The sequence below is a fragment of the Ruegeria sp. AK4 genome (genome assembly GCF_056541025.1).
Map to the genome: position 1 here is coordinate 1 of NZ_JBQFXS010000016.1, position 56,085 is coordinate 56,085.

At 58.2% G+C, this 56,085-nt stretch carries 58 protein-coding genes (1 of these 58 only partly in view); 28 read left to right on the forward strand and 30 right to left on the reverse strand.

All coding sequences use genetic code 11. The features are described from left to right. The coding region (locus ACR0EZ_RS20070) for an SOS response-associated peptidase family protein (RefSeq protein ID WP_480616458.1) at positions 1 to 280 on the reverse strand (280 nt) is incomplete at its 3' end. Positions 281 to 343: 63 nt separating this feature from the next. Here ACR0EZ_RS20070 and ACR0EZ_RS20075 point away from each other — a divergent pair. From ACR0EZ_RS20075 to ACR0EZ_RS20085, 3 genes are all read left to right on the forward strand, one after another. Continuing rightward, positions 344 to 622: a hypothetical protein gene (locus tag ACR0EZ_RS20075; protein ID WP_480616459.1), complete on the forward strand. Its 279-nt coding sequence runs from the start codon at positions 344 to 346 to the stop codon at positions 620 to 622. A 381-nt stretch (positions 623 to 1,003) separates the two neighbouring features. After that, the gene (locus ACR0EZ_RS20080; RefSeq protein ID WP_480616460.1) at positions 1,004 to 2,701 is read left to right on the forward strand and encodes a caspase family protein; all 1,698 of its coding nucleotides are present in this window, start codon (positions 1,004 to 1,006) and stop codon (positions 2,699 to 2,701) included. 250 nt (positions 2,702 to 2,951) lie between these two features. Then, complete coding sequence (locus ACR0EZ_RS20085) at positions 2,952 to 4,049, forward strand: Hint domain-containing protein (RefSeq protein ID WP_480616461.1); 1,098 nt, start codon at positions 2,952 to 2,954, stop codon at positions 4,047 to 4,049. Positions 4,050 to 4,644: 595 nt separating this feature from the next. Here ACR0EZ_RS20085 and ACR0EZ_RS20090 read toward each other — a convergent pair. From ACR0EZ_RS20090 to ACR0EZ_RS20160, 15 genes are all read right to left on the reverse strand, one after another. After that, on the reverse strand, positions 4,645 to 5,259 hold the full coding sequence (locus ACR0EZ_RS20090; RefSeq protein WP_480616462.1) for a hypothetical protein: 615 nt from the start codon (positions 5,257 to 5,259) through the stop codon (positions 4,645 to 4,647). Next, the gene (locus ACR0EZ_RS20095; protein ID WP_480616463.1) at positions 5,256 to 5,522 is read right to left on the reverse strand and encodes a hypothetical protein; all 267 of its coding nucleotides are present in this window, start codon (positions 5,520 to 5,522) and stop codon (positions 5,256 to 5,258) included. Before ACR0EZ_RS20095 ends, ACR0EZ_RS20090 begins: the two co-directional genes overlap by 4 nt. A gap of 14 nt (positions 5,523 to 5,536) precedes the next feature. Continuing rightward, complete coding sequence (locus ACR0EZ_RS20100) at positions 5,537 to 5,773, reverse strand: hypothetical protein (RefSeq protein ID WP_480616464.1); 237 nt, start codon at positions 5,771 to 5,773, stop codon at positions 5,537 to 5,539. Beyond that, positions 5,760 to 6,074, reverse strand: coding sequence for a hypothetical protein (locus tag ACR0EZ_RS20105; RefSeq protein ID WP_480616465.1), 315 nt, complete (start codon positions 6,072 to 6,074; stop codon positions 5,760 to 5,762). Before ACR0EZ_RS20105 ends, ACR0EZ_RS20100 begins: the two co-directional genes overlap by 14 nt. Before the next feature lie 13 nt (positions 6,075 to 6,087). Next, positions 6,088 to 6,684 carry a DUF5681 domain-containing protein gene (locus tag ACR0EZ_RS20110; protein ID WP_480616466.1) on the reverse strand — a complete coding sequence of 199 codons (597 nt, stop codon included), beginning with the start codon at positions 6,682 to 6,684 and terminating at the stop codon, positions 6,088 to 6,090. Next, positions 6,681 to 7,208 carry a hypothetical protein gene (locus ACR0EZ_RS20115; protein WP_480616467.1) on the reverse strand — a complete coding sequence of 176 codons (528 nt, stop codon included), beginning with the start codon at positions 7,206 to 7,208 and terminating at the stop codon, positions 6,681 to 6,683. The genes ACR0EZ_RS20110 and ACR0EZ_RS20115 overlap by 4 nt, the downstream gene beginning before the upstream one ends. Beyond that, the gene (locus ACR0EZ_RS20120) at positions 7,209 to 7,415 is read right to left on the reverse strand and encodes a transcriptional coactivator p15/PC4 family protein (protein ID WP_480616468.1); all 207 of its coding nucleotides are present in this window, start codon (positions 7,413 to 7,415) and stop codon (positions 7,209 to 7,211) included. Positions 7,416 to 7,515: 100 nt separating this feature from the next. Then, complete coding sequence (locus ACR0EZ_RS20125; protein ID WP_480616469.1) at positions 7,516 to 7,893, reverse strand: hypothetical protein; 378 nt, start codon at positions 7,891 to 7,893, stop codon at positions 7,516 to 7,518. 102 nt (positions 7,894 to 7,995) lie between these two features. After that, complete coding sequence (locus ACR0EZ_RS20130) at positions 7,996 to 8,169, reverse strand: helix-turn-helix transcriptional regulator (protein WP_480616470.1); 174 nt, start codon at positions 8,167 to 8,169, stop codon at positions 7,996 to 7,998. Positions 8,170 to 8,249: 80 nt separating this feature from the next. Continuing rightward, positions 8,250 to 8,912, reverse strand: coding sequence for a hypothetical protein (locus tag ACR0EZ_RS20135; protein ID WP_480616471.1), 663 nt, complete (start codon positions 8,910 to 8,912; stop codon positions 8,250 to 8,252). A 29-nt stretch (positions 8,913 to 8,941) separates the two neighbouring features. Next, positions 8,942 to 10,105 (reverse strand): tyrosine-type recombinase/integrase, encoded by a 1,164-nt coding sequence (locus ACR0EZ_RS20140; protein ID WP_480616472.1) that lies wholly within the window; start codon positions 10,103 to 10,105, stop codon positions 8,942 to 8,944. 968 nt (positions 10,106 to 11,073) lie between these two features. Then, on the reverse strand, positions 11,074 to 11,301 hold the full coding sequence (locus ACR0EZ_RS20145; protein ID WP_480616473.1) for a hypothetical protein: 228 nt from the start codon (positions 11,299 to 11,301) through the stop codon (positions 11,074 to 11,076). Between the two features lie 156 nt (positions 11,302 to 11,457). Beyond that, positions 11,458 to 12,255, reverse strand: coding sequence for a metal ABC transporter permease (locus tag ACR0EZ_RS20150; protein WP_480616474.1), 798 nt, complete (start codon positions 12,253 to 12,255; stop codon positions 11,458 to 11,460). Next, positions 12,255 to 12,995 carry a metal ABC transporter ATP-binding protein gene (locus tag ACR0EZ_RS20155; RefSeq protein WP_480616475.1) on the reverse strand — a complete coding sequence of 247 codons (741 nt, stop codon included), beginning with the start codon at positions 12,993 to 12,995 and terminating at the stop codon, positions 12,255 to 12,257. Before ACR0EZ_RS20155 ends, ACR0EZ_RS20150 begins: the two co-directional genes overlap by 1 nt. Beyond that, on the reverse strand, positions 12,992 to 13,510 hold the full coding sequence (locus ACR0EZ_RS20160; protein WP_480616476.1) for a transcriptional repressor: 519 nt from the start codon (positions 13,508 to 13,510) through the stop codon (positions 12,992 to 12,994). Before ACR0EZ_RS20160 ends, ACR0EZ_RS20155 begins: the two co-directional genes overlap by 4 nt. A 56-nt stretch (positions 13,511 to 13,566) precedes the next feature. Between ACR0EZ_RS20160 and ACR0EZ_RS20165 the strand changes: the two genes are divergently transcribed. The 3 genes from ACR0EZ_RS20165 to acdA all read left to right on the forward strand — a co-directional run bounded on the left by ACR0EZ_RS20165 (position 13,567) and on the right by acdA (position 17,153). Further along, complete coding sequence (locus tag ACR0EZ_RS20165) at positions 13,567 to 14,709, forward strand: zinc ABC transporter substrate-binding protein (protein WP_480616477.1); 1,143 nt, start codon at positions 13,567 to 13,569, stop codon at positions 14,707 to 14,709. A 198-nt stretch (positions 14,710 to 14,907) separates the two neighbouring features. Continuing rightward, on the forward strand, positions 14,908 to 15,768 hold the full coding sequence (locus ACR0EZ_RS20170) for a LysR family transcriptional regulator (protein ID WP_480616478.1): 861 nt from the start codon (positions 14,908 to 14,910) through the stop codon (positions 15,766 to 15,768). An 89-nt stretch (positions 15,769 to 15,857) separates the two neighbouring features. Next, positions 15,858 to 17,153, forward strand: a complete 1,296-nt coding sequence (acdA, locus tag ACR0EZ_RS20175) for a 3-sulfinopropanoyl-CoA desulfinase (protein WP_480616479.1) — start codon at positions 15,858 to 15,860, stop codon at positions 17,151 to 17,153. On the opposite strand, the gene ACR0EZ_RS20180 is transcribed toward acdA, so the two are convergent. Continuing rightward, positions 17,120 to 18,046: a LysR family transcriptional regulator gene (locus tag ACR0EZ_RS20180; protein ID WP_480616480.1), complete on the reverse strand. Its 927-nt coding sequence runs from the start codon at positions 18,044 to 18,046 to the stop codon at positions 17,120 to 17,122. The genes acdA and ACR0EZ_RS20180 overlap by 34 nt on opposite strands. 105 nt (positions 18,047 to 18,151) lie before the next feature. Here ACR0EZ_RS20180 and ACR0EZ_RS20185 point away from each other — a divergent pair, with 105 nt between their 5' ends. From ACR0EZ_RS20185 to ACR0EZ_RS20285, 21 genes are all read left to right on the forward strand, one after another. After that, positions 18,152 to 19,213, forward strand: a complete 1,062-nt coding sequence (locus ACR0EZ_RS20185; protein WP_480616481.1) for a maleylacetate reductase — start codon at positions 18,152 to 18,154, stop codon at positions 19,211 to 19,213. 25 nt (positions 19,214 to 19,238) lie between these two features. Continuing rightward, positions 19,239 to 20,513, forward strand: coding sequence for an ABC transporter substrate-binding protein (locus tag ACR0EZ_RS20190; protein WP_480616482.1), 1,275 nt, complete (start codon positions 19,239 to 19,241; stop codon positions 20,511 to 20,513). Between the two features lie 49 nt (positions 20,514 to 20,562). Continuing rightward, on the forward strand, positions 20,563 to 21,282 hold the full coding sequence (locus ACR0EZ_RS20195) for an ABC transporter ATP-binding protein (protein WP_480616483.1): 720 nt from the start codon (positions 20,563 to 20,565) through the stop codon (positions 21,280 to 21,282). Beyond that, on the forward strand, positions 21,282 to 21,992 hold the full coding sequence (locus tag ACR0EZ_RS20200; protein ID WP_480616484.1) for an ABC transporter ATP-binding protein: 711 nt from the start codon (positions 21,282 to 21,284) through the stop codon (positions 21,990 to 21,992). Before ACR0EZ_RS20195 ends, ACR0EZ_RS20200 begins: the two co-directional genes overlap by 1 nt. Next, entirely contained in the window at positions 21,989 to 22,852 is an 864-nt protein-coding gene (locus ACR0EZ_RS20205; RefSeq protein ID WP_480616485.1) for a branched-chain amino acid ABC transporter permease, read from the forward strand. Before ACR0EZ_RS20200 ends, ACR0EZ_RS20205 begins: the two co-directional genes overlap by 4 nt. Next, positions 22,852 to 23,919, forward strand: a complete 1,068-nt coding sequence (locus tag ACR0EZ_RS20210; RefSeq protein WP_480616486.1) for a branched-chain amino acid ABC transporter permease — start codon at positions 22,852 to 22,854, stop codon at positions 23,917 to 23,919. Before ACR0EZ_RS20205 ends, ACR0EZ_RS20210 begins: the two co-directional genes overlap by 1 nt. 3 nt (positions 23,920 to 23,922) lie before the next feature. Beyond that, the gene (locus ACR0EZ_RS20215) at positions 23,923 to 24,504 is read left to right on the forward strand and encodes a VOC family protein (protein WP_480616487.1); all 582 of its coding nucleotides are present in this window, start codon (positions 23,923 to 23,925) and stop codon (positions 24,502 to 24,504) included. Between the two features lie 29 nt (positions 24,505 to 24,533). Next, the gene (locus ACR0EZ_RS20220) at positions 24,534 to 26,291 is read left to right on the forward strand and encodes an FAD-dependent oxidoreductase (RefSeq protein ID WP_480616488.1); all 1,758 of its coding nucleotides are present in this window, start codon (positions 24,534 to 24,536) and stop codon (positions 26,289 to 26,291) included. A 39-nt stretch (positions 26,292 to 26,330) separates the two neighbouring features. After that, positions 26,331 to 27,215, forward strand: a complete 885-nt coding sequence (locus ACR0EZ_RS20225; protein WP_480616489.1) for an intradiol ring-cleavage dioxygenase — start codon at positions 26,331 to 26,333, stop codon at positions 27,213 to 27,215. Position 27,216: 1 nt separating this feature from the next. Then, positions 27,217 to 28,053 (forward strand): 3-oxoadipate:acetyl-CoA acetyltransferase, encoded by an 837-nt coding sequence (locus ACR0EZ_RS20230; protein ID WP_480616490.1) that lies wholly within the window; start codon positions 27,217 to 27,219, stop codon positions 28,051 to 28,053. 545 nt (positions 28,054 to 28,598) lie between these two features. Next, positions 28,599 to 29,786, forward strand: coding sequence for a hydroxymethylglutaryl-CoA reductase (locus tag ACR0EZ_RS20235; RefSeq protein WP_480616491.1), 1,188 nt, complete (start codon positions 28,599 to 28,601; stop codon positions 29,784 to 29,786). Beyond that, positions 29,783 to 30,694 carry a UbiA family prenyltransferase gene (locus ACR0EZ_RS20240; RefSeq protein ID WP_480616492.1) on the forward strand — a complete coding sequence of 304 codons (912 nt, stop codon included), beginning with the start codon at positions 29,783 to 29,785 and terminating at the stop codon, positions 30,692 to 30,694. The genes ACR0EZ_RS20235 and ACR0EZ_RS20240 overlap by 4 nt, the downstream gene beginning before the upstream one ends. After that, positions 30,691 to 33,147, forward strand: a complete 2,457-nt coding sequence (locus ACR0EZ_RS20245) for a PEP/pyruvate-binding domain-containing protein (protein WP_480616493.1) — start codon at positions 30,691 to 30,693, stop codon at positions 33,145 to 33,147. The genes ACR0EZ_RS20240 and ACR0EZ_RS20245 overlap by 4 nt, the downstream gene beginning before the upstream one ends. After that, positions 33,140 to 34,240 (forward strand): BtaA family protein, encoded by a 1,101-nt coding sequence (locus ACR0EZ_RS20250; RefSeq protein WP_480616494.1) that lies wholly within the window; start codon positions 33,140 to 33,142, stop codon positions 34,238 to 34,240. The genes ACR0EZ_RS20245 and ACR0EZ_RS20250 overlap by 8 nt, the downstream gene beginning before the upstream one ends. After that, entirely contained in the window at positions 34,237 to 35,568 is a 1,332-nt protein-coding gene (locus tag ACR0EZ_RS20255) for a hypothetical protein (protein ID WP_480616495.1), read from the forward strand. The genes ACR0EZ_RS20250 and ACR0EZ_RS20255 overlap by 4 nt, the downstream gene beginning before the upstream one ends. Beyond that, positions 35,565 to 36,410, forward strand: a complete 846-nt coding sequence (locus ACR0EZ_RS20260) for a hypothetical protein (protein ID WP_480616496.1) — start codon at positions 35,565 to 35,567, stop codon at positions 36,408 to 36,410. The genes ACR0EZ_RS20255 and ACR0EZ_RS20260 overlap by 4 nt, the downstream gene beginning before the upstream one ends. Next, positions 36,403 to 37,824 (forward strand): AMP-binding protein, encoded by a 1,422-nt coding sequence (locus ACR0EZ_RS20265; RefSeq protein WP_480616497.1) that lies wholly within the window; start codon positions 36,403 to 36,405, stop codon positions 37,822 to 37,824. The genes ACR0EZ_RS20260 and ACR0EZ_RS20265 overlap by 8 nt, the downstream gene beginning before the upstream one ends. Before the next feature lie 169 nt (positions 37,825 to 37,993). Then, positions 37,994 to 39,448, forward strand: a complete 1,455-nt coding sequence (gene xrtT / locus ACR0EZ_RS20270; RefSeq protein ID WP_480616498.1) for an exosortase T — start codon at positions 37,994 to 37,996, stop codon at positions 39,446 to 39,448. Continuing rightward, positions 39,445 to 41,529: a VIT and vWA domain-containing protein gene (locus tag ACR0EZ_RS20275; RefSeq protein ID WP_480616499.1), complete on the forward strand. Its 2,085-nt coding sequence runs from the start codon at positions 39,445 to 39,447 to the stop codon at positions 41,527 to 41,529. The genes xrtT and ACR0EZ_RS20275 overlap by 4 nt, the downstream gene beginning before the upstream one ends. A gap of 126 nt (positions 41,530 to 41,655) precedes the next feature. After that, positions 41,656 to 42,366: a response regulator transcription factor gene (locus ACR0EZ_RS20280; protein ID WP_480616500.1), complete on the forward strand. Its 711-nt coding sequence runs from the start codon at positions 41,656 to 41,658 to the stop codon at positions 42,364 to 42,366. Further along, a complete protein-coding gene (locus ACR0EZ_RS20285; protein WP_480616501.1) occupies positions 42,360 to 43,916 on the forward strand; it encodes an ATP-binding protein in 1,557 nt (518 codons plus the stop codon). The genes ACR0EZ_RS20280 and ACR0EZ_RS20285 overlap by 7 nt, the downstream gene beginning before the upstream one ends. Before the next feature lie 148 nt (positions 43,917 to 44,064). Here the strand turns inward: ACR0EZ_RS20285 and ACR0EZ_RS20290 are convergent, their stop codons facing one another. From ACR0EZ_RS20290 to ACR0EZ_RS20340, 11 genes are all read right to left on the reverse strand, one after another. Beyond that, positions 44,065 to 45,009 carry a YHYH protein gene (locus ACR0EZ_RS20290; protein ID WP_480616502.1) on the reverse strand — a complete coding sequence of 315 codons (945 nt, stop codon included), beginning with the start codon at positions 45,007 to 45,009 and terminating at the stop codon, positions 44,065 to 44,067. A 76-nt stretch (positions 45,010 to 45,085) separates the two neighbouring features. After that, positions 45,086 to 46,024, reverse strand: a complete 939-nt coding sequence (gene kce / locus ACR0EZ_RS20295; RefSeq protein ID WP_480616503.1) for a 3,5-dioxohexanoate:acetyl-CoA acetone transferase — start codon at positions 46,022 to 46,024, stop codon at positions 45,086 to 45,088. Positions 46,025 to 46,028: 4 nt separating this feature from the next. After that, on the reverse strand, positions 46,029 to 47,057 hold the full coding sequence (locus ACR0EZ_RS20300; RefSeq protein WP_480616504.1) for a branched-chain amino acid ABC transporter permease: 1,029 nt from the start codon (positions 47,055 to 47,057) through the stop codon (positions 46,029 to 46,031). Then, on the reverse strand, positions 47,054 to 47,917 hold the full coding sequence (locus ACR0EZ_RS20305) for a branched-chain amino acid ABC transporter permease (RefSeq protein WP_480616505.1): 864 nt from the start codon (positions 47,915 to 47,917) through the stop codon (positions 47,054 to 47,056). Before ACR0EZ_RS20305 ends, ACR0EZ_RS20300 begins: the two co-directional genes overlap by 4 nt. 1 nt (position 47,918) lies before the next feature. Further along, the gene (locus ACR0EZ_RS20310; RefSeq protein WP_480616506.1) at positions 47,919 to 48,626 is read right to left on the reverse strand and encodes an ABC transporter ATP-binding protein; all 708 of its coding nucleotides are present in this window, start codon (positions 48,624 to 48,626) and stop codon (positions 47,919 to 47,921) included. Beyond that, positions 48,619 to 49,347 (reverse strand): ABC transporter ATP-binding protein, encoded by a 729-nt coding sequence (locus ACR0EZ_RS20315; protein ID WP_480616507.1) that lies wholly within the window; start codon positions 49,345 to 49,347, stop codon positions 48,619 to 48,621. Before ACR0EZ_RS20315 ends, ACR0EZ_RS20310 begins: the two co-directional genes overlap by 8 nt. 50 nt (positions 49,348 to 49,397) lie before the next feature. Further along, positions 49,398 to 50,678 carry an ABC transporter substrate-binding protein gene (locus ACR0EZ_RS20320; RefSeq protein ID WP_480616508.1) on the reverse strand — a complete coding sequence of 427 codons (1,281 nt, stop codon included), beginning with the start codon at positions 50,676 to 50,678 and terminating at the stop codon, positions 49,398 to 49,400. 43 nt (positions 50,679 to 50,721) lie between these two features. Continuing rightward, positions 50,722 to 51,645 (reverse strand): 3-hydroxyacyl-CoA dehydrogenase family protein, encoded by a 924-nt coding sequence (locus ACR0EZ_RS20325; protein WP_480616509.1) that lies wholly within the window; start codon positions 51,643 to 51,645, stop codon positions 50,722 to 50,724. Between the two features lie 3 nt (positions 51,646 to 51,648). Further along, the gene (locus ACR0EZ_RS20330; protein ID WP_480616510.1) at positions 51,649 to 52,434 is read right to left on the reverse strand and encodes an SDR family NAD(P)-dependent oxidoreductase; all 786 of its coding nucleotides are present in this window, start codon (positions 52,432 to 52,434) and stop codon (positions 51,649 to 51,651) included. 11 nt (positions 52,435 to 52,445) lie between these two features. After that, complete coding sequence (locus ACR0EZ_RS20335) at positions 52,446 to 52,790, reverse strand: cupin domain-containing protein (protein WP_480616511.1); 345 nt, start codon at positions 52,788 to 52,790, stop codon at positions 52,446 to 52,448. A 61-nt stretch (positions 52,791 to 52,851) separates the two neighbouring features. Next, on the reverse strand, positions 52,852 to 53,688 hold the full coding sequence (locus tag ACR0EZ_RS20340) for a cyclase family protein (RefSeq protein ID WP_480616512.1): 837 nt from the start codon (positions 53,686 to 53,688) through the stop codon (positions 52,852 to 52,854). A gap of 216 nt (positions 53,689 to 53,904) precedes the next feature. Between ACR0EZ_RS20340 and ACR0EZ_RS20345 the strand changes: the two genes are divergently transcribed. Beyond that, positions 53,905 to 54,651, forward strand: coding sequence for an IclR family transcriptional regulator (locus tag ACR0EZ_RS20345; protein ID WP_480616513.1), 747 nt, complete (start codon positions 53,905 to 53,907; stop codon positions 54,649 to 54,651). Positions 54,652 to 54,688: 37 nt separating this feature from the next. On the opposite strand, the gene ACR0EZ_RS20350 is transcribed toward ACR0EZ_RS20345, so the two are convergent. Beyond that, positions 54,689 to 55,750, reverse strand: a complete 1,062-nt coding sequence (locus ACR0EZ_RS20350; RefSeq protein WP_480616514.1) for a cytochrome-c peroxidase — start codon at positions 55,748 to 55,750, stop codon at positions 54,689 to 54,691. Positions 55,751 to 55,809: 59 nt separating this feature from the next. Beyond that, positions 55,810 to 56,085, reverse strand: the 3' portion of a protein-coding gene (locus ACR0EZ_RS20355) for a hypothetical protein (protein ID WP_480616515.1). It continues 102 nt past the right edge of the window; only the last 276 of its 378 coding nucleotides appear in the window; its start codon lies off the right edge, out of view — the gene reads right to left on this strand; the stop codon is at positions 55,810 to 55,812.

Here is a 56,085-nt window from a genome sequence, read left to right on the forward strand (position 1 = left end):
AAAGCCCGCTCGTACGCACTTTGTCGTCACGCGCATTGTTCCAGGCATTCGGCTGGATAATTGCCCCGGTCTTTTTCGATTTCTTGGTGGTGCGAAAGCCCCAACTGAGCGGCAACAATTCTCGCTTCCCATCGTCGTCATTTCTGACCACTGGAGCCATATGCTTTGGGTAAATCGCCGGTAGGGGCTCTGCGTTTCCAAGCCTGTCGCGTTGAACGGCAACATCAAAAAGTTGACGCATCGCTTCGGCGGGGATCGTGTTGGAGTAAAGGTAACACATGCGACTTACGGTAGGTGCGAATTTTCATTTGGACAAGCGGTCGGTGTTCGCTACCTGTTCCTCATGCAGAACTGGCCCAATCGAATCCCCTTCGACCTTCACAATGAACTTGAATCCCGTCGGGTAGACGATTGGGAAGCCGCGTTGCGCGTGTGGGCTAAAGCGCATGGGCTCAGGCTCAAACTGCAGTGGTGGCGACAGTTGGAAATCACTATCGAGGAGCTGCACACACGCCGGTACATTCCCGGACCTCAGGATCATTGGGCCGCCATAAAGGAATCGCTGGAGCGGCACCATGTACCTGTGCCAGAAAAGCTTCCTGCGTGGCCGGAGCAGAAGTGATTGTGTCTATCCACAAGTTGTACTCCAGAGGCCGTTACAAACCTGCGGAGACCTCAGTAGCCAAATCACGGATTAAGCAGGTCAGACCACTGTAGGTGAGTTGAAGCAACAAAGGGCTCGCTGTGGACCATAGCTGGAAGACGTTTAGATGACGGCTCGGCGGACAAACGAGATATTCAATTCCTACCCTAAACAAGGAACTTCCAACTAAGTCGTATCTGGGGTGTTTCAACGGATGAATTTGGGTGCGGACATTAGTTTGTGATACAGTTGTGTCCGGTTGTTCGATTGGGATTAGTTGTGTTCAGAAACGTCTCATTTTGGCTTGTTGTGGCTGTTTACATGTTCCTTTCTTTCGGTGCGTCCGCGAAGGAGAAACGTGTGGCCCTGGTTATTGGGAACTCGAACTACGAACATGTTGCGAACCTGCCGAACCCGACCAATGACGCACAGGATATTGCAGCGGCATTGAAGAGGCTAGATTTCGAGGTCACGACTGGAAGCAATCTGGATCACCGCGAAATGCGTCTCGCGCTGCGTGACTTTGCCGATGCATCCCTCACCGCTGACATGGTCATGATTTATTATGCCGGGCATGGCATAGAGATTGAAAAAAACAACTATCTCATCCCGATCAATGCCGAACTGCGCAGCGATATAGATGTTGACTTTGAAGCCATTCGCTTGGACACGGTGGTTAATTCGATTGCTCAGTCTCCCGGTTTGAAAATCGTGCTGGTTGACGCCTGTCGGAACAATCCCTTTTTGACGGACATGATCAGAACCAGCGCGACCCGCAGCATTGGACGAGGATTGGGCCGAATTGATCCGGGCGGCGTCTTGGTCGGATATTCCGCGAGAGGTGGCACGCTGGCCCTCGACGGAGAAGGGCGTAACAGCCCTTACGCTTCAGCGTTGCTGACACATCTTGAAGAGCCGGGGCTGGAAGTCGGAAAGATGTTCCGCAAGGTGCGGGATAGTGTTTTCGAAGCAACTGCGGGGTATCAGGAACCGTTCACATATGGATCGCTGCCCGGATCTGACTTGTTCCTGAAGGCTCCGTTGCCGCCAGATCCCACGAGACAGGTATCGGAAGCTGAAATCGCCATGCTAGCTTCGCAGATCAACCGTGAACTTGCCTCGGATTATGCCGAGGCAGAGCAACGCGACAAAATCTATGGTTGGAAAAAATTTCTTAAGAAATACGAAACTCATTCCGATCACTATCTGATCGCTCTGGCAACTCGAAATCTCGATATGCTTCAAGCCGAAGCTGATGCGAAACGCAGGAAGCGAACCCGTGAGCCATGGCTGAAAGCGAGCTTTCCGAACGGTCAGCAAGAAGCCGAGTTGACCCTGAAACAGCGAAAGCTGGTGCAAGAGGCGCTAAATATGATGGGGCAAGATGTCGGTAGTGTAGACGGTGCATTCGGCCCCAGAACCCGCCAGGCAATCTCGACGGTTCGGGTCGCTAATGGCCTGCCGCCAGGTACTCGGATCGACTTAGCGTTCCTGCGCATCCTGCCTGACGTACCCGCTATCAAAGCGCTTCAGAGCGACACGGCACGCGTCTACACCGAAGACGAATTGCCGGAGGCTATGGAAGAAAGGTTGCAGCGTGCCCTCACAGTTCTTGGACCTCGTGAATTCGTCTTTGGGTATTTCGAAGGTCATCTGTACTTGGTAGCGAAGACGAGTATGGGCTTTAACGCAGCAAACCGCTTTGCAGAAAAGATGGGCGGGCATCTGGCAACTATTGGAAGCGTGCAAGAAAACCAATTCATCTATAGCCTTGTCAAAAGTGACAAACGCTATTTCCACAAAGACACCAGTGGAAATATTCACGGCCCAGCATTCGGGTTGTATCAATTGCCCGGCAGCAAAGAACCATCTGGTGGCTGGGTGTGGAGCACAGGCGAGCCGCTGTCGTACACGCATTGGTCGAGAGGCAATCCCGACAATTATGCCGGTCGGCAAGGGTATGCTCATTTTTATGCCAACCCAAAACATACTCGTGAGCCGCATTTTTGGAATGATGGGAGTGACCACAACAGGCCCTTCGTGATCGAGATTGAATAGAGTGGTCACTGGGTCCGCTTTGGGCTCGGAGTGGAAGCTTCGTCCCGAAAAAGCGTCCCGGTTCACGGAGCAACCCAACTTTCAACTCTGTGTCACCACCAACGGCGATTCCTTTGAAAAGACCTGATATCGAACCACTTGACAGCAGGGAAATCAAACCAAAGTGCCACATCCTCGCAGTTGTCCCGAAACAGGGGATTCCTGTGCGTTGTGAGCGATGTTACGGTTCGGGCAGTCAGGTGAGATGCTTATGGCCAACTACTCCGTCTCCGTTCTTCCGGAAAGCCAAGTCGCGATAACTGGTGGCGTTGGTCTGGACGGAATAACCCAAGGAGATGGCTCTCATCTCGTGGGAGAGTTTATTACTCTGGGCTCCGGATCACTTACCGCTCTAAACATCTCTGACGGTGGAAGTGACACTAATTTCGACGACAATGATGGCAATCAAACGCTGAATGGCGCGCAGTCACTGGACGGCGTTTTGTATTCAGACGGGACTCGCATCGAAGCCGAGTATCAATTCGTTCTCCGAGACAATGCCACCGGTCAAACCTATCAGGTTCTGGGGGTCAATGTAGTCAACTCGTCTCCTTCATTTGGAACTGTTGAAGGCCTCGCGTTCGTTGGGAGCTTTCCTCCTCGCGGAGTTGCACTTGAGGTCATTTCTGCAGCAGAAGGCCCCGGATCCTTCGGGCAACCTCCGATTGATGCAAGTAGCTTGGTGCCTTGTTTCACCGCTGGAACAAGAATCGCAATCCGTGGCGGCGAAAGACTAGTTGAGCATCTCAATGTCGCGGATAGTGTTTTGACGTATGAAGGGGGATTCCAGCCAATACGATGGATCGGTCGTCGCAGGCTGAAAATCCGAGACTTGCAAAATAATCAGAAGCTTCTGCCAGTGCGAATTTTGGCAGGCGCACTGGGTAATGGGCTTCCTAGGGTTGATTTGCTGGTCTCACGCCAACACCGAATGCTGGTGCAGTCGAAAATAGTTGAGCGAATGTTCGGAGTTGAGCAAGTATTGCTCCCTGCTATCCACTTAACTGGATTGCCAGGAATTTTCATAGATGAGTCAATTGATAGCGTGGAGTACTTCCATCTGCTCTTCGACCAACACGAGATAATTTACGCAGAGGGCGCTCCGACTGAGAGCTTGTACACTGGGCCAGAAGCACTGAATTCATTAAACCAGTCCGCTAAGGAAGAAATATTTACCATCTTTCCTCAGTTGGCCGACCCGAATTTTGCACCGCAATCTGCACGTTTCACCCCATCCGGGAAGCAGAACAAACAACTAGTGGCGCGGCACGTCAAAAACAACAAACCACTTTCACCAAATCATAGGTAGTGCTTCAACAACTGGCTTCATTTCCGTGCGAAAGACGGACCCCATCAAGGAAAGCAAGTGTCTTTGATGCTGACCGCCGCTTTTTTGCCAGTCAACAAAACTGACGCCACCCATCTGTGAAGTAACTCACTTCTTTTTGTCATGAAATCGCGGACACTTCGGGCACCTGACGGCCGGTTGCGCTACGGGCTTCAGTCTTAACGAGGCCTGCAGCGCGGAATTGGCCCGAAGGTGCATCGCCGGTTCACAAATGTTCGGAAAGTGGATGGTGATGCGAGGGGCTGGATGAGGGGGTCTTGGCCAGCCCCTCATATAGTGGGGGTGCTACGGATTGGGTTTAGTGGTCCGTTGATAAAACCCTACCCTCTGATTCATGTTTCCGAAATTGGGGGATTCCCGTAATAAGTGCAGATTTAATTCTGCATTCAAGCGCTGAATATGTGCTGTTATTCGAATATTACGGCATAAAATCCTTGGTGCAGACACATTCCCAACATGCTGCGCCGATACCAAACCAGTGCGGCGCGTCTCGAGGGGGTTAACGATTTCCAAGAGGGGGTATGAGTTTGGCGCGTCGCACCCCAATTTAGGGACATTAATCGAAGCCCCTCAAATCAAAGATATCGGCCCCGTATTTTCGCTCAACAGTATGCACATATGGCTCAAACCTAGTGTCGTATACGTCTGAGTAATTCAGCTCAATACGAAGGCCATCTGATTTTGTTCTAAGGAGTTGGTTCGATATTTGGTGGTCAGGGTTACCTCTGTCCGCGTCAAATCTTACGAGTTTGATTTTCGCTCCCACGCGAAGGACCGTCGGTGGCTCAAGGTCGTACACAAGGATTTCGCCCGCCGCGTTTTGAAATTCACTTTCAACAATCACTGATTCCTGCTTGGTGTTTTCTTTGTCGTAGAATGAAATACTGTTTACAAAAAGGGGCCCAACTCCCTCATTTCTAAGTTCAATTGAGAATTCATCTTTGGTCTGCGTGGAAGAAATTGCGGGTAATGGTAGAACAGATTTGCGCATATGGGTTCTTTGTGACCACTCGGTCGATACAGCAACAACAACGGCACACACCGATGTTACTAAAGCGCAGATTTCAACCACTCCATTTCTCCGCTCCACAGGCGGCGTATCTGGAGCGGCTTTATCCCTGAGTTCATTTGTTGACCGTGCCAAGTTTCTTAATCTGTACTTCAAGCTCATGAACTAACTCCGATCCGAGTTCCATGGGTCGAAATGTCTTCGAGCAACGTACCCAAATCCCCGAACCAACCAATCACTGGCTCTGTGACATCGTGGTCGTGAATTATCCACTCGTCAAATGGTTCGCTAATGTCGGCTGTCAGGCGGTCAACAGCATCGCGCACCTCGTCTTCATCAGCCATGTCCGTCGGCAACTGGATTATCGCCGTTTTCTTCACGCCCTTTCGGGCTTCCAGTCGGTTTATTCTACTTTTCATGTTCATTTTCTCTGCTCCCCTCAAAGGTTTTCGCCGTCTAACTCAAGGTACGCGTGTCGCCGCCCGCCTGGATTTGCCCGCTTTTTGAAATCCTCTTGGGTCTCCTCGGGCTGGCGCTCTACCACCGTCCCGGCCAAAGCGGCACTTTGGACAATCAGGTCCTCCTCTTCTTCAACGGCTAGCGTTTCAACGAAGTAGAGGATTGAACTCCCATTTGCGGTCTGTTCCAGTTTGCTGATGCGTTTACTTATCGTCATGGTTGTTTCCTTCCATTTCGAGGTCTGCAGCAGCGAATGCAGCCATCCGTTCTTCTTCGGTCATGTCTTCAATGAGCTTGCCGCCAGCCCTGATGGCATACACACGCCGCTCAAACTCGGTTTTACTTTCGCCGTCTTTGGGATGAATACGACCAAGACCAAGGCCACAGATTCTTGCCGGTCCTGGCTTGTACTCGACAATATGGGTGGTTTCCTCGGTGCCCTTTTTGATCCCGTAAATCTGATAGAACACGATGAGATGATCCTGAGTGACCGGTGATTTTGCTTCCAGTTTTCGCAACCGATTTTAATGCTCATTTCTGCGCCTCCAATGCCGTAATGCGTTTTTCCAGTTCTGTTGTTTCCAATACCCGCCTGTACTGCTCCACCACCCCCATGACGGTTGCGCCTTCCAGCGGCGTCACCTCACCCTGAGAAACGGCCTGTAGCACCGCCTGAGCGGCCTCTGACGCGTCCTCGGCGGATTTGATAGGTGGGAGGTCGAAACTGACCGGAGCGTCCTTTCTGGTGGGCGCTATCCGCTCCAGGCAAAGACGCAGTGCCGTGCTGTCGCCCTCAAGCGCCATCTCGACCGCCTTCTGCGTGATTTGCTCGGATTGGCCCTCCAACAGTTCCTCAACCGCCCGTGTGACCCTGTGTCGGGTTCCTCGGGGCTTGCCGGGGTTGCCGGAGGCAAAGGTGCCGTCCGGGTTTCTCTCGTCCGTATTCGTTCCGCTTTTGCGGTCAGTTTCATCCATCATTGCCAATGCCTCGCTTGTTGGATTGTTGGTGCAGAAGGTGTCCGTTTCCCCCAGACCCCCTGGTAGATTAAGGATGTCATCATTATTGGGACGGGAGACCCGCCCAAATGGGGTGTTCTCGGCACAGTTTTTGGGACGGGCCGTCATCATTTTTGTGCCGCCTCGGCTGTTCCCGGCACAAATTTTACGACGGTCCCGTCACGGTTTTGATGACGGGGTTTTTCTTTTCCGTTGGTCCCTTTGGGATTGTGAGTCGGGGCTTTGACGACCGGGAAATCCGCACCGTCGGACCACTGCTTGTACAATCTGCGACCACTGTTCCCACTCGCTGTTGGCAGAGAAATCTCTGTCAGCTCGAACAGCGGTGAAGACGCCACTCCACTATCGCCCAGTTTGGGTGGTTGGGTGACTGCGATAAAGCCCTTGGCCTGTAGCTCGCGGAAGGCGTTCGAAGTTGTGTTGCGGGTCACACCAAGGCACTCTGCGGCCTGCCGGACACTCATGCTGATCCGGCCGTTGTTGTTGCTGTCCGGGCCTTTCCATTCCAGCTTGAGCCACGGATACAGGGCCTGCGCGGTAGATGAGAGGGCCCGCCAAGCGGGCTCCTCCATCATGTTGCGGACAAGCTTTGTGAAGTGTTCGCCGCGTTTCTCGTTTCGCCTGTCGCGCCCCATCTAAGCAGCCTCCGCCTTGCTGAGGGCGTCTATGAACTCAGGCAGCAACTCAGCTTTGAAGGCCACACCTTGCTTGCCAGGCAGCATCTCCCCGTCTTTTGAGACGAAGAACACGCGGATATTGATGAGGTCATGTCCCTGGAAGTCATCCCGGCTGACGCGAAACTCCTCGCGGCTGTTCTTGGGGATCTGGGTGATGAGGGCCATCAGCGGCCCTCCCCATAATACAGCGCTGCGACGATGCGTGCAGCGGCTTCTGAGAGGCCGTGCTTGCGACGAAGGGTAGATACTTGCAGGTCCCGGGTTCTCATGCCGTCACCTCGCCGGTCTCAATCAGCTCAACTTTGCTGACAAGAATGTAGATGCCGAACTTCTGACGTCCGGTGTCAGCATCGCCCCGATACATCTTGCATTCGATGTTCACACCGTCATCTCGGCGCAGGGGCAGCACCTGGTCCGAAAGGCGGCAGTAACTGGCCGCGTAGAGTGGCGACCGCATCAACCCTTCAAGGACTTGGCGCTTGTGCTTGGATGCGTAGATTTCGCGCGGTTCTTGACCCGGATCAGTGACCCGATACAGCGCTGGGGCCGTCAAATTGGGAAGGTCTGCCCAGCGATACACGCGCAGTGCGTTTGACGGGGGGAGTTCAGTTTTGATTGTTTTGTTTTGCTCGAAAGTAACCATTTATTGTCCTTCTTTTGTTGAAAGACATCGGGCTTTCGGCTATTCTCTCAGTACCACCTAAAAGAATTCGCCTCCGCCCGTGCCTCGGGTGGGGGTTTCTTTTTAGGCGGCAACCTGTTTCTCAATTGCGGCGTCGATATCGGCCTCGTTCCAGTAAAGGCGAGAGCCGAACTTGATGGGTTCTGGGAGACGGCCAACTTCTACGTCGCGGTAGACGCTTGAACGACTGCGACCGCCAAGTTTCTTCTGAAGCTCTTGGAAGGAAAGAAGGGTCAATTTACTGCTCCATGCTGAAGGTTGGTGCACCTTGAACATGGAGTTTTGGAGGTGAGTTGTCGTACGGGAGGTTTCTCGATTTACCCCTTACGCCGCAATACACCAATGCGCCTTAGGTATAGGTCCTTGGCGTAATCATTTAACCTGCTGGCCTGATCTCGCATCCTCCGGTAGTCCTTGTGCAAGCACCAGTCACGAACGGTTGTGAATTCTAATTCAAGGCCGTGGCGAGGTGCGACGTCTACGATGGCATCACAAGCGCTATATTCTAGGTTTGATGCGACGTTTCTGGTTAGCGGTAATCCCGTGGCGTCGGCGACAAAATTGGCTGTTGTGAAAATGTACGCTCTTAGGGCAAAACCCTTCGAGGGTGGTGGCCCTCGCCTCTTAGTTCGTTCGAAATCTCCGTTTATTTCTTTTACAATGAATTGCCTAAGCAAAAACGGAAGCGGTGCGTCACACAACAGGTTTCGAGTACAGATTTCTCTCAATACGTCATAGACATCTGGATTACTTTGGGCATTGAAATAGAGAGACCTAGCGGCGCTGTCGCTTACAACATGATAAAACGCGTCTTGTCGCGGAATGATTGTCTCGATTTCTTCGTAGTAGCTGATTATTGCATCCACATAACCGAGGTTCGTTAGTTCATCGACCGTGCAGCCGAACGCATCGGGAACCGTTGCGAACAACATATCAACCAGCTCGAAAGCTCTTTCGTATTGTTCAGTTGATTGAGTCAAATGATCGCTCCTTGAGGCGAAATCTGGCGTTACAAAGCGCCACTATTCCGGCAAATCGTATTTGCCCACTTCTCCATCAATGCCCGTCGTTGTTCCAAGAAGTCAGTCCGTTTGTACGCCCGCTCTACGGAACCTCCGACGACGTGACCCAGACAGGTTTCAGCAACTTCAAATGGAACACTCTGTGTCTCCGCTACCCAATCTCGGAACGACGACCTGAACCCGTGTGGACGCTCAGCCATTCCACGCCGCTCCATGTATCTTCCCATCGTTGCATCAGAAATCACGCCCTTTCGAATGCTGGGAAAGAGAAACCCATCTCTCGCAAAGGGCTTGGCTTGTTCTATCACAGCCAGAGCTTCATTGGATAAGGGCACCCGGAAATCAGCGGTGGCATCCCTTCGACCCTTCATATTCGCCGCTGGGATCGTCCAGACGTCACCCTTGATTTGTTCAATGCGCAGATTTCTCAACGGGAGTGACCGAACAGCCGTAAGAATAAGAAGACGGAGCGCCAACTCAGTGACAGTGCCCTTGTTGAGGCTCTGATAGAATTCTGGCACTTCCTGCCAAGGCACAGCCGGTATGTTCTCTGTCTTGTGTCGTTGCTTACCTAAAAGCGCCCTAGCCTTCTCCGTCGCCTGCAAGTCAACGTCCAGACCGAGTGCAGCCGCATGCCGCATGCAAATACCAAGTCTGCTAATCGCCTTCTTCGCCGTATGCGCTTTGTCATGCCAGATTGGCGCGAGGGTGTCTCGAATATCCCTCTGATCGATTTGAGAAACAGGGACTTTACCCAGTTTTGGTAGCACGTGGTTTTCCAACGGCGAAAACCACCGCCCTGCCTCGCCATCGCCTTTGAGCTCCGCCTTGCGGCTTTCGAATGCGTCCAACGCTATGTCTTTGAGCAAATGCATGTTGAGCGCATCCTCGCGGCGTTGGCGTTCGCGTTCTTTTATAGGGTCGAGCCCTTTCCTAACCGATGCTCTCCATACCTCAGCCTGCTCTCTGGCCTCTTTAAGTGGGACGTCAGGAAATCGACCTAATCCCATTTCGCGCCGTCTGCCGTGGACATGAACGCGAAGAACCCACTGCGCGCCGCCATCCTGGCGTTTGTACAGCCACAGACCGCCACCATCTGAATACTTACCAGGCGGATGCGCCTTTGCAGCAGCAGCGGTCAGCTTGTTCAATGCACGGGCCAACCTGATCCCCTTTCCAATCCCCCTTCAACATATAGTATATGCTGGGGCATGATGGAACACCTTGGGACATGTTTTATAATGGCTTAGCCAAAAATCTGGAAAAACTGGAACGTGCTGAAACACCAAGATATAGTAGTTCAGTTCTCTCCAGCAGCACCATGATTTTCTAAATAAATGCAGATACTTGCCCCTGGGCAGCACATTGCGCCAGCGCGACGGCTTTTGCCGTGCCTGCATGGCGAAAAACTCGACTTAGGGTCTGCGGCACCTCCCCAGAATTAGCGAATGTACGTAAGTCGGCGAACAGGGTGGACTTATGCAATGCGGTTCGGGACAATCTAAAACCGCCTGTCGCAAATGGATGAAAGTGATGGGTGGTGTGAGGGGCTGGACGAGGGGGTTTTGGCCAGCCCCTCATTCGGAGGGGGTGTTACGGATTGGGTCAAGTGGTCCGTTAACTCAAAGTTACCCGCTGCTACATTTTCGCGAAATTGGGGGTTTCCCTTAATTCGCGGCCAAGTTGCGAAACGCAGGGTTTCCGCTGTGGAAACGGTGAGTTTCACAATGAGTTGTGGACACATTTTCGCCACAATGCCACTTTGCGAATGTGGGCGGCGCGTTCTGATTTTAGCACGTACTGGTTTATCAACTGGTTTTTGAGGGGGTTATGAGTGCAGCGTGCCGCCCCACGAATACATCTCCAACCGATCCGCTAAGTTGATTCAGCCTTTTTGGGTGCCGGGTTCTGTGCCTGTTCTTCACCTGTCGGCCGTTTCTGTCGCTCCCGCTGTTCCACCCCTTGGTTGCGGTATGTCCCGAGATTGCTGTCGAATCGTTTGGGGGGAGTTCCCGTCACGCCAAGAACCGCGACAGGCCAGGCGGCGCTGAGCCAACCTTGCAGAAACCTCTCCTTCGGAACTGCCACAGATTCCCAAGCGCTCAACCGTAATTCACGGTCAGCCGCCGACATAAACCCCGCTTTTGGGACGATAGAAAATCTTCTGATCGTGAAGCCGACCCAAAAGGTCGTGCATTCGGCGAACGGTGTCTTCCCGCTCGCGCTGGCTGTCTTCGGTCTCGCCCGCCGTTTCAACCGCATAGACGGTCATGGCCTGACGCAGCGCCTGTTCGATAAGGTCCATATCTTCGACCGACAGCTCAAACATGTCGTTGTACCGGGGCATGTCGGGTCCTCCTGCCTGAATGCACACTACGCAGGGTGCATCGTATTTCGCGGATTTTCCACTGAAACCGTGCTTTGAACGACGCGTGACCGTTCCGGTGCCCCCGACATCTGCGCAGGATAGCCATAAGCAATCGCCTGCGCGCTGATGTGGCGATCACGTCCGGCGCCGACCGCCCCAGCCCAACATGCTGAAACAGGCAAACAGAATGGCCGCCACACAAACGATGGATGGCCCCGCCGGCGTGTCGAACACATAAGCCGCCCGCAACCCGGCCACGGCCGAGACCGCGCCGATGGCCGCCGCAATCAACGCCATCGATTCCGGGGATCGCGCCAGGCTGCGCGCGGCGGCCGCCGGGATAATCAGCATCGCCGCGATCAGAAGCACGCCGACCACTTTGATGGCAACGGCAACCGTCACGGCCAGCGACAGGGTCAGGATCAACTGCTCGCGCCTTGGGTCAAAGCCGCTGGCATAGGCCAGTTCCTCGTTCAGGGTGGCCGTCAGCAGATGCGACCAGCGCCACGCAATCAGGCCGACGACCAGCGCCGCACCGCCCCAGATGATCGCCAGATCGGTGCGGGATACGGCCAGAATGTCACCAAACAGATAGGCCATCAGATCGATGCGCACACCGGACAGGAACGATACCGCGACCAGACCAAAAGCCAGCGCGGAATGGGCCAGAACCCCAAGCAGCGTGTCCATCGCATAGCCACGGCCCGCCAGCAGCGTCACGGTCAGCGCCATGACAAGCGCAACGGCCAGCGCGCCGGGAAAAATCGACATCTGAAAGGTCAGCGACAAAGCCACCCCCAAAATCGCCGCATGCGCCGTTGCATCCCCGAAATAGGCCATCCGCCGCCAGACCACGAAACACCCTAGCGGAGCCGCCGCAAATGCCACGCCAACACCGGCGAGCGTCGCCCGCGTCATAAAATCATCAAGCATTATTCTGCTGCTTCCTGCGCGTTCGACCCGTGGTCGTGATGGTGATCGTGGTCATGGCGATACAGGGCCAGCGCACCGCCCGTCCCGGTCCCGAACAGGGCCCGGTATTCCGGGGCCGAGGCGACCACGGCGGGCGAGCCTTCGCAGCAGACATGGCCATTCAGACAGATGACCCGGTCCGAGGCGCTCATGACCACATGCAATTCGTGGCTGATCATGATGATGGCGCAGCCGGTGTCTTGCCGCACGGTCTCGATCTGTTGGTAGAACGCGGCTGAGCCCGGCTGGTCCAGCCCCTGCGTCGCCTCGTCCAGCAACAGGATGTCGGGCCGGTTGATCAGCGCCCGGGCCAGCAGAACGCGCTGAAACTGCCCGCCGGACAGTTGCGACATCTGGCGTTTCATGAGATCGGATGCGCCTGCGGCCTCAAGCGCATCCGCGCAGGCCTTGCGCGTCACCGGATGGGTCAGCCGCATGAACCTTTCGACGGTCATCGGCAGGGTCGGATCGATATGCAGCTTTTGCGGCACATAGCCGATCTTCAGCCCCGGTTTCAGCACGACGCGCCCGGCAGAGGGCTGCGTCGCGCCGATGATTGCCCGCAGCAGGCTGGTCTTGCCCGAGCCGTTGGGGCCGACAATCGTCACGATCTCACCCGGTTCAACCGCCATGTCCACATGGCGCAACACGGTGTTCTCGCCATAGCGCACCGTCAGGTTCTCGACGTTGATCAGGGTCATTTCGCGGGTTTCCCGGTGCAGGCGGGGCAGATGCCCTCGGCCTCGACCACCGTCCGCTCGATCTCGAAGCCAACGGCGCGGGCTGCGGCCCCCAGCGCGCCTTTGGCCGGGGCCGATTGCGCCTCGGCCACCGCATCGCATTTGCGGCAGATCATGAAGGCCGGCGAATGCGACGCGCCGGGATGCGCACAGGCGACAAAGGCGTTCAGACGTTCGATCTTGTGCACGAATCCGTTCTCGACCAGAAAATCGAGCGCCCGGTAAGCCACCGGCGGCTGCGAGCCGAAGCCTTCGTCCCGCAGGCGATCAAGGATCGCATAGGCGCCCAGCGCGCGGTGTTCCTGCAGCAACAGTTCCAGCACCTTGCGCCGGACCGGGGTCAGGCGCAGCCCTTCCTCGCGGCAGCGGGCCTCGGCTGTGGCAAGGGCGGTGCCGACACATGTGTCATGGTCGTGTTTCTGGAACCCGATCAGGGCCTCATCATCGGCCAGAGCGGGGCGCGTCTCACTTGTCATATTATTACATATCATGTATGTGGCTTGGAATGTTATACAATCACACAGAGGGTCTGATGTCCAGAAAGCTTCTGCCGGTTTCGGTCATGGCGGTTTTGATGGGGGGCACTGCGATGGCGGATGCCCCGAACGTGGCGGTTGATATCGCGCCGGTGCATTCGCTGGTCGCGCGCGTGATGGAGGGTGTCGGCACCCCGAAGCTGATTGTCCAGCCCGGCGCTTCGCCGCATGAATACAACCTGCGCCCGTCCGAGGCTGCGGCGCTGCAGGACGCCGATCTGGTGTTCTGGCTGGGCGAGAATCTGACCCCCTGGATGGAGGGCGCGATTGAAACCCTCGCCGATGGCGCGACTGTCACCACCCTGCTGGATTCCGATGGCACCGTCCTGCTGGAGTTCCGCGAAGGCGCGCTGTTCGAGGCGCATGATCATGGCAATGAGGACGGTCATGAGGACCATGCCGATGAACACGGTCACGATGATCACGATCATGATGAAGATCATGCCAAGCATGACGAGCATGAGCATGAGCATGAGCATGATGACGAGCACGATCACGAAGATCATGCGGAGGAAAAAGGCCACGACGATCACGGGCACGACGACGAACACGCGCATGATGATCATGCCGAAGGCGAAGACCATGATGACCACGCGGACCATGATGACCACGCCGGGCACGATCACGGCGACCATGATCCCCATGCCTGGCTGTCGCCTGCCAATGCCGGCACCTGGCTGAACCTGATCGCGGCACAGCTGTCCTCGGCTGATCCGGACAATGCGGGCGCTTACTTCGCCAATGCCGCAGCAGCGCGCGAGGAAATGGATGCGCTGTCCGCAGAAGTGGCCGAAATGCTCGACCCCGTTCGCGGCGGCAGCTTCATCGTCTTCCACGATGCGTATCAGTATTTCGAGGATGCGTTCGGGTTTCCGGCGTCGGGTGCAATTTCCCTGAGCGACGCCTCTGACCCCAGCCCGGCCCGGATCGCCGAAATTCAGGGGCGCATTCGCGACGAAGGCGTTGATTGCGTTCTGGCGGAACCGCAGTTCAATGCAGGCCTCATCGACACCGTGATGGATGGGACAGATGCCAAGACGGGCGTAATCGATCCCCTGGGCGCCGATCTGGAGCCCGGCGCGGACCTTTATCCGCAGGTCATCCGCAACATGGCCAAAACACTGGCCGAATGCCTTTGATTGCAACCCGGCTGACCCTTGCCCAATCGGCCTTGGGTCAGCCGTCTTATTTGTCCGGATAATACAGGCTTTCCGTCAGCAACGGTGACAGAACTGGAAGCAACGATGCTGTGATGGCAATCCGCGTGCATGCTTGCACCTGTCGGCAGTCACCCAGCCTGCTAGCGTTTCCTGCGCAGCTGTGATCAAATCCTTCCCATGAACATCAATCAGCTCAGGACGCTTCTGGCGGTTATTGATCAGAAATCCTTTGCCGGGGCGGGTGACGTCATTGGGCTGTCGCCCTCTGCCGTCAGCCTTCAGATCAAGGCGATGGAAGATGAACTGGGTGTTCAGCTGTTCGACCGGATCAAGCGCCCCCCGGTGCCGACGGCGCGCGGGCGGGCCTTGGCGGAACATGCGCAAAGAACACTGGCGCTTTTCGACGCCTCACCCCGCATCGCGCGCGGTGAGATAGTGCGATCCAGACTGGCGATCGGCGCTGTCCCGACGGCGATTGCCAGTTTCCTGCCGATGGGCCTGAAACCTCTGCAGGCGGCATATCCGACCCTGCAGGTTGAGGTCAAAAACGGAAGTTCATCAGCATTGGCACAAGGGCTCGCAGATGGGCAGGTGGACGTTGCCATCTGTACAAAACCGGTGAACCCGATCCCGGGGCTGGACTGGCACAGCATCGCGGTCGAGCCCTTCGTCGTCGTTGCGCCCGCACATGCCAAAGGCGACAGATGGCAGGATTTGTTGCGTGATCATCCGTTCATCTGGTTCAACCGCAAGACCTGGGCAGGGCAAGGCATTGAAGAAGAACTGAGTACCCAGGGTATCGAGGTGAAAAGTGCGATGGAAATCGACTCGCTGGATGCCATCTCGAACCTGGTGAGCGAGGGGCTCGGCGTCTCAATCGTTCCGATCTGCAAAGGACGGCAACCCTTTTCGGAACGCCTGCGCACACTGCCTTTCGGTGATCCGCCATTCTCGCGCGAGATCGGGGCGTTCACGAATTCCGAGGGCCGCGCGGATCTTGTAATCGATACCTTTATCGCGGCGCTGCAATCTTCATAAGAAAAACTCATGAAAGAAACAAGAAATCGCAATTAACGTAAACTTTATTGGTGGTGCTAACCTGTCCTTAACAACAAGGCGAGCGCACCATGCTTCATCACGCGATACACCCCAGCAGCCCTTCTTTTGACTTATCCGACCAGCAACGCGCGCTTCAGGCCAAGGCGCGGCAGGTGGCTGAAACCGTCTGCGGCCCGCTGGCCGCCGAAACCGACCGGTCCGAGACTTATCCCTGGCAGGCCGTTGAAGCCCTGACCGACGCGGGCCTGATGGGCATGACCGTCCCCAGATCTCTGGGCGGTCCGGGTCACAGCTATTTTGATGTCGCCCTGGTGGTCGAGGAAATAGCCGCACGGTGCGGCGTGTCCGGCCGGATTGCGGTCGAAGGAAATATGGGCGCAATCGGCGCGATCATTGCCTACGGAACACAAGAGCAAAAGCAAAGCGCGGCGGCGCATGTTCTGGCCGGGGATAAACCGGCGATCTGTATCAGTGAGCCTGACGCGGGAAGCGCCGCAACCCAGATGACTTCGACCGCTATACGTGATGGCGACGATTGGGTGCTGAACGGCAAGAAACACTGGATAACAGGCGGCGGCGTATCCAAGCTGCACCTGATCTTTGCCCGCGTCATTGACGGCGGTGACTTCAAGGGCATCGGCGGTTTCATGGCATATCTGGGCGAGGACGGTCTGGAGATCGGCGCGCGCGAACCCACGCTGGGCCTGCGCGGCAACCCCGAGACCGAGGTCATTCTGGACAATCTGCGCCTGCCGTCAGATCGTCTGATCGCCCCGCCCCAAGGGCTTAGACGTGGCTTTGCCGGGCTGATGGACGCCTACAATGCGCAGCGCGTGGGCGCGGCGACGGTGGCGCTTGGCATTGCGCGCGGCGCCTACGAGGCTGCGGTGGATTTCGTGAAGACGCGCGAGCAATTCGGAAGACCGATCGCCGAGTTTCAGGGTCTGCAATGGATGATTGCGGATATGTCGATGCAGATAGACGCCGCGCGTTTGATGATATGGCGCGCGGCGGCCAGCGCCGGGACCACGGGCACCGGCTTTCCCGATCCGATGCTGGCGGCGCAGGCCAAAGTCTTTGCGTCCGAGATGGCCGTGAAGGTCACCAATGACGCGCTGCAACTTCATGGCGCGCGGGGCTATTCCCGCAACGCACCTGTCGAACGCATGCTGCGCGACGCACGGATGTTCACCATCGGCGGCGGCACCGCGCAGATGTTGCGCAATCTGGTGGCGGGTAATGCTCTGAATATGAAAACGCCGCAAACGCGCGGCGGATACCTTGCGAAAGGCTCAGAGCCCGAAGCGAACGGTGACTGTGGCGAAAAACTTCAGGCCTTGCAAATCAATCGATCCAGCATCTGAAATTTCCGCTCGACAAAACTCAGAAACCGGCTCGACGACGCCGACAATCTGCGATCGCGCCGTGTAATGCAGCCCAGATGCCGGTCCGGGTCGCCGATCTTGATCGGAAGTGAGGTGAGCGTGTTTTGACGCTGCATCATGAAAACAACAGAGAATGGTAGGACGGTCAGCGAATCCGAACCGGTCATCACGTTTACAACCGCGCTCAGCGAACCGCCTGTGAAACTGATTTTAAGCTCGCGCATACCGATGCCGTCCAAAGTATTTCTCAGGTCGCGGAACAGCGGGCTGTTTGCCGGTGGCGCAATCCAGGGGTAATCGGTGATATCCTCAAGCTTCACCTCTTTCTTGCGCGCCAAGGGGTGCCCGACGCGGCAGGCAATCACATTTCGCCCCGGAAGGATCTGGCGGAACTCGTATTCTTCGGACACGTCGGCCGGACGGATGGGAAGAATCGCCACATCCAAAGCTTCGTTCAAAACCTTCGATAACAGTTCCGCCGGGTACCCATAAGACTGATCAATCCGAATATTGGGATGCTCGGCCTGAAACTCTGCAATCACGCTTGAGATAACGCCGTCCATGAAAATCGGTGTTCCCGCGACGCGAACCGCACCTGCGACGCCCTGTCGGTATTCGTCCACCAGACGGCTGGCATTGCGGCCTGCATCCAGAATTTTTTGGCCTTCCTGAGCAAGCGCAAGGCCAAGCTCGGTCGGTTGAAGCGGTCTGCGGGTCGGCTGGAACAGCAGATCTCCCACCCTGCCCTCTAGCAGTGACACGCTTCTGGACACGCTCGGCTGAGATTTCCCAAGCAAAGCAGCGCCTTCGGTCAATCCACCCGCTTCCACAATGGCCGCGAGGATTTCGAGATGTCTTGGATCAAGCTTCATAACCTAAAGTTATATTGAGCGTCGAAATTTCGATCAAGAGCACATTCGTCTGCTGCTAGCGTTTCCCTCAACCCGCACTTCCGCGCATGTCAGGAAACCCGTCCAATGGCTCTCAGCATCACCAGTATTAACGGTCAAAAGGTCCGGTTCGGTGCGGGTTTGCGCAGCGATATCTGCGCCGAGTTGTCGGCTTTGGGGTCGGAAAAGGCACTTGTTCTGTCAACGCCCCAGCAAGTGGATATGGCGATGGAACTGGCGACTGCGATTGGCGACCGCGCGTCAGGTGTCTTTACGCGGGCAACGATGCACACGCCGGTGGACGTGACGGAAGAGGCAGTGGACCACGCCCGCTCGGTTCAGGCGGACAGCGTTGTGGCAATCGGGGGCGGCTCGACGGTCGGGTTGGGCAAGGCAATTGCCCTGCGCACCGGACTGCCACAGATCGCCATCCCGACCACCTATGCGGGCAGCGAGGCCACCCCGATTCTGGGTCAGACCGAAAACGGGATCAAAACGACGCTGACGGATGCAAAGGTCTTGCCGCGGGTCATTCTGTATGATCCCGAACTCGTCGCGTCATTACCGCCTTCGATGACCGTGAACAGCGCGTTGAACGCGATGGCCCATGCGGTCGAAGCACTTTATGCCAAAGACCGAACCAATCAGACGACCGAACTGGCCCTTGAAGGTCTGACAGCCTTTGCCCAGGGCCTGCCCAAAGTTGTCGCAAATCCGGGCGATCTGAAAGCGCGGCAAGAAACGCAACATGGCGCCTGGGCCTGCGGCACGGTGCTGGGTCTGGTCGGAATGGCGCTGCACCACAAGCTTTGTCATACGCTGGGCGGGTCCTTCAATCTGCCGCACGCCGAAACCCACGCGATCATTCTGCCCCATGCCACGGCCTACAACGCGCCGGGAGTGCCCGAGTTGCTGGCACCGGTATCGCAGATACTGGGCGGCCCCGGCCCCGGGCCGGCCCTTTGGGACTTCGCCCAGAAAATGGGCGCGCCGATGGCTTTGAAAGATCTGGGTCTTTCCGAGGTCGATCTGGACCGCGCTGCCGAAATCGCACTCAGGAACCCGTATTGGAACCCGCAACCGGTCACGGCTGATGGATTGCGGGCGCTTTTGCAAAACGCGTGGGCGGGCGACGCCCCGAACGCCTGAGTTCCGCGTGTCAAGGGAGGGACACATGATCACACGACGCAAATTGCTGAAATCCAGCGCCGCGACCGGTTTAGGTCTGGCAGCGGGCGCATTGGCGACACCCGCACTCGCCCAAGGTGCCAAAATCAAACTGGGCTATGTCAGCCCGCAATCCGGCCCGCTGGCCGCGTTTTCCGAGGCTGACAAATACATCCTCGATAACTTCGCGGCCTCCGAGGCGGGCGCGAATTTCGAGGTCATCGTCAAGGACAGCCAGTCGAACCCGAACCGCGCTGCGGATGTGGCAGGCGAGTTGATCGTGGATGATGAGGTCGACCTGATGCTGGTCGCCTCGACCCCGGAAACGACGAACCCGGTCGCCGCAACCTGCGAGGCCGAAGAAATGCCCTGCATTTCGACTGTTGCCCCCTGGCAGCCTTGGTTTATCGGGCAACAGGGCAATCCCGGTGATCCCGCAAGCTGGGAGCCGTTCTATTACGCCTATCATTTCTTCTGGGGGCTCGAAGACGTGATTTCGGTCTTCACCGCGATGTGGGGTCAGTTGGACACCAACAAGCAGGTTGGCGGACTTTTCCCGAATGACGGTGACGGCAACGCCTGGGGCGATCCCAATGTAGGCTTCCCGCCGGTCCTGTCCGAACTGGGCTATACCCTGACCGATCCCGGACGGTATCAGAACCTGACCGACGATTTTTCGGCCCAGATCAACGCGTTCCGGCAGGCCAATGTCGAAATCGTCACCGGCGTCCCGATCCCGCCCGATTTCACCACGTTCTGGAGCCAGACCAAGCAGCAGGGCTTTACGCCAAAGGCCGCAAGCATCGGCAAGGCCATCCTGTTCCCGCAAGCGGTCGAGGCCCTGGGCAACGCCGGCAACAACCTGAGTTCCGAGGTCTGGTGGTCACCGACACATCCGTTTTCATCCTCGCTGACGGGCGCGAGTTCCGCTGAACTGGCGCAAGGTTATATGGCCGCCACCAGCCGCCAGTGGACCCAACCCATCGGTTTTGTCCACGCGCTGTTTGAAATGGCCGCCAATGTCATGGGCCGTGTCGATGATGCGGGCGACGGGGACGCCGTGGCCGAGGCCATTGCCGCCACGCAGTTGGATTCGATCGTTGGCCGCATCGCCTTTGACGGGGCGGGCCTGCCGCCCTTCGCCGCGCAAAACGTTGCAAAAACGCCGTTGGTCGGCGGTCAGTGGAGGCTTTTGGACAATGGCAGCTATGACCTCGTGATCGTCGACAACTCTTCTGCACCCGAGATTCCGACAGCGGGCGTGATGGAAGAAATCTCGTGATCGCAACGAAACCAGCGCCCCGGAGGGCTTCCGGGGCAGGAACACCGGTATGACCATTCTTTCGCTCAAAAACGTCTCGAAAAGCTTCGGCGCGCTGACCGTTACGGACGATGTCAGCTTTGACGTCGAACAGGGACAAGCGCTGGGGATCATCGGCCCCAATGGTGCCGGGAAGTCGACGTTGTTCAACCTGATAACGGGCAACCTGACCTCTGACACCGGATCGGTTCATTTCGACGGCCAGGACGTGACCCGCGTGCCGCCGATGCAGCGATGCTTGTCGGGGATCGGGCGCTCGTTCCAGATCCCTCAGCCCTTCGATCATCTGACGGTGTTCGAAAACCTGCTGGTGGCCGCGACGCATGGGCAGAACAAATCCGAACATGAGGTCGAACAGGCTTGCGCCCGTATCCTTGCGCAAACGGAATTGATGGATGTGGCCAATGACCCGGCCGGTGGGTTGCGGTTGCTGCAACGCAAACGGCTGGAACTGGCGCGCGCCATGGCAACCAACCCTAAGCTGCTGCTTCTGGATGAAATCGCAGGCGGCCTGACTGACGCGGAATGCACTGCCCTGATCAACACGATCAAGGGGCTGCATAGCAGCGGCGTCACGATCATCTGGATCGAGCACGTCCTGCATGCGCTCACCTCGGTCGTCGAACGGCTGCTGGTTCTGGATTTCGGCAAGGTGATCGGCCTCGGCGACCCGGACGAGATCATGAACAGCCGGGAAGTCAAGGAAATCTATCTGGGGATCGAAGTCTGATGAGCCTGCTGGAGACCCATTCACTGACCGCCCATTACGGAGATTTCCAAGCCCTGTTTGGTGTGGATATCCGTCTGGAACAGGGCGAGACGGTTGCCATCATCGGTGCGAACGGGGCGGGGAAATCCACCCTGATGCGGTCTATCTCGGGGGTCCTGACCAACGGTTCGGATCAGGTTCGTTTCGACGGTCAGCCCATCGGAGACCTGCCCGCGGACGAGATCATGTCACGCGGTGTCGCCATGGTGCCGGAAGGCCGCAAGCTGTTCCCCTCGCTCAGTGTCGAGGAAAACCTGCTGATCGGCACCTATGGGCGCAAGGTGTCAGGCCATTGGTCTTTGCAAGCAATCTACGACCTGTTCCCAATCCTGAAAGAACGCCGAAACCATCCGGGCACCGCCCTGTCCGGCGGGCAGCAGCAGATGGTGGCCATCGGCCGCGCCCTGATGAGCAACCCGCGCGTGCTGCTGTGTGACGAAATCTGTCTTGGACTGGCCCCGGTGGTCATCAAGGACATCTACGACGCAGTGCCTCGCATTCAAAAGGCCGGGGCCAGCCTGATCGTGGTGGAACAGGATACCGGTCAGGCGCTCAAGGTGGCCGACCGCGTCTATTGCATGATGGAAGGCCGCGTCACGTTGGAGGGCACCGCAGACACGCTCAGCCGCGAAGCCATTCACGATGCCTATTTCGGAGGAGCCGCCGCATGATCTGGATCGACACCATCATTCAGGGCATTCTTCTGGGCGGGCTTTATGCGCTGTTCGCCGCAGGGCTGAGCCTTGTGTTCGGGATCATGCGGCTGGTCAATCTGGCGCATGGCGACCTGATCGTCTTTGCCACTTACCTGATACTGCTGCTGGTCTCGCTGCTTGGGCTGTCCCCGTTTCTGGCCGCGATCATCGCCGCACCCATCATGTTCGGTGTGGGCTGGGCGTTGCAAAAGCACGTTCTGAACCGGGTGCTTGGGCCTGATATCCTGCCGCCCTTGCTGGTGACGTTCGGCCTGTCGGTTGTGTTGCAGAACGCCCTGCTCGAAGGGTTCTCGGCCGACAGCCAACGTCTGCCTGCGGGTGATGTCGCGACGGCGTCGGTACAGATGGGTGGGCTGAACCTCGGAGTTCTGCCACTGCTCACCTTTGCCTCGGCAATCCTTGTGATCGTCGGTCTGAACCAGTTGTTTTATCGCACGGAATTGGGGCGGGCGTTCCGCGCAACCTCTGATGATGCGGTGACTGCCGGGTTGATGGGCATCCGCCCCGAACGCATCTTTGCCACGGCGACCGCAATCGCCATGCTGGTTGTGACGCTGGCGGCGCTCTACCTGGGCATGCGCGCAAACTTCGATCCCAATATCGGACCCGCGCGTCTGATCTACGCATTCGAGGCCGTGATTATTGGTGGCCTCGGCAGCCTTTGGGGCACGCTGATCGGCGGCATCATCATCGGTGTCGCGCAGACCTTGGGCGCTGCAATCAACCCCGAATGGCAAATCCTGACCGGTCATCTGGCCTTTCTCATCGTGCTTCTGATCAAACCCAGAGGCCTGTTTCCAAGGGCGGTGGACTGATGGCTGATACCTCAATGTACCGTGTTCAGACACAGACCCGCGCCTCCTACAGCGCCGGAGCCATCTGCGTCGCTCTGATCATCCTGTTCGTCCTGCTGCCGACCTTTGCCAGCCGGGGATTGATCCAGGACCTGTTCTTCATCTTCACGATGCTGGTTCTGGCGCAGTTCTGGAACCTGCTGGCAGGTTATGGCGGGCTTGTTTCCGTCGGGCAGCAAGCCTTTGTGGGTATGGGCGCTTATGCCATGTTCGGCGGCGTCATCCTGTGGGGCATGGACCCGGTTCCCGCGATCCTGCTGGGCGGCGTCGCGGCCTTGGTCGTTGCCATACCGACCGCTTTCTTCGCCTTTCGCCTGCAAGGGGCCTATTTCGCCATCGGCACTTGGGTCATCGCCGAGGTCATGCGCCTGCTGGTGGCGCAGTGGAAAGTTCTGGGCGGCGGCACCGGAACCTCTTTGCCCCGCACGGCAACGCGCGAGATGTGGGCGACCGAATGGATCCAGACCACGTTTGACGTTCGCGGCGCAGCAGCGCGGGATATCCTGACCTACTGGCTGGCTCTGGCGCTGGTGATCGCGACCATCGCAGGCATCTATTGGTTGCTCAGAACCAAACGCGGGCTGGCACTGGCTGCGGTGCGCGACAATGTCGAGGCAGCCAAGTCCGTCGGCGTCGATGCGGTGCGGATGAAATGGCTGGTCTACCTTGTCTCAGCCGCCGGAACCGGGCTGACCGGTGCGCTGATCTACGTTCAGAAGCTGCGGATATCACCCGATGCCGCATTCTCGGTCACCGACTGGACGGCCTATGTGATCTTCATCGTCGTGATCGGAGGCATCGGCACCATCGAAGGCCCGATCCTGGGCGTGCTGATCTTCTTCATCCTGCAAAGCCTGCTGGCCGATTACGGCTCCTGGTACCTCATGGTGCTCGGGCTGATCGGGATCGCCGTCATGCTTTTTGCCCCACGCGGCCTGTGGGGGCTGATCTCGGAAAAAACCGGGCTGCAAATATTCCCTGTGCGCCGTCGTCTGGTGATTGGCGCGCAATCGAACAAGGAGGATTGATCCATGAAAGCACTCACGTTGACAGCGGCGGTTGCTGCGCTGGGAACGGGCGCATTTGCCGAAAGCACCCTACCAGGAATGACAGGCACAGACCACGTGGGTTTTACAGTTCCGAGTGTCGATGAGGCCGTTACCTTCTTTCAGGACGTCATCGGCTGCAATGTGTTCTATCCGCTAGGTCCGTTCTCGGGCGGCGACAGCACCTGGATGGCGGATCATCTGAACGTGGACGCCAAGGCCGAGATCCCGACGATGCGGCTGGTGCGCTGCGGCAATGGCGCCAACTTCGAAATCTTCGAATACACCGCGCCGGATCAGGACACGATACTGCCGCGCAACTCGGATATCGGCGGGCATCACATCGCCTTTTACACCACAGATATGGACGGCGCCGTCGGCTATCTGCGCGATCACGGCATTCAGGTTCTTGGCAATCCGACCACCATGACCGACGGGCCAAGCGCCGGGGAAACCTGGGTCTATTTCCTAGCCCCTTGGGGGATGCAGCTTGAACTGGTCAGCTATCCGGACGGCAAAGCCTATGAGACCGACTATGACGGCCGCCTGTGGGACCCACGGTCCTGAGAAACGCAAAAGAACAAGGGAGCGAGACTATGGCCACCATCACAACGGATGTTCTGATCATCGGGACCGGACCGGCGGGCTCGGCAACGGCAGCTTTGCTGTCCAGCTATGGCGTCGAGAACATGGTCATCAACCGCTATCGCTGGCTGGCCAATACGCCACGGGCGCATATCACCAACCAGCGCACGATGGAGGTGCTGCGCGACCTCGGTCACGAGGTCGAGGCCGAAGCTTACATGCACGCCGCGCACCAGGATCTGATGGGCGAGAACGTGTTCTGCGAAAGCCTGTCTGGTGAGGAAATCGGACGCATGAAAAGCTGGGGCAATCACCCCTTGTCCAAGGCCGAACATCTGCTGTCCAGCCCGACCATGATGAATGATTTGCCGCAGACCTTCATGGAGCCCATTCTGTTCGGCACCGCCTGCCGCCGTGGCACCCAGGCGCGGATGAGCACGGAGTATTTGCGCCATGAACAGGACGCGGACGGCGTGACAACGACCTGCCTTGATCGCCTGTCAGGCGAAGAAATCACGATCCGGTCTAAATATCTGGTCGGCGCGGATGGGGGAAATTCTCTGGTCGCCGAACATGCCGGTTTGCCCTTCGAGGGTCAGATGGGCGTGGGCGGGTCGATGAACATCCTGTTCCGCGCGGATCTCAGCAAATACGTCGCGCATCGACCGTCTGTCCTCTATTGGGTGATGCAGCCCGGTGCGGATGTCGGCGGCATCGGCATGGGCCTTGTCCGCATGGTCCGCCCGTGGAACGAATGGCTGATCGTCTGGGGCTATGACATCAACCAGCCCGCCCCCGAAGTTGACGAGGCGATGGCCACGCAGGTCGCGCGCCAGCTGGTTGGCGACCCCGGGCTTGAGATCGAATTGATCAGCGCCAATACCTGGACCGTCAACAACATGTACGCCACCCACATGCAGAAAGACCGCGTGTTCATCATGGGCGACGCCGCGCACCGCCATCCGCCGTCCAATGGGCTTGGGTCGAACACGTCGATCCAGGACAGCTTCAACCTCGCCTGGAAGCTGGCAGCCGTGCTGAAAGGCCACGCCGGAGAGAGTTTGCTGGACAGCTACAGCGAAGAACGCGCGCCGGTCGCCAAGCAGATCGTCACCCGCGCCAACCAGTCCATCGGCGAATTTGGACCCATCTTTGAATCGCTTGGCATGGCCGAAGGCGTCGACCCGCAGGTCATGCAAAGCAATCTGGAAGCCCGCACGGGTTCAACGCCCGAAGCAGCAGCTCAACGCAAGGCAATCCGCGAGGCGATTGCTTTCAAGAAATATGAGTTCGACGCGCATGGTGTGGAAATGAACCAGCGCTATGACTCCGGCGCGATTGAAACGGATGGCCAGCCCAATCCCGGTTTCGATCAGGATGCCGAACTGCACTATCAGCCGACAACATGGCCGGGCGCGCGTATTCCACATGTGTGGGTGTTCGACCACGACACCGGCAACAAGTTTTCAACGCTGGATCTTTGCGGTCGTGGCGCGTTCACGATCCTCACGGGGATCGGCGGCGAAGCGTGGGTTGATGCGGCCGAAACCGTATCGCGGGAACTCAGAATGCCCATTCGCTGCCACGTCATCGGCCCGCGCCAGACATATGTCGATCACACAGGCGACTGGGCACGGGCGTCCGAGATTTCGGATACCGGCTGTTTGCTGGTCCGCCCCGACCAGCACGTCGCCTGGCGCTTAGCCGGTTTGGCGGCGGATGCCGAAGCCGAACTGCGGCGGGCTCTGACCACAATCCTTTCGCGATAAGCGGAAACGGATCAGGCTTAATAAGGTTTGGAGGTCACAATGGACTCGCATGAAAAGGGATACTTCACCGAGGAAAACTCGGCCGAGGTTGTCACGGCACGCAACAAGAACGCAGAAAGCGAACGGCTGAAAGAGGTGATGGAGGTCATCACCCGCAAGCTCCACGAAGCAGTGAAAGAAATCGAGCCAACGCAAAAGGAATGGTTTGAAGCGATCATGTTTCTGACCAGGGTGGGGCATATGTGCGATGACTGGCGGCAGGAATATATTCTGCTGTCCGACGTTCTGGGCGTGTCGATGTTGGTGGATGCAGTGAACTCTCGCCGCCCGACCGGAGCCTCCGAGAACACCGTGCTGGGGCCGTTCCATGTCGGCGATGCGCCTGAATACGCAATGGGCCACAACATTTGCCTCGATCAAAAAGGCGAAGACCTGGTTGTTCGTGGACGCGTAACAGACGTTGACGGCAATCCGCTCGAAGGCGTCAAGATCGACGTCTGGCAGGCAAACGACGAAGGGTTTTACGACGTTCAGCAAAAGGGCATCCAACCCGACTTTAACCTGCGCGGCGTTTTTCGAACCGGGCCGGATGGGAAATACTGGTTCCGGGCTGTCAGGCCCAAACATTATTCAATTCCTGCCGATGGCCCGGTCGGCGATCTGCTGAACCGATTGGGGCGTCATCCGTTTCGTCCGGCTCATTTGCACTACATTGTGTCAAAGGAAGGGTATGACGAACTGACAACCCACATTTTCGACCCCGAGGACAAGTACCTTCATTCGGATTCCGTGTTTGGTGTCAAAGAAAGCCTGATCGCCGAGTTCAACCGCATCGATGACCCTGCACGGTCCGAAGAAGTCGGTTTTGATGGCCCCTATTGGGATGTCGAATTCGATTTCGTTCTGGCACCCAATGAGGCCTGAAATGGCGGAACCATGCATCATTTGCGTCGCGATCACCGGGTCCTTGCCCACAAAGGCCAATAACCCAGCGGTGCCCATAACGGTCGGGGAACAAATCGAAAGCACGCACGCAGCGTTCGAAGCAGGCGCTGCGATCTGCCACGCCCATGTGCGCAACGATGATGGGACGCCATCCAGCGATCCGGAGAAGTTTGCAAGGTTGAAAGAGGGGCTCGAGAAACATTGCCCCGGTATGATCATCCAGTTTTCGACCGGCGGTCGCTCCGGGGCGGGCAAGACCCGCGGCGGCATGCTGCCATTGCGGCCGGACATGGCCTCGCTCTCGGTGGGGTCGAACAACTTTCCAACGCGCGTCTACGAAAACCCGCCTGATCTGGTCGAGTGGCTGGCGGCTGAAATGGTGACCTATGGCGTCAAGCCAGAGGTAGAAGCCTTTGATCTGAGTCACATCCTGAAGGCGGCCGAGATGCACAGGAGCGGGCAGATCAAAGATACGCCCTATGTGCAGCTTGTAATGGGTGTCAAAAACGCGATGCCGGCAGATCGCGAGGTTTTCGATTTCTATGTCAGGACGGTCAACAGATTGTTCCCCAGCGCGCCGTGGTGCGCTGCCGGGATCGGACCGAAGCAGATCGTCCTGAACGAATGGGCCATTTCTGCCGGAGGGCACGCCCGAACGGGTCTGGAAGATAACGTCCGCCTGGACAAAAGCACCTTGGCCCCCTCAAACGCGGCTCTTGTCGCGCGTACGGTCGATGTCTGTGCAAGGTATGGCCGCCCCGTTGCGACACCCGCGCAAGCCAGAGAGATGCTCGGTTTGGCCCCGGCCCAGAGCTAGAACGCCGTAGAAACGGAACGCACCGGATTCCGGGCGAAAGATGCTTTGGGTGGCGCTGCGCTGCAGGACGCGCTTAGGGAAGCGGAAATTGTTCACGTTGCAGATGCCTGAACAAAAGCACTCCGTAACTGCCAGACTTTGGGATAGGTTATTATCAAGCGGTGGACCAAAGAGGACTGCAATTGACCCTTTTTATCAACGGGGTAGGAGCAAGTCAGACCTTCTCAGCTTGCACGTGGCAACACTGACTTTCAGTGTCCTCGTGTCTGACGTTTGCGTCCAGATCGATTTCTTCTTTCCTGAATGTTTGGGTCTTGATCAACCTGCGACAAAAGCGAGACCCTTTGGGATCAAACACCTGATCGACGCACATTTGGCTGGATTTCGGTCCAACGCCTGATACCTTGCCCCCGCATCGGTTTATTAGGTGCAACACCTCTGCACCCAAAATCTATTGGAGCGCGCTATTGGTAATTCCGTTTCACGTTCGGGAAATGCTTCAACGCATAAAAGCACGGTTTGACGCCGATCAGATACCCCGGCAGATGGCGCCAAGCGACGCAGAGTTTTCAACGCTACGCCCGTCCCGCAAGCCGACCAAAGAGATGGTCATACGCTTCTGGGACAAGTTGAAACCAACAGCCAGTGACGAGGATCAAGCACGGATCGCAGACCTGGCAACCATTGAAGACGCCGAAATCTATGGCACCAATATCGAGAACTTCATTGGGACCGTTAAGCTGCCTGTCGGGGTCATAGGCCCCTTGCGCCTGAACGGGATGAACGCAAACGGCGATTTTCATGTTCCCCTCGCCACGACCGAGGCTGCACTGGTCGCCTCCTACGCCCGGGGCGCGTACGCCGCCACCCGGTCGGGCGGAATAAGCACAGCTGTGTTGTACGAAGGTGTTTTGCGGACGCCGGCGTTTGTGTTCGAAAGCCTGCTGAAGGCCGGGCAGTTCGTGGACTGGGTTGTCACGCATGTCGACATGCTCCAATCTGCCGCCGAAGCAACGACCCGTCATGGCAAGCTCGTGTCGCTGGAGCCGTTCATTGACACCAACGTCGTTTTCCTGATTTGCCGCTATACGACGGGGGATGCGGCGGGTCAGAACATGGTGACAATCGCCACCGACGCCTTGTGCCAAGCAATCGCCGATAACTGCCCTGTGACGATCGAGAACTGGTATGTCGAAGGCAATTTCTCGGGCGACAAAAAGGCCTCGGCACTGGGGCTGGTGACGGGGCGCGGGCGCAAGGTCAGCGCCTCGGTCACGCTTCCGGCCGAGATTGTCGAAAAGACGCTGGGCACAACGGTCGGGGCGATGCTGGACTATGGGCGCATCGCCAATCTGGGGGCGCATCTGTCCGGCCAGTTCGGAGCGCAGGCGCATTACGCCAACGGGCTTGCGGCGTTCTACATCGCAACGGGACAGGACGCGGCCTGCGTTGCCGAAAGCGCGATGGGGGTCACGCGAATGGAACCGAGGGGGGACGACCTTTTCTGCTCGGTGACGCTTCCGAATATCCTGGTCGGCTCGGTCGGTGGCGGCACGGGGTTGCCAAGTCAGGCTGCGGCGCTGAACATCCTTGGCCTCAGGGGCAGCGGGTGTGGCACGGCTTTGGCCGAGGTTGCCACGGCCACATGCCTGTGCGGAGAAATCTCCATCGTTGCAGCAATTGCAGCGGGCCATTTCACCCGTGCCCATGAAAGTCTGGCCCGCCAAAGATGAGTTTTCTGAACCGACTCTGGATTTACCAATCCGAGCGATTTCCGCTGAAAAAGACCGTACCCCTGCTGCTTGTCTTTTCCGCCGCCAGCATCTGCGTTTCCGCGCGTTTGGCGGATCGCCCCTTGCCGGATTGGCCCGCATTTGCCGCAGGGTTTGTGCTGGCGATGGCGCTGTTCTTCCAGATGCGGGTCTGTGACGAGTTCAAGGATGCCGAGGATGACAGACGTTACCGCCCCGAAAGACCGATCCCGCGCGGATTGGTCTCAGCGGGCGAAATTCTGAGCCTGGGACTGCTGACCGTCCCTTTGGCAATTGCTGCCGCCTGGCTCTGGCACCCGTCGGTCTTGTGGCTGCTGGGCGTGGTCTGGATCTGGCTGGCGGCGATGACGGTGGAATTCGGCGTCCCGGCCTGGCTGAAGGCGCGACCGGTTCTGTATTTACTGAGTCATATGGCCATCATGCCCCTGATTGATCTGTTGTTGACCGGTCTCGAATGGCTGCCGGCGGGTGGGGCTGCGCCCTCTTTGTGGCTGTTCCTGGCGTTGTCCTTTGTGAATGGCTGCGTGCTTGAGATCGGGCGCAAACTTTGGGCCCCGGAAAATGAAATCGACGGGGTCGATACCTATTCGGCTCTCTGGGGTCCGCGTCAGGCAGGGCGTGTCTGGATCGGCGGTGTTCTGCTGTCCTACGCGCTGCTTGTCGGCACCGGCAGCGCCACCGGAGTTGGCTGGCAAAGCGCCCTGATCGGAGCATTGGCCTTGGGCCCCTGCGGGCTTGCCGCGTATCGTTATATTCAATCGCCGACGGCAAAAGCCCAAGACAGGATGGACACGGTGGCCGGGTTATGGGTGTTTTTCTGCTATGCCACGGCTGGATTCCTGCCGTTCCTGACAGGAGCCCTTGCATGACTTTCATCATCGCCCAAACGGATGCCGAAGATGTTTCAGTTGTCGGAGGCAAAGCAGCGGCCCTGTCATATCTTGCCCGACATGGGTTCGCCCCACCTGCTTTTTTTGTCATCACCAATGACGCGTTTCGCATGGGGCAATCCGGACCCATCGCCCAAAAAGGTCTGAGATCGGCTGTGACCGATGCGCTTGAAACGCTGGGGCCCGGGCCTTATGCGGTGCGCAGCTCTGGCCGGGCCGAAGATGGCGTAGACCATAGCCATGCGGGACAGTTCGATTCCGCCCTGAACGTTCCGGGCAATACTGTTATCGCGGCAGCCAAGCAGGTCTGGCAATCCGGGTTCTCGGACACAGTCGAAACCTACCGGGCAATCAAATCCGCGGGCGGGGCCGAGGCCCCGGCGATCATCGTGCAGCGCATGATCGATGCGAAATCAGCAGGTGTTGCTTTCTCCGCCGATCCGGTCAGCGGTCGGCGAAACGTGGTTGTGATCTCGGCCATCAACGGGCTGGCAGACCAACTTGTTTCAGGCGAGGTTGATGGAGAGGATTGGGTCATCGGCTCGGATGGCACACCGGAAAGCGCTCCGGATATACCAGCGCATTTGGATTTGAGCGAAGCCCAATCCATCGCGGCCTTGGCACACAAGGCCGAAGCGCTGTTCGGGACCCCTCAGGACATCGAATGGGCCATTGATGCGCAGGGGCTTCATATTCTGCAAGCCCGACCAATCACAACGGCCCTGCGCCCGGTTGCCTTGGACGACAAGACGCTCACCATTTTCGACAACTCCAACATCGTCGAAAGCTATCCGGGTGTCGTCAGCCCCCTGACCTATTCCTTTGCTCTGCATGTGTATTCTCAGGTTTACCGTGCGTTCGTCAGGCTGTTGGGTGTGTCTGAACGTACCGTCGTCCAGAACCCGACCGTATTCGACAATTTGCTCGGGCGGGTGGATGGTCGTGTGTATTACAATCTGATCAATTGGTACCGCGCTTTGGCCATGTTGCCGGGCTTCTCGTTGAACCGTGATTACATGGAAACGATGATGGGCGTTTCCGAACCGATGCCACGTGACGTCACGGACGCCCTTGCGCCGCCCCCTTCGGTCGGCTGGCGCAGGGCCGTGGAATACGCGAAACTGGTCAAGGTTGCGGGTGGCCTGATCTGGCAGGCCATCCGTCTGCCGCGGACCCGGCGCGCCTTTTACCACCGGCTGAACGGCGTCCTGCGGGCGGGGCTGGATGTCGACGCTTCCAACGCGACCGAACTGGCCGCCGAATATCGCCGCATCGAAAGCACTCTGCTGGATCAATGGGACGCCCCGTTGATCAACGATTTCCTGTGCATGATCGCGTTTGGCGGTTCGCGCAACCTGCTGCAAAAGTGGCTGGGTGAGGACGGCCTGATCTTGCACAATGACCTCATGATCGGTCAGGGCGACATCGTTTCGGCCGAACCTGCCCGACGCATTGCCCGGATGGGTGAATTGGTCCGACAGGCGGGTCTTGCCGAGGCGTTGAAGGCCAAGCCGCATGTGTCGGTTCTGTCTGACCATCCGCAGATCGAAGCCGAGATAGGCGCATATCTTGAGAAATTCGGCGATCGCTGCACCGAAGAGCTTAAACTGGAAAGCATCCCGTTGCGCGACGATCCGACCAGCCTGTTGCTGGCCGTTGCCGCCAGCGCCGAACGTCCCCCGTCCGGGCGTCAGGAAAGCGCCGAACCGGACTGGAAGGCGCTGTTTCCGGCAAACCCTTTGAAACGGCTTGTGGCTAAGTGGATTTTGGGCTGGACCAAAGCGCGTGTACGCGACCGCGAAAACCTGCGTTTTGAACGCACGCGTATCTTCGGTTATGCGCGGCGTGTGTTTTTGGGCATCGGTCGGGAATTTACCGCACTCGGTTTGATCGAAGCCCAAAGGGATGTGTTTTTCCTGACCACGCACGAAATTCTCGGAGCCGTCGAGGGCTTTAGCCTGTCGCCTGATCTGAAAAGCATCGTTGCGCAGCGGAAACAAGAAGATGAAGCCTCGTCCCGACGCCCCGACCCGCCGGAGCGGATTGAAATCCGGGGCCCCGCCATCGCGCCGATCTGGTCCGAGGCCGCTGAGCTTGCGGCGGATACAACCCGGGTGAAGCACGGCACGGGCTGTTCTGCAGGACAGGTCACTGCACGGGCACGTGTGATCCGAGACCCGCGCAGCGAAGCCCTGAACCCCGGAAACATCCTGGTCGCGCGCCACACCGACCCGGGCTGGATCGCCGTATTCTCAAACGCATCCGCCATCGTTGTCGAGCGGGGATCGCTGTTGTCCCACTCGGCCATTGTCGCGCGGGAACTGGGTATTCCCTGCGTCGTCGGCCTGAAGGGGGCCACAAACTGGATCGAAGATGGCGAAATGCTGTTTGTCGATGGCGCTGGCGGCACGGTAGAACGGTGCGATGCGTAGCAGCGAGATTGAGACTAAAGCGGATTTCGACCATATCCGATACGCGCAGTTGTGGGAGGACGCGGATGTCCTCACCTCGGCCATGGGCGATTGTGCGGGAAAGACATTGGTGTCCATCTGCTCGGCGGGGGATAACGCGCTGGCCATGCTGACACTCGATCCCGCGCGCATCGTGGTGCTGGACTTGTCGCCCGCCCAGATCGCCTGCCTCAAACTCAGGATCGCGGCCTACAAAGTGCTGTCGCAGCCCGAGTTCATCGAACTCACCGGCTCGCGCCCTAGTACCCGACGGGGTGCATTGCTGATCCGGGTGATGGATGCGACAGATGCCGAAACGCGCGTCTTCTGGCAAACACTGACCCCGGAAGTCGAAAGATACGGCATCGGCGGCGTCGGCAAGTTCGAGCGCTATTTTCGCATCTTTCGAACATGGCTGTTGCCGCTGGTGCATTCGCGCAGAACCATTGACGCGGTGTTCACCCCGCGCAACCCCCAAGCACGCCAGACCTTTTTCGACACGCGGTTCAACACAACCCGTTGGCGGCTTTTGCTGAACATCTTCTTCTCTCGCTTCGTCATGGGGCGCATGGGGCGGGACAGTGCGTTCTTCGACCATGTCGAGGGCAGCCCGGCCCAGCATGTCGCCCGCCGCATTCATCACGCGGGGGTTTCGACCGATCCATCGCAAAACCCCTATCTGCACTGGATTCTCAAGGGCGACCACGGCGATGCGCTGCCGATGGCGTGGCGTCCCGAGCATTACGACACGATCCGATCCCGGCTGGATCGTCTGGATATCCGCCCTGGGTCGCTCGAGGCTTTTGTGTCGACCGGTGAGAAAGCCAGTGGATTCAACCTGTCCGACATCTTCGAGTACATGTCCCCCGAAACCTTCCCGCAGGTCTACGGCTCGATCCTGACCGCCGCAGAACCCTGCGCCCGGCTGGTCTATTGGAACATGATGGCGCCCCGGCGGGTCCCGCCGGAATACAAGGACAAGGTAGAAACCCTGACCGGCATCGAAACACAGCTGAAAACCCGCGACAAGGCGTTTTTCTACTCGGATTTCGTTGTCGAAGAGGTTCAGCCATGACCGTTCTTGGACAAATCTTGCTGGCGGCGGGGTCGGTTTTGGCTTTGATCGGCGTCATGATGGTCATCCGCAATCTGGCCAAAACGGCGGGTCTGAGTGCCGAGGTGCAGCGCAAGCTGATGCATGTCAGCACGGGCCTCTTTGCACTGCTGCTGCCCTGGCTTTTTCCCGACCGCTGGCCGGTTTACATGCTGATCACCGCCACAATGCTGGTGATGCTTGTGCTGCGCCTGCCGCGTTTTTCATCCGGTCTGGGCGCGACTTTGCACGGCGTGGACCGTACGTCCTACGGTGATTTTCTGCTTGCCCTGTCGGTCGGGCTTTGTTTCCTGCTGGCCGGGGACAATACGCTTTTCTACATCCTGCCAATCGCCGTTCTGACACTGGCGGATGCGGCGGCAGCGCTGGCCGGAACCGCCTATGGCACACGGCGTTTCACGGTCGAAGACGGTGAAAAGAGCGTTGAAGGCTCGGTTGTTTTCTTCGTGATGACCCTGTTGATCGCGATCATCTGTTTTCTGTTCATGTCAGACCTGCCGCCCGCAAACACCCTTGTGCTTTGCGTCATGGTCGCGGCCTTCGGAACCCTGGTCGAGGCGCAAAGCTGGCGCGGCTTTGACAACCTGTTCCTGCCCCTAGGCCTGCTTATTTTTTTGAGCGTACATTCCGACAGCACGCTGATTGAACTGGCGATTATCGCGGTTGTCTTTTTGACCGCGATTGCCAGTTTCAGCACCCTCGGTGCAAAGCTGGGTCTGACCAAACATGCCACCCGCGTCTATGTCATCACCGCGTTTCTGCTGTTGTCGGTCACCGCGCTTCAGAATGCCGTCCTGCCCATTCTGGTGCTGGCGACACATCTTTGGGCACGCGTCGAGAACCCTTGTGACGCCAAGTATCCCGATCTGGATATCGTTGCCTCTCTGGGACTGTTCAGCTTTGGCTGGCTGGCGATTGGTAATGCCACCGGATCGAACGCCGTGTCCTTTTATGGCCTGTCTGCAATGGGGCTTGCGATGGGGTTCAGTGTTCTTGCATTGCGGGGAAAACTGCCTGCAATCCTGGCGGTGGCGGCAGCACTTTTCGTGATCAGGCACTTTGTCGTTGCCCTCAACCCTGCCCCATCGAACTGGGCCGAGCCGCTGACGGTTCTGGCCCTGCTTTCACTGCTGTGCACAGCCGCGGTGCCGCTGGCCCGGCCACGCTGGTTCGGAAAAGACCGGGTTCTCAGGCTGACTCTGTTGGCCCTCGCCCTGCCCTTGCTTTACTATGTTTGGATGGTTGCCGGATCGCTTGGTGCGGGGTTCTTTGCCGGAGTCGTTTCATGACCAGAGAGACCATCAAAACAGCGGATGCAAAGCTGACCGTATATCTGAATGGCCCAAACTGGGATGGTGTTCCCGCCGCAACTTTCGGTGATTTTTCCTGCAAAACGCCCGAAGCCGGTGCCGAAATCCTGCTTCAAGGGATTGAGAGGGTCAGGAACGCGGGCCTCGACCGCATTATTGGACCGATGTCGGGCGATACCTGGCACAGCTATCGATTTGTCTCGAACAGCGACGGGTCCGCGCCGTTCCTGATGGAGCCCACCAACAAACCTCATGAGCTTAAGGTGTTCCGGTCGGCAGGCTTTGCCGAGATCAGCCGGTATTTCTCGGCCCGGGTGCCGCTGCAGGCCGCCGCCGGATCACCACCCCCGGAAACCGATGGCTTTGTGGTGGAAGAATGGGATGGAACAGACCCCGAGGCCCTGTTCCGTCAGGTATTCGCGCTTTCAACCCAAGCATTCTCAAACAACGCGTTCTACAAGCCGATTTCCGAGGCGGATTTTCTGGCCATGTACATGCCGGTTGTGCCGATGATGAAGCGCGATCTGATCCTGTTTGCGCGCCGCCGTGGCGGGACTTTGGCCGGGTTTCTGTTTGGCATTCCCAACTATGCCGAAGGCCCCAACCCGACATCCGCAATCCTCAAGACCTATGCAAGTCTGGAACCAGGTGCCGGGCGGCATCTGGCTCACAGGTTTCACAAGGCTGCGTTCGGTTTGGGATACGATACCGCCATTCATGCGCTGATCCATGATGACAACACCTCGGCCCAGCGCAGTGCGGCGGAAGGCGCGACGATATTCCGGCGCTACACCCTGCTTGGGCGGAAGCTGGATGGCTGACCTGCTGTCCCATTTCGCTGCCACGGTTGAGCGGGTTCCGGACCGGATCGCCATTGTGGATGGCAAGGGCCGCCAGATCAGATTTCAAACCCTGCACACGCGCGTTCAGCATCTGGCAGGCCGGTGGCAGGACAAGGGCATCCGGTCAGGTGATCGCGTGCTGTTGGCCATGCCCGTCAACGCAGACCTGTATGCCAGTCTGGCGGCCCTGTGGTCCCTTGGCGCTACGGTCGTTCTGCCCGAACCGGCCATGGGGCTGGACGGTCTGCGCCATGCCGCCCGCACCACCAAGCCAAAGGCATTCTGTGCGGCAGGCGCGTATTCCTTGCTGAAGGTTCTGGTTCCGGACCTTTGGCCCCTAACCCTGCTGACGCCCGGACAAAGCCGCAGCAACCCGCCATCACCCAGCGTTCGGCCGGATGACATCGCGCTCATTTCCTTCACGTCCGGGACGACGGGCCAGCCCAAGGCCATCCCACGCTCCCACGCGTTCCTGACGGCTCAGCACGACGCCATCGCGCCCCTCTTGGACAGTGACAGGGCCGAGCGCGATCTGGTTGCCTTTCCGGTGTTCACGCTGATCAATCTGGCAGCCGGGCGCACAAGCGTTTTACCCAACTGGAGGCTCAGCAAGCTGGACCGCCTGTCGCCCGCGCAGTTGGAACGCTGGCTTCGGACGCAACAGATCAGCCGGGCCCTGATCCCGCCATCGCTATGTGACAAGCTGGTACAGTCCCACGACACCGGGTCGTTGCACACGGTGTTCACCGGCGGCGGCCCGGTGTTTCCGGACTTGGTGGAGGCATTGAAAACCCGGCACAGACTTTCCGTCGTGTGCGTCTATGGATCGACCGAAGCAGAACCGATTGCCCATCTCGATGCCAGGGACATTTCAGAAGAGGATCGCCACCAAATGGCTGGTGGCAAAGGCCTTCTGGTGGGGTACCCGGTGCCCGAGGTCACGCTCCGCATTTGCGACAATGAGGTTCAGGTCGCCGGTGCGCATGTGAATGACCGGTATTTGGACCCGGCCCACTCAGAGAAAAACAAAATCAAGGAGGGGGGTGTCATTTGGCACCGGACCGGTGACGCCGGTACGCTGGATGATGACGGACGATTGTGGTTGTGGGGGCGGGTCGGGTCTGAAATTGAAGTTGTTTCAGGTACGCTGTTCCCCTTTGCGATCGAAGTCGCTGCGCAGTATTGGCCGGGCGTGGATCGGTGCGCGCTTGTCAAAACCAAGGCTGGCCCGGCGCTTTGCGTTCAGGGCCACCCGGATCACTTCGGGGATTGGAGTAAATCTGCGCTTGGATTTGGCGTTTCTAATGTGATTTCGATAGATAGGATTCCTATGGACAAGCGCCATGCCTCTAAAGTCGATCGGGCGAAACTTGAATGTATCATAAAGACTTAACGCAGTCCGGCTCAAAGGTTTCTGAGCCTTCCCGTCTGTAGGACTCCGTTGCTATGCGCAGTTGTCAGAGGACTGAGGATAGCAACGAAGTCCTCAGCTAGAAGTATCTCATCAAAATCTGCACATCTTGGGCAGGGGAAATGCGCATTCGTCAGTCACATCTGGCGGTATGAAACATTTGACCGCAGATACCCTGGCATGGTGTGCCTTTGCGATTGCTTCTGCAATTCTGGCCGCGCAGCCCTTGCAATGGCTTGTTCGAAGCTGGCTTAGCCCGGCTTACGGGTCGTATGGTTACATCTATGTTCTGCTGATCGTTGGCCTCGCCGGGATGAGTTTGTTGAGCGGCCGTCCGACAGACGCGCGCGCTCGGACACCCACGATTGCCCTGCTACTATTGGCGGCTTTGGTCCGTTTCTTAGGGCAGGTTCTGGCGATCAATATTCTGAGCGCTCTGGCCCTCGCATTGGATGTCTTCGCGCTGGTTGGGCTGTTGCAGTTGCACCGACGCCCCTTCGCGCTGTCGCCGTTCTGGATGGCGGCCCTGTTCCTGTTTTCCTTGCCAACCGAGATGGTCTTGCAACGTACGCTTGGATTTCCGTTGCAGATGGTTTCGGCAGAATTGTCCTGCCACATGCTCAGCGCCGTGTTCTCGAACGTTGCCTGCGACGGGGTGCGCATCACCCTGGAACAGAGGGATATTCTGGTGGACTTGCCCTGTTCCGGGGCCTCGGGGCTGTTGCTGTCGCTGGCTTTTGTGATCATCCAAAACGCGGTTATGCGGCCACGATGGTACATCGGCGCCCTCAGCCTGTTGGCCGTGACCGGATGCGCGGCCTTGGGCAATAGCCTGCGCATTTCGCTTCTGGCAGTCGGGCTGGCACATGATCTGGATGTGATGGCCGAGCCCTGGCACAGCCTGATCGGGTTGGGGACCCTGATCCTGACGGTTGCGCCCTTTGCACTGTTCTATCGGCCCCGCACCGCAAGCCCGCGCAAAGACCGCCCGCAGGCCGACCGGATCATCCTGCCGAAACCCATCAAGGCGCTGGCGGGCATTGCGTGCCTGATCGGCAGCATTGCCATCGTTTCGTTCAAGGCAAAACCGGTGGATGTTTCGGGCCGTGTCGCGACGCCGACCCTGCCCGCGCAGATCCACGGACATCTGGCGCAGAACGTGCCTCTGACAGCGATGGAGGCGCATTATTTCGAAGCTTATGGCGGGCAGGCGCAGAAAGCTCAGTTCGGCCCGTTGGGCTTGAACGTTGTCAGCACGCGTGCGCCGCTGCGGCATCTGCATGCCCCTGAGATTTGCCTGCGGGGTCTCGGCTACAAGGTGCGGTTTCTGGGCACTGGCTATGACGGCGTTCCCAGCGCCTATTACCGGGCGACCGGCCCAGACGGGGACGAATGGCTGGTTGCGGTCAGCTACGTCTCGCAGAACGGGCAGGTCACACCCAGCGTGGGCGAAGCGATCTGGCGCTGGCTGAACGGGTCCGGCGGCACCTGGAGCAGCGTGCAAAGGATCACCCCTTGGGCCCTGGACACCAAGCTACGCGCACAATTGGACGCTGCAACGATTGCAGCTCTGGACATTCAAACCATCAAAGGAACGGACATATGATACGCCATTTTGCTTTTGTTTTTCTGCTGCTGCCCGGGGCAGCCTACGCTCAACCCGATGACGAGATCGCAGGTCGATTGATCGGCGGCGGGGCAACCGGACAATTGGACCTGCCATTGCTGAAGTCGGACCTTTCCATTGATATTCAAGGCGATATGGCAACCGTTCAGGTGCGGCAGGTGTTCGTGAATCCGTCGGATGATCCGATGTCTGCGGAATATCTTTTTCCACTCAACCAAAAGGCCGCCGTCTACGCGATGCAGATGAAAGTCGGCGATGAGGTGATCGAGGCGCAGGTTCAGCAAAAGGACGAGGCCGAACAAACCTTTGAGACCGCAAAGCACGCGGGCAAGGCCGCAGCCCTTTTGACCCAGCATCGTCCCAACATGTTCACGCAGAACGTCGCCAACCTGATGCCGGGGCAGCCGATTACGGTGACGCTGAGCTATGTGCAGCCCGTTCCCAAGATCGACGGCGGGTATGAACTGGTGCTGCCGCTGGTCGTCGGGCCACGTTATCAGGGTGCGGTGAATTTTGACCCGGCCTCTGGCGATCTAGTGTTGGCGGAGTTCAACGAAGAAGAACCGGTCACCTCTGCCGTGACCCGGATCGATGGCTGGGCAGTTGCCGAGCTGCCCAAGTATCCACCGGTACCGCGCCTGACAAACCCCGATATCATTGAACCCGCGCGGGTCTCGCTGAACCTGAACCTGCGCGGTGCTGTTCCGGTCTCCAATCTGACAAGCGCAACACATGATCTGCAAATCCGGCAGTCAGACGGCGTGCTCAGCGCCACCTTCAGGGACGGGCGGGTAATCGACAACCGCGACCTTGTTCTGCGCTACGAGCTTGGCGGCGATCAGACGACGGCCGGAGTGCTGGCTCATCACGATGAACGCGGAGGCTTTGTGTCGCTGCTGATCGAACCGCCGAAGATCCCACAATCGGATCAAATCACCGCCCGAGAGCTGGTGTTTGTACTGGACACCTCGGGATCAATGGGCGGCGCGCCTCTGGACGCCAGCAAGCGATTCATGGAGGCCGCGTTGCAGGGCCTGCGCCCCGTGGATTATTTTCGCGTGATCCGGTTTTCTTCGGGTGCGTCCGAGTTCGCATCCCAGGCCGTTCCCGCCACCCGTGGCAACATCCGGTCCGGTCTGCGCTATGTACGCGGTCTGCGCGCCGGAGGCGGTACGGAAATCGACAGCGCGATCCGTCACGCCTTTGCGACACGGCAACCCGAGAATACATTGCGCATCGTCGTCTTTCTCAGCGATGGATATATCGGACGCGAAGCGGATGTGTTGCGCACGATCCGGCGGCAAATCGGCGACGCGCGTATCTATGCATTTGGTGTGGGCACTGCGGTAAACCGGTATCTTCTGGATGGGATGGCCGAAGTAGGCCGCGGTTATGCCCGCTATGTTGATCCAACTCAAAACGCCTCGGACGTCGCTGACACACTGGCCCGGGACCTGAAATCGCCGGTGCTGACGGATATATCCATTGATTGGGGCGGATTGGACGTCACCGAAGTTGTTCCCCAACACATCCCCGACCTGTTCGACGGCGGTACGATCCGGGTTCTGGCCCGGTACAACGGCGGCGGGCCTGCCGACATCAAGATCAATGGTCTGGTTCAGGGCAGAGATGCGCAGATGCCACTATCGCCAACCCTGCCCACAGAGTCCGACCCGCAAGACGACACGCATCAGGGGGCCGCGATCCCGCTGACCTGGGCACGTACCAAAATCGCGGATCTGGACCGCGCCATGGCGGTGCAGTCTGGTGACCCCGGGAAGCTTGAGGCACAGATCACCGATCTTGGGTTGAAATTCAATCTTCAGACCCAGTTCACCTCATTTGTTGCGGTGTCCAAACAGGTTGTGAATGAAGGCGAGGTGCCAACAAACCCGACTCCGGTGGCCTTGCCTCAGGTGGCGGGCGTGGGCGCCGGGGCCTATCCCAAAACCGCGTTCAGCGGATCATCCACGCCCGAGCCGCAAACGATTTTCGGACTGATCGTCCTGGCGGCGTTGGGCGCGCTGCGCCTGACACGGGGCCGGAGAGTTTCGGCATGAGGAATGTACCCTACAAACTGCGCACAGATGCCTGGTGGCTCGGCGCTGATTTCAGGTGGCGCAGACCGCAGATGCAAGCCCCACTTGACCCGGCCAATGGCAGTGTGATCTGTGATCGTGACTTCGGTGAAACTTCGATGGCGGACGCATATCGTGAACAACATCCTGATCGTAGATGACGATGCCCGTATCCGCGATGTCGTACGCTTTGCTCTGCAAGATTCCGGCTTTCGAACAACCGAGGCCGGCACCGGTCAGGATGCATTGGACCTGTTTTCCCAATCGCCCGCCGATCTGGTTGTACTGGATATCGGAATGCCCGAAATGGACGGGTTGGAGGCCTGCAAGGAATTGCGAAAAACCTCAACCGTGCCAATCTTGTTTCTGACGGCACGCGATGATGAGATCGACCGCATTCTGGGGTTTCAGCTTGGTGGCGATGACTATGTCACCAAGCCTTTCAGCCCGCGCGAACTGGTGTTGAGGATCAAGGCCATCCTTGCCCGCTCGGCTGACACAAATCCGCGGGGCGAGGTGACGGTCTATCAGGATCTGCAATTGGATCACAACGCGCATCGCTGCACCCTTGCGGATGCCGAGATTCAGTTGACCGGGATCGAATTCTCGGTGCTTTCGATCCTCGCCAAAACGCCAAGCCGTGTCTATGCGCGGGCGCAGCTGATCGAGTTGGTCTATGGTCACAACACCTATCTGTCCGGTCGCACGGTCGACAGCCATATTCGCAATATCCGTCAAAAGGCGCGCGCATTGGGGTATCCCGATCTGATTCAAACCGTGCACGGGGTTGGGGTGAAACTGGGCGTTTGTCAGTGCTGACCATCAGGCAAAAATGGCGGCCATCGCTTGCGCTGGTGATTGCGCTGGTCTGCATCGCCCTGGTGGCACTTCCGGTCATCGGCGTTTTGGGTGCCCGCCTGTCCAGCAACCAGTTCGCGCGCGAGACTGAGCGCAGCCTGCTGTCTCAGGCGGTGATATTTGCCGAGGTGTATGCCGCAGCCTTCGCCGAATTCCAGCCCGTGCCGACCGTCGGCCACCGCTTGTCGACCAAGCAGATCGAGCGTCTTGAACAGGACTTTCACCCCATCGCACCCAGTCTGGATTTGCTGCGCGGCGAGGTCTCGCCACCCAGACCCGATCCGGTATCCAGCGAAGAACCTCTGGCCGCGCCCTACAAGGCGATCTCGGAAACGCTGTCAGCGCTGGCAAGGTCAGCGAAGAAGACCACCCTGTCGGGATATGTTTTGACGGATCACACGGGTCAGGTCATTGCCAGCAGCGGATCAGCCAAGGGATCGTTTCTGCATGTCCCGGAAGTGTCTCGGGCCCTGAAGGGGGAAACCGTTTCCGTGCTGCGGCATCGGGATGATCCGTCGGAACGGCATCTTCTGAACTCGATCAGTCGGGACACATCATACCGCGTGTTCGTTGCCCATCCGGTGGTTTTGGACAGTCGGGTCATCGGCGCCGTTTACCTGTCTCGCACGCCCATGGACCTGAGGAAGTTCTTGTTTCAGGAACGATTCACGCTGGGTTCTGTCGCCGTGTTCATGCTGCTGTCCGCAGCTGGTGTCGGGTGGATGATGTGGCGGTTGATCTCGAAACCAATTCGCGATCTCAGCAGTCAGAGCCGGGATGTCGCAAGCGGATCGAAACCGACGCCTGATCCCGTGCCGCACTACGGCGTGCGGGAATTGGCGGATTTGGGCAATAACGTCGTTTCGATGGCCGCAACCCTGTCGGAACGCTCGACGGCGATCGAGACCTATACAAGCCACGTCACGCATGAGTTGAAGTCGCCGGTCACCGCAATTCTCGGGGCGGCCGAGCTGCTGTCTGAGGGGCCATCTGCCGTGTCCGGTGATCGCAACCAGAAACTGGTTCACAACATTCAGGAAGAAGGTCTGCGCATGAACGCCCTGCTGGTTCGGCTTCGCGAACTGGCCCGGGCCAGCGTTCAAACCGACCCGACCCCAACGTCATTGGCAGATATTGTCCAGGCGGCTTCCGCCGAGTTCTCGGACCATATCATCGAGTGTCACGCGCCGTCCGACACGCATCTGCCCCTGTCCAAAGATCAGGGGCAGATTGTTCTGCATCATCTCTTGCAGAACGCAATCCAGCACGGGGCAACACGTGTCGACATCACCTACGAAGCGGTTTCGCAAAGCCTCATTGTCGCCGATAACGGTACAGGCATTTCCGAACGGAACGCGGCTCGTATCATTGACCCTTTCTTCACGACAAGACGGGATCAAGGCGGCACCGGGCTGGGTTTGTCCATTGTTGCGGCTGTATTGAAACAAGCCGGTGCAACGATCGAGGTCATGTCACCCCAGCACGGCGCCAGTTTTCGGATCAGGTTTTGAACAAAAGGGGATACTAGTACCAATCTGCACGCCATCTGCGATAGCCAAGGAGCGACGCACGAATGTCTTGCGGTCGGCGATCTCTCTCGTAGCATTCGTCATCTCATAACCCCGACAGGCTTGCGGCAATTGCGAGGGCCGAGGTAATTTACCGCCGTTTGTCAAACGATGGATCGGGTTGTCCGACCAGACAATTCAGCACCCACGGGTAGCTTGTGGTGACGTAATATCCGTACTCACCATCCACAGTCATACCGTTGCATTCATCCAGATCGCCCGTCCCGGTGAACTCGTAGTCGTCAATATATGTCCCGTCCGGTGTGCCGCCCGGCCCGGCAGGCGGCGCGGGGCGAGCTGTGGTTTTGAGTTGATAGCCGGAAACCGCAGGTCTGATTTTACCGTCGCTGTCCTTGAAAATCGTTCCGTAGATGGGATAGCCGTCAGCCGCGAAACCTATGACCGGTGAGGGTTTATCGAGGTCATGATCCAGAAACAGTGCATTTGGATTGGAATGGTAGTGATACCTGCCGTCTGGCTGGGCATGCGCGTTGTGCAGGTCCACGCCGAAGTATTGATCGTAGGACGGCGGATCGAGCAGCCACGGATCTGTATCCCGGCACCCCGCCAGGACGTTGCCGTTCTTGTCCGCCCGCGGGCCGTTCGGGCGATAACACCCGGCGGAAAGCAAATCGACCGGCACGCCATTCAGTAGAATTGCGTCATAGCTACGCTGAGACAGTGCAGTTTGGCTTCCGGTTTTCTCTAGATTTCTGGGAATCCGAAACGTGCCCGGCAATTCCCGCACGTCATTGGCAAAGTTCGCTGTCGGGCCGTTGAAGTCATGATTGGGAATGCCGTTGGTCTTGAGGGTGCAGTGCTGACCATCCGCCGAGATTTCGATTTCGGATTCGAAACGCTGCTGGCGCGTGACGTCCTCCACCGAAGCAGAATACACGCCCGCATAGTCTGCGCAGTCGGCAGACCGGTTGCTGAGCAAAAGATTGGTGATGTCCTGCGCAGCGGTTTGCGCCATGGCCTGAGCGGTCCCAAATCCTGTCAAAAGCGCGCTGAATGTCAGAACGTCCAATCGCATGGCTCAATCTCCTTGGGGTTTTCGAAATTTCCAAAAATAAGTCGGTCGATGAGGGGTGATGCCCGTCAGTCTATCTTCAGAAGGCAACGCGGTCTCCTCCTTTCAGGTCCAGGATTTCCCGCGCTTCATCAGGGGTCGCGACCTGACTGCCCAGATCCTCGACAATACGCCGGATTTTTGCGACTTGCTGAGCGTTGCTCTCGGCCAGTTTCCCGCGCGAGATGAACAGGCTGTCTTCCAGGCCGACGCGCAGGTTACCGCCCATCTGGCTTGCGGTTGCAGCAAGCGACATCTGTGCGCCCCCTGCCCCCAATACGGACCAGCGATAGTTGTCACCGAACAGCCTGTCGGCGGTGCGTTTCATGAAAATCAGATTGTCGACCTCGGGTCCGATGCCGCCAAGGATGCCAAAGATGAACTGAATGAAGATCGGCGCTTTGAACAGCCCGACATCCATGCAGAATTTCAGGTTATACAAGTGGCCGACATCGTAGCATTCATGTTCGAATTTGATGTCGTGCGGCGCGAGTGTTTCCGCCGCCTCGCGAATGTCGCGGAACGTATTGCGAAAGATGTTCTGATCGGAATTCGCGACATAGTCCTTTTCCCAATCGAACTTCCAATCGTCATCGCCATACCGGTTCGCCAACGGATGAAACGAGAAGTTCATCGACCCCATATTCATCGAGCACATTTCCGGGCTGAAGGTCTTGGCCGGGTTGATCCGGTCCTGAATGGACAATGTCAGCGATCCGCCGGTCGACAGGTTCACAACCGCGTCTGTCGCCTGTTTGATGCGCGGCAGGAAAGGCGCGAAATCCTTGGGGTCGACCGATGGCGATCCGTTCTCGGGGTTGCGCGCATGAAGATGCAGGATCGACGCACCAGCCTCGGCGGCGTCGATCGCCTGCCGCGCGATGTCGTCATAACTGTAGGGCAGCGCATCCGACATGGTGGGCGTGTGGATCGCCCCGGTTACGGCGCATGTGATGATGGTCTTTTTCTGACGGGCCATGGGTTCAGTGTTCCTTGGATTGTCCGATGTGCTTCACGCGATAGCCCAGCGGAAAAAGTTGCAGATCATAGCGGCTGCGGATCACGCCCCAGATGCCTTTTGGGGCCCTGAGCATGACAACGATTGCGACCACGCCAAGAACGATCAGGTATGTTGTCCCGAGATCGGCCAGTGTTTCGCGCAAGGCAAAGAAGACCAGCGTGCCGATGATCGGGCCTTCGATGGTGCCGATGCCGCCGATCACCACGATGAAGATGACAAAAGCGGTCCAGTCATTGACGCTGAACGCCGCATCCGGCGAAATGCGCAGCTTTTGCAGGAAGATGAGCGCACCGATCATTGCGGTGAATGCCGAGGTGACAACATACACGATGAACTTCGTGCGCCAGATATCGATGCCCAGGCTTCCGGCGGCCAGTTCGTTGTCGCGAATGGCCGTCAGCGCCAATCCTTGCCGCGACCGCAGGAACAGATACACCGCCGTCACCACCAGCACAGCTGCCCCGAGCGCCAGCCAATAGCTCAGCGCCTCACGCATTGCGCGGCCAGAGGCCAGCGATTTCACGATGGCGACGGGTAAAGACGATCCTGATCCCCCGCCCAGTGCAGAGATTTGCGCGAAGCCCAGTCGAAAGACCTCGGCGATGACCCAGGTGCCAATCGCAAAATACGCGCCTCGGAGCCTGAAGATCAGAACGGCGACGGGGATAGAGATCAAAGCCCCCAGCACCCCGGCAACGGCAATGGCAGCCACCGGAGGCAGCCCACCGAACATCGTAAGCGCAAAAAGCATGTAGCCGCCGAAGCCCACATAGGCTTGCTGACCGACCGAGACGAGACCGGCATAGCCCGCCATCAGATTCCAGAGCGTGGCGAGGGACAGGTAGAGAAACAGCTCGCCCATCAGGCGCATGTCGGCGCGACCCGCCCACCACGGGGCGGCAATCAGAACAAGAACTGCAAGCGCGGCAATGATCGCCGCAACTCGGGCGGCTTTCGAAGAGCGGGAAACGGAATAGTCCTGCAGGTTCATCCGGACACCCTCGGGAAAAGGCCGTTGGGACGAACGGCAAGAATGACAAGAAAGGCAATATGGCCGGCCAGCAGCTGCCAGCCCGGATCAATCTTGGCTCCGACGGTTTGCGCGACGCCAAGGATGACGCCGCCAATCAGCGTGCCCCAGAGGTTGCCAAGCCCACCGATGATGACGGCCTCAAAGCCAAAGATCAGGCGGCCGCCGCCGATGGAGGGATCAAAGCTTGTCCGAATGCCAAGCAGAATACCGGCGATTGCCGTCACGCCCAGCGCCAGCGCCATGGCCAGCCCGAAGATGTGCCGACGATTGAGGCCCATAAGCTGCGCGATGTCCTGATTGTCGGACACAGCCCGAAAGGCGCGCCCAAGTGCGGTGTGGTAAAAGGTCCATTGCAGCCCCCAGATCACCGCGACAGCGATGCCAAACGTCAGCAGCGGCAGGAGTCCGAGCGTCAGCCCTCCGACTGCGACGCTTGCTGTTTCGAGCGCACCGGCGTCAAGGTCTTGCGGGTCGGCGGTGTAGACCTCCAGCAACCCGTTCTGGATGATCACGCTCAGCCCAAAAGTGACAAGCAGCGGCGGAAGAATGTCGTCGCCCAGTGTCTGGTTCAGCAGGCCGCGTTGCAGGGCGTACCCGATCAACACCATGGCGGGAACAACGATCACCAGCGCGGCCATCGGATGCATCCCCGTCGCGGTCGTCACGGTCAGCCCGAGATAGGCGGCCAGCACGATCAGATCGCCATGGGCAATATTGACCAGCCGCATGACGCCAAAGATCAAAGACAAACCTGCGGCGAACAGGGCGTACAGCCCGCCCAGCAACGTTCCCTGCACGATAGCGTTCAGCCATTCCATATCATTCGATCCCGAAATAGGCGCGCGAGATGTCCTCGCGCGAAACCGTGTCAGACGCGCCTTCCAGCGAAACGCGCCCCTCTTGCAGGCAGTAGACCCGGCTCGAGACCGACAGCGCCTTGGTGATGTCCTGTTCGACGATGATTGCGCTCATGCCTTCGCCGATGATGCCGGGCAGCGCCTCATAGATGTCCTTGATAATGATCGGGGCCAGCCCAAGGCTGATTTCATCGAACAGGATCAGATCAGGATTTGCCATCAGGGCGCGCCCGATGGCGACCATCTGCTGCTGACCGCCCGAAAGCGATGTCGAGGCCTGATCTTTTCGCTCTTCAAGGATCGGGAACAGATCGTAGACGGCAGCCAGATCCCAAGGACCTGCGCGGCCAACCTGCGCCCCGATCATCAGGTTTTCTTTGACCGACAAAGAAGGGAACAACTGGCGGCCCTCCGGCACCATGGCAAGGCCAAGTTCCGCGACCTCGTCCGCGCGCAGGCGGCTGATATCCCGGCCACGGTAGTGGATCTGGCCCGGCTCGTTCGCGAGCAACCCGGTGATCGACCGCATCAGGGTCGTCTTGCCTGCGCCGTTCGCGCCAATGATGGCCAGAACTTCGCCTTCGCCAACGTCCAGATCGACATCATAGAGCGCCTGAAAGTCACCGTAGAAAGCGTTCAAACCGCGTATCCGGAGAATGGGGTCAGGCATCGGCTTCGATCCCCAGATAGATCTCTTTGACTTCGGCGCTTTCCATGATCGACTGCGGCTCGCCCTCGGCGATCTTCTTTCCGAAATCGATGACGATCAGGCGGTCCACAACGGCCAGCAGCGCATGCACGACATGTTCGATCCAGATGATGGTAACGCCAGAGGCGTGGATGTCCTTGATGGTCTGGACCAGTGACCTGCACTCTGCTTCGGTCAAACCGCCGGCAATCTCATCCAGCAGCAGCAGTTTGGGCCTGGCGCAGAGCGCACGTGTCAGTTCCAGACGTTTGCGTTCCAGGAGTGTCAGGCGACCGGCAAGAACGTTTGCCTTGGGCAGCAGTTCCGTTTGGTCCAGAACCTCCAGACAAAAGCGTTCGGCCTGATGCCCATGCATACCGGCGGATTGCGTGGCAGCGATCATGGCGTTTTCAAAAACGGTCATGCCCGAAAACGGCTGCGGGACCTGAAAGGAACGGGCAATGCCCGCATGGCTGCGCTTAGCCGCGCTCCATTTGGTGACGTTCTGCCCATTGAATTCAATGACCCCGGAATTCGGTTTGAGCGTCCCCGTGATCAGATTGAACATCGAGGTTTTTCCGGCACCGTTGGGACCTATGACCCCGAGCGCTTTGCCTTGCTGGACCTCATAGCTCATGGCATCGGCGACAGTGACCGCGCCAAATGCCTTGCTCAGGTCTTGGAGTTTCAGGATCGTTGTCATGCGTCTCTCGGATGGGGGGTTCGGCGCCATGATCAGCGCCGAACGTCTGCTCAGCCCAGCAGTTTCATATCTGCCGTTACCGGAACCTCGGGCGCGGTGCTGTTTGCAACGATCTGCAACTCGTACGCGTCGCCGGATTTCTGCCACTGACCGCCGACGAGGGGCGTTTTGGTGACGTTGTTCATCGGCCCATCACCCCAGTTCACCGGACCGACGATCGTGTTCAGGTTGGTGGAGGTGATCGCCGAAATGATCGCAGACGGGTCCTCCAGATCTTCGGCCCGCTTGATGACATCCGCGACCACCTCGAACAGCGCATGCTTGAAGCCAAGCGGTTGGGTCCACGGACGACCAGACTCAGCCGTATAGCCTTCGGCCAGGTCTTTCGAGGAAATGCCGGTCAGCGAGGACGAGAACGGATGGTGCGGAGACCACCAGACCTCGGTCGACAACCCGTCGCCACGGTCGCCCAGCGAGTCAATGACGGACGGGAACAGCAGCGCTTTGCCAATTGTCACGACCTTCGGATTGAACCCTTGCTGGGCCGCCTGACTCCAGAACGTCGCGAAATCCGGCGGGATCATGTTGCCGGTGACGATTTCACAGCCAGCGGCCTTGAACGCTGCGATCTGGTTGGAAAAATCGTCGGACAACGGCTGATAGCGGCCGGGATCGGTGAGCGTGTATCCGGCGGCAGCCAATGGCTTTGGCAGCCCCAGTTCCGCGTCACCCCAGGCATTGCCGTCAGCATCGTTGGGGAATAGACCGCCCACGGTCTTGGTCACGCCGGTTTTGTCCCACATGTCGAGGAAGGCCGCGATCACATCCTCAAGGCCCCAGAAGAAGTGATAGGTCGTCTCAAACCCCTCACCCGGAACACCGTTGCGGCCAAAGAAATAGGGCTGCCACGGGCAGTCGGTCGTGATGCAGGGGACCTCATTGATTTCGGCCTGATCTGCGACCGGGTTCACCGTGTCCGGAGTCGATGCCGCGACGATGATATCGACCTCATCCCCCAGGATCAGGTCGGCGGCGACCTCTGCCGCGCGGTTGGGGTTGGACTGGCTGTCTTTCGAGATGATCTCGACATTCCAGGTCTTTCCATTGTTGTCCAGGCCAGCCGAAAAGACCTGCTGAATGGCCTGAAGCACGTATTCGTCAGCCTCAGCGAAACCCGCCAGCGGCCCGGTGCGCGGGCTGACATTGCCGATCCGCAGTGTCGGGTTCGCGGCGTAAGCGCGCGTCGCCCGGAGGATCGCCGGAGCCGCAATCGCCGCCGTTGCCCCGGCGATGAAACTGCGCCTTGTGGCCGATTTGAAAGTCCTTGTCATTGCGTCCTCCCTTCACCGGCCTCCCGCCGGTGTTTGATTGATCTTACAAAGTCTTCTCGAGATTTTTCAGATGTGTCGCGACGCGCTGGCGAACCTTGTCTGCCTCGCCCTCGGCCCATTTCCTGAACCCTTCGCCGGACTTCATGCCCAGCTTGCCCGCATCGACAAGCGACCTGAGATAGGTTGACGGGCATTTTTGCGCCTCAAGATCGTGCAGCACGTTTTCGTGGATGTCGAGGGTCAGGTCGGTGCCGACCAGATCCGCGTTCTCCAATGGCCCCAGCACCGCCAGCCGCCGTCCAAAGCTGGACTTGATCACGGTATCGACGGCCTCCGCGTCACAGATCCCGTTTTCCACCAGACTGACCGCTTCACGCCACAGCGCATGCTGAAGGCGATTACCGATAAAGCCGGGCACGTCCTTTTCGACCATCACCGGAGTTTTGCCGGCATCCTTCAACAGATCGAACATCTCCTGCGCGACCCCGGGGTCTGTCCGCTCGGTCTTGATGACCTCGACCAGCGGAATCATATGCGGCGGGTTCCACCAATGCGTTCCAAGCGCCCGGTTTCTCAGCCGCAAGCCGGACATGATCTGAGTGATCGGCATGACCGAGGTATTGGACGCGAGTATGCAGGTCTCTGACGCGTGCGCCTCGATCTCAGCAAAAATCGCTTGCTTGAGCTCCAGTTTTTCGGGTGCGGCTTCGAACACGGCGTCAGCGTTTCGTACCGCACCTTCCGTTGTCGCAAAAATCTCAATCATCTTGAGGGTTTTTGTGATTGTGACCTCGTCATCCCCCATCGCAACCATGCTGGCGCGGATGCGATCTGGCACGGTGGCCCGCGCCTTTTCAAAGGGGTCCGTGATGGCGACGTACTGGCCCGCTTTTGCCAAAGTCAGGGCAATGCCGTGCCCCATAAGGCCCGCGCCAATTACCGCCATCTGCTGCTTCTTGCGCACCATCCGTTAACCCGCCGTATATCCGCCGTCGGCATGCAGGATATGCCCGGTGTAAAAATCGGATGCCCGCGATGCGAGAAACAGCAGAGGCCCGGCAAGGTCTTCCGGCTCACCCAGCCGCCCCTTGGGAACCCGGGTCAGGAAGCCGTCGCGCACTGCTTTTGCCTCGTTAGTTTCTTCAAACATCCAGGCAGTCAGGGGCGAGCGAAACACCGTCGGTGCAATCGCGTTGACGGTAATCCCTGTCGGACCCAACTCGCACCCCAAGGCTTTGGTGATCCCGTTCACGGCGGCCTTTGAGGCGCAATAGGCGGTGTAACCGGCAGGATGGCCAAGGATACTGCGCGCGGAACTGACGAAGATAATCTTGCCGTATGCGCTTTGCTTCATCTGCGCCGCCGCCGCGCGCGCCAACAACCAGCTTTGGTTCACGTTGGCGTCCATCACCGCATCGAAAGTTTCCGGCGCCATTTCGTTGATCGGCGCGACTTTGTTCATGCCGGACGCGACAACGAGAATATCGAGCTTGCCAAAATTATCGACGGCGTCGTCGACCAGGGCACCACAGGATGCTTCGTCGGACGGGCGTGCATTCACCGCAACGACGGTTGCACCAAGCGCTTCACACTCTTTGGCAATTTCATCCAGCGCGTCCTTATTGCCTGCGGCCAGAACCAGATTGCACCCAGCGCCAGCCAGAACGCGCGCAGCAACCATGCCAAACGCGCCGGATGCGCCGGTGATCAATGCGACGTTGTCTTTCACGTCGAACATCTTGAGTGGATCAGACATTCTTTTCGTCCTCAGCTTTCTGGCGGATAAGGAATGACAACCAGCATCTTGCAGACGTGGTTCGCGCGGTTTTCAATTTTGCGCATTTCGCCCGGCGCGATCGTGCAACTGTCCATGGGTCCAAGAGTGGTTTCGCTGCCATCGACGATGACGGTCATCTCGCCCTCCAGAACGACGTAGACTTTCTCGAACGGCGTGGAATCCGGCCCGGCACCGCCGCCCGGCAGGAACTGGCTGAAGCCGACCCATTGATTTGTCGGCCCGCCTTCCTCGAACCCCTGCAAACGAAGCCCGTGGCATCCGAAGTGGTTCGGTGCTTCGTAGGGTAAGGCGTCTTGAAACCGCTTCAGATACATGTCCGTCTCCGCCAAAGGTTAATGGCGGCCGCCAGCGAACCGGCGACCGGTCCGTGTGTGTTCAGAATTCTTCACCCGCTTCGATGCGGTAGGATTGGGTCTTGTCGACCATGGCGACCAACCGGATGATGCAGCCGTCGCCACGGTCCCAGTTCCACGGGAAGAACGCGAACGTGCAGCGCTTGCCGGTCACCGCGTCCAGATCCCCGCCGACATTTTCAATGCCCAGAATACCTTTGGAGAACAGCATGTTGTGCACAGGCTCCCACTCGGGGAAGTCAACCTCCCACGGGGTTCCGCCCGACCATTCAAGGTACTCTTTCTCAAGATGCGGCAGGATCGGACCGTTCCGCTGCGGCCCGATGGCCGTGGCCAAAGGGTGGTCGTTTGCCTGAGTGTCGTGGCCGACGACTTTCACGCCCTTCTCGATCATCCACTCAGCAGCCGACGGAACAAGACCCGGGCAATAAGCGAAGTAGTCGCCATCTTCGTACTGCTTGTGCCAGCCGGTGTTGATGATCAGAACGTCGCCCCTGCGGATGGCGTGGCCGCAGGCCTTTTCCAGATCATCCCCTGTGATTTGCTCCCATTTCCTTTTGGGCACGGAAACCACCAGACCCGAGCCGAAGAAATGCGGCAGCGGAACCTCGTCGATGAACGGCGTTCCCTGAACAACATGCGCCGGCGCGTCGATATGCGTCGTCACGTGCATGGTCGTGGTAATCGTCTGCGACAGGACGCCGGACTTGGCCATATAGTGTTTCCGGTCGATCTGGACGTCCTTGAAGTACGGCCAGTTGGGGCATTGAAACCCGTATCTGTGGCTCAGGTTGTAGAACTCCAGCCCCATGTCGTTGTCGGTGTTGCCCTGGAACTCGATGCCGCGGATTTCAACCATTGGGCATATCTCCTTTGTTCGCCGACGACGCGGCGGTGTTCGATTTTCAACTGTCCGGGGGACCTCCCCTCCTGTCCCGTATCATGATGCATACGCACCGCAATGCGGTCAACTTAAAACTCACAATACGGTTGACTTGCACCGCATAGCGATACAATGTGACCAAGTACTCGGCACCGGCATAGGGCGGTAACAGGAAGTGCGAGGGTGATATAAGTGTCTGAAAGAAATGAAAAAGGCGGGATTCAGGTAATTTCACGGGCAGCTTCGATTCTGCGCGTATTGAAAGAAAGCCAATCCGGAATGAGCTTGGGGAAAATCGCCGAACGCGTCGGCTTGCCCCGCTCTACGGTACAGAGAATCACAAGCGCCCTTGCGGAGGAAAAGCTTGTTATTGCCGACGCGAATGGCAGCGGGTTGCGGCTCGGCCCTGAACTGAGCGTGCTCGCGGGCGCAGCTCACTACAACATCGTCGAACATTGCCGACTGCTTTTGACGGAGCTGACCCAGAAGACCGGCGAAACCACAGACCTCGCGGTCATGCGCGGCATCGGCATGGTTTTTCTGGATCAGGTTCCGGGTGTCTACCGATTGACCACGGTCTCGCAAGTCGGCGAGGTTTTTCCGTTGACCACCACCGCAAATGGCAAAGCGTGTCTTGCACAACTCGGTCAAGACGAGGCGACCAAACTCATTCAGAACGAATGGGAACGGAATGGCATCCAGAGAAGTTTGGATGAGTTCCTGTCTGAACTCGCGGTGATCCGCGAACAGGGCCTTGCCTATGATTTAGACGAGCATTCTGCCGGTGTATCGGCAATCGGGTTTTCTTTCGTCGACTGGGTTGGGGATTTGCACGCGATCTCGATTCCGGTGCCAACGACGCGGTTCTCAAGGCAAAAAGCAACGATTGAAAAAGCGCTGCTTGAGACAGCCGCCAATATCCATCAAACCTTTCAGTGAGCGGGCAAAAGAGGCATGAATTCGATGGCGCCTTGAGTTACGGCCCCTTTGACAATGTCTCTAAAAATGCAACCAAGTCTGCGATCTCCTGCTCGGACAAATTCAATTCCGAGAGAATGGCTTCGCCATCAGCGTGCAGCCTTTCCGTATCAATCTCACTGTAGTGCCTGATCACCGCGTCCAGGTCGATCAAACTGCCGTCATGCATGTATGGCCCGGTTTCGGCGACACCCCGCAGACTGGGCGTCCGAAAGGTTCCAAAGTCAGAATGGTTTCTGCGCACACTGCGAACCGCCCAAGCGCCTTTCTTGTCCGGATCGTCATTCCAGTCGCCGTCCAGTGTGTAACCGCTGGAGAGTAGAAGGTTCAATCCACCGAACCGCCCTTCGTCGACTTCGGTTTCACTCAGAAAATAAGGCACACCAGCGTCGTGAAACTCGTTGTTGGAAAACCTCGGACCGTTGTGGCAAAATACACAATTTCCGCGCCCCAAGAACAGCTGAAGACCTCGCTGGGCAGCTTCGGGGTAGGTCGCGGCCACTGCCAGATCGCGGCGTTCCAGTGCGTCCCGGAAGTCGTCGAATTGTGTCTGCCCGGTTGTCAGCGTTTCCAAATAGGCCGACAGAGTTTTGGCAGTGTTTACCAACACCAGTTCCGGTTCCTGACGTCGAAAATCGCCAAAAATAGCCTCGAAATCATCAACATACGCGCTCTCGGAAATGGCTGCCTTCAGACTCGCTGCGGTATGCGCCATCTCATCCTCTTCGATGATCGGATGCAGGCTGGCGGCCCAAAGATTGTCACTCTTGCCACCCCATCCGTACCAGCGCAGGCCAGCAAGGTTCCGCAGTGATGGTGTGTTCCGATTCAGCAGGACACGGCCTTGCGCCCGCGCTTGCGGCGTGGTGAAGGCCTGTTCAGGATCATGACAGCTTGCGCAAGAAAAAGCCCCGTCGACTGATAACACCGGATCTCTGAACAAGGCCGCGCCAAGCGCTATCGCATTTAGATCGTTCGAAACCCGGTTGCTTGGATCCGACTGGACGGGTGGTGGCCAAGGCCCGAAGGACAGTGTTTGTTGGATTTCGTCTTCGGACAACAGAACCTCGGCTCGTGCTGCACCCGTCAGGACCACGAACACGGCTGTCACCCACACCCTCATTTCAGCACGATGTCAGACGTGTAGGAGACCAGTTGCCCGTCAAAACCGATGTCCACTTGCAGTTCCCACGACCCCGGCATGTGGAACAGCATGTCATCGACACGAAACATTCCGTCGCCCATTGCAGTGACCTTGGGCGTGTAGTTCATCCCATGTTGATGCGCCGGCATGACCGCATCGACACGCATTTCACTCACCGCAGTTTCAGCGCAGATGGAAATCAGAATGGAAAACGGTTGGGCCAATGGGATTTCATCAACGGCCACGCGCAG

Excerpts from the sequence above, each read along its gene's own strand:
- ACR0EZ_RS20090 (WP_480616462.1), bottom strand. The coding sequence starts at position 5,259 with ATGAGCTTGAAGTACAGATTAAGAAACTTGGCACGGTCAACAAATGAA.
- ACR0EZ_RS20335 (WP_480616511.1), bottom strand. The coding sequence starts at position 52,790 with ATGTATCTGAAGCGGTTTCAAGACGCCTTACCCTACGAAGCACCGAAC.
- ACR0EZ_RS20085 (WP_480616461.1), top strand. The coding sequence starts at position 2,952 with ATGGCCAACTACTCCGTCTCCGTTCTTCCGGAAAGCCAAGTCGCGATA.
- ACR0EZ_RS20180 (WP_480616480.1), bottom strand. The coding sequence starts at position 18,046 with ATGAAGCTTGATCCAAGACATCTCGAAATCCTCGCGGCCATTGTGGAA.
- ACR0EZ_RS20250 (WP_480616494.1), top strand. The coding sequence starts at position 33,140 with ATGCGTAGCAGCGAGATTGAGACTAAAGCGGATTTCGACCATATCCGA.
- ACR0EZ_RS20110 (WP_480616466.1), bottom strand. The coding sequence starts at position 6,684 with ATGATGACGGCCCGTCCCAAAAACTGTGCCGAGAACACCCCATTTGGG.
- ACR0EZ_RS20160 (WP_480616476.1), bottom strand. The coding sequence starts at position 13,510 with ATGACAAGTGAGACGCGCCCCGCTCTGGCCGATGATGAGGCCCTGATC.
- ACR0EZ_RS20290 (WP_480616502.1), bottom strand. The coding sequence starts at position 45,009 with ATGCGATTGGACGTTCTGACATTCAGCGCGCTTTTGACAGGATTTGGG.
- ACR0EZ_RS20075 (WP_480616459.1), top strand. The coding sequence starts at position 344 with ATGCAGAACTGGCCCAATCGAATCCCCTTCGACCTTCACAATGAACTT.
- ACR0EZ_RS20275 (WP_480616499.1), top strand. The coding sequence starts at position 39,445 with ATGATACGCCATTTTGCTTTTGTTTTTCTGCTGCTGCCCGGGGCAGCC.
- ACR0EZ_RS20200 (WP_480616484.1), top strand. The coding sequence starts at position 21,282 with ATGAGCCTGCTGGAGACCCATTCACTGACCGCCCATTACGGAGATTTC.
- ACR0EZ_RS20240 (WP_480616492.1), top strand. The coding sequence starts at position 29,783 with ATGAGTTTTCTGAACCGACTCTGGATTTACCAATCCGAGCGATTTCCG.
- ACR0EZ_RS20120 (WP_480616468.1), bottom strand. The coding sequence starts at position 7,415 with ATGGCCCTCATCACCCAGATCCCCAAGAACAGCCGCGAGGAGTTTCGC.
- ACR0EZ_RS20305 (WP_480616505.1), bottom strand. The coding sequence starts at position 47,917 with ATGGAATGGCTGAACGCTATCGTGCAGGGAACGTTGCTGGGCGGGCTG.
- ACR0EZ_RS20300 (WP_480616504.1), bottom strand. The coding sequence starts at position 47,057 with ATGAACCTGCAGGACTATTCCGTTTCCCGCTCTTCGAAAGCCGCCCGA.
- ACR0EZ_RS20330 (WP_480616510.1), bottom strand. The coding sequence starts at position 52,434 with ATGTCTGATCCACTCAAGATGTTCGACGTGAAAGACAACGTCGCATTG.
- ACR0EZ_RS20220 (WP_480616488.1), top strand. The coding sequence starts at position 24,534 with ATGGCCACCATCACAACGGATGTTCTGATCATCGGGACCGGACCGGCG.
- ACR0EZ_RS20210 (WP_480616486.1), top strand. The coding sequence starts at position 22,852 with ATGGCTGATACCTCAATGTACCGTGTTCAGACACAGACCCGCGCCTCC.
- ACR0EZ_RS20320 (WP_480616508.1), bottom strand. The coding sequence starts at position 50,678 with ATGACAAGGACTTTCAAATCGGCCACAAGGCGCAGTTTCATCGCCGGG.
- ACR0EZ_RS20185 (WP_480616481.1), top strand. The coding sequence starts at position 18,152 with ATGGCTCTCAGCATCACCAGTATTAACGGTCAAAAGGTCCGGTTCGGT.
- ACR0EZ_RS20165 (WP_480616477.1), top strand. The coding sequence starts at position 13,567 with ATGTCCAGAAAGCTTCTGCCGGTTTCGGTCATGGCGGTTTTGATGGGG.
- ACR0EZ_RS20340 (WP_480616512.1), bottom strand. The coding sequence starts at position 53,688 with ATGGTTGAAATCCGCGGCATCGAGTTCCAGGGCAACACCGACAACGAC.
- xrtT (WP_480616498.1), top strand. The coding sequence starts at position 37,994 with ATGAAACATTTGACCGCAGATACCCTGGCATGGTGTGCCTTTGCGATT.
- ACR0EZ_RS20170 (WP_480616478.1), top strand. The coding sequence starts at position 14,908 with ATGAACATCAATCAGCTCAGGACGCTTCTGGCGGTTATTGATCAGAAA.
- ACR0EZ_RS20255 (WP_480616495.1), top strand. The coding sequence starts at position 34,237 with ATGACCGTTCTTGGACAAATCTTGCTGGCGGCGGGGTCGGTTTTGGCT.
- ACR0EZ_RS20310 (WP_480616506.1), bottom strand. The coding sequence starts at position 48,626 with ATGCCTGACCCCATTCTCCGGATACGCGGTTTGAACGCTTTCTACGGT.
- ACR0EZ_RS20265 (WP_480616497.1), top strand. The coding sequence starts at position 36,403 with ATGGCTGACCTGCTGTCCCATTTCGCTGCCACGGTTGAGCGGGTTCCG.
- acdA (WP_480616479.1), top strand. The coding sequence starts at position 15,858 with ATGCTTCATCACGCGATACACCCCAGCAGCCCTTCTTTTGACTTATCC.
- ACR0EZ_RS20125 (WP_480616469.1), bottom strand. The coding sequence starts at position 7,893 with ATGGTTACTTTCGAGCAAAACAAAACAATCAAAACTGAACTCCCCCCG.
- ACR0EZ_RS20115 (WP_480616467.1), bottom strand. The coding sequence starts at position 7,208 with ATGGGGCGCGACAGGCGAAACGAGAAACGCGGCGAACACTTCACAAAG.
- ACR0EZ_RS20325 (WP_480616509.1), bottom strand. The coding sequence starts at position 51,645 with ATGGTGCGCAAGAAGCAGCAGATGGCGGTAATTGGCGCGGGCCTTATG.
- ACR0EZ_RS20145 (WP_480616473.1), bottom strand. The coding sequence starts at position 11,301 with ATGCCCCGGTACAACGACATGTTTGAGCTGTCGGTCGAAGATATGGAC.
- ACR0EZ_RS20155 (WP_480616475.1), bottom strand. The coding sequence starts at position 12,995 with ATGACCCTGATCAACGTCGAGAACCTGACGGTGCGCTATGGCGAGAAC.
- ACR0EZ_RS20095 (WP_480616463.1), bottom strand. The coding sequence starts at position 5,522 with ATGAACATGAAAAGTAGAATAAACCGACTGGAAGCCCGAAAGGGCGTG.
- ACR0EZ_RS20315 (WP_480616507.1), bottom strand. The coding sequence starts at position 49,347 with ATGACAACGATCCTGAAACTCCAAGACCTGAGCAAGGCATTTGGCGCG.
- ACR0EZ_RS20100 (WP_480616464.1), bottom strand. The coding sequence starts at position 5,773 with ATGACGATAAGTAAACGCATCAGCAAACTGGAACAGACCGCAAATGGG.
- ACR0EZ_RS20235 (WP_480616491.1), top strand. The coding sequence starts at position 28,599 with ATGGCGCCAAGCGACGCAGAGTTTTCAACGCTACGCCCGTCCCGCAAG.
- ACR0EZ_RS20260 (WP_480616496.1), top strand. The coding sequence starts at position 35,565 with ATGACCAGAGAGACCATCAAAACAGCGGATGCAAAGCTGACCGTATAT.
- ACR0EZ_RS20245 (WP_480616493.1), top strand. The coding sequence starts at position 30,691 with ATGACTTTCATCATCGCCCAAACGGATGCCGAAGATGTTTCAGTTGTC.
- kce (WP_480616503.1), bottom strand. The coding sequence starts at position 46,024 with ATGGCCCGTCAGAAAAAGACCATCATCACATGCGCCGTAACCGGGGCG.
- ACR0EZ_RS20195 (WP_480616483.1), top strand. The coding sequence starts at position 20,563 with ATGACCATTCTTTCGCTCAAAAACGTCTCGAAAAGCTTCGGCGCGCTG.
- ACR0EZ_RS20230 (WP_480616490.1), top strand. The coding sequence starts at position 27,217 with ATGGCGGAACCATGCATCATTTGCGTCGCGATCACCGGGTCCTTGCCC.
- ACR0EZ_RS20190 (WP_480616482.1), top strand. The coding sequence starts at position 19,239 with ATGATCACACGACGCAAATTGCTGAAATCCAGCGCCGCGACCGGTTTA.
- ACR0EZ_RS20215 (WP_480616487.1), top strand. The coding sequence starts at position 23,923 with ATGAAAGCACTCACGTTGACAGCGGCGGTTGCTGCGCTGGGAACGGGC.
- ACR0EZ_RS20150 (WP_480616474.1), bottom strand. The coding sequence starts at position 12,255 with ATGCTTGATGATTTTATGACGCGGGCGACGCTCGCCGGTGTTGGCGTG.
- ACR0EZ_RS20205 (WP_480616485.1), top strand. The coding sequence starts at position 21,989 with ATGATCTGGATCGACACCATCATTCAGGGCATTCTTCTGGGCGGGCTT.
- ACR0EZ_RS20225 (WP_480616489.1), top strand. The coding sequence starts at position 26,331 with ATGGACTCGCATGAAAAGGGATACTTCACCGAGGAAAACTCGGCCGAG.